The sequence below is a fragment of the Gemmobacter aquarius genome, assembly GCF_003060865.1.
In the GTDB taxonomy this organism is placed as follows: Bacteria; Pseudomonadota; Alphaproteobacteria; order Rhodobacterales; family Rhodobacteraceae; genus Paragemmobacter; species Paragemmobacter aquarius.
Genome location: NZ_CP028918.1, coordinates 1,021,653 through 1,076,544 on the forward strand (window position 1 = coordinate 1,021,653; position 54,892 = coordinate 1,076,544).

Sequence of the window (54,892 nt, forward strand, 5' to 3'; positions counted from 1 at the left end):
AGTTCGTGATGGACTGCGAAGTGTTGCAGATGATCCAGCGCTATTTCGAGGAGGCGACTTTCGCCACCACGGATGACGATCTGGCCTTTGACGCGATCAAGGAAGTGGGGGCGGGCGGGCATTACTTTGGCTGCCAGCACACGCAGGACCGCTATTCGACTGCGTTCTATGCGCCCTTTGTCAGCGATTGGCGCAATTTCGAGGCGTGGCAGATCGACGGGGCGGTCTGGACGCCCGAGCGGGCGCACCGGATCTACAAGCATATCCTCGAGGAATTCGTGGCACCCGAAATGAACGACACGCATCAGGAAGAGCTGCGCCGCTTTGTGGCCAAGCGAAAGCAAGAGGGTGGCGCGCCGACCGATTTCTGATCGGTCGACACAGGCGCGCTTCCCCCCGTTCATCCTTGCGGAAAATACTCTGGGGGTCCGGGGGTGAAACCCCCGGCGGTCGGCGGGTAAGCTTTCCTTCAGCCGTTCATGTAGGCCGAGAGATAGTCTGCTTCGGCGGCGGTGAGCGGGCGGGGGCCGATCAAGAGGGCGGCGAGGCGGTTTGCTTCGGCTGTCGCTCGGGAGAGTCCGGTTTCGGCGGCGGTGCGGCGGGTTTCGGCGCGGGCGAGGGCGCTGCGGTATGTGCTGGTCGGTCTGCCGCCGGGGTAGAGGGTGCGAAGCCGGTCTTCGGGCAGGGATTTCAGCGCCTCGTAGTCTGCGGCGTTCGGGGCGTAGCGGGCGAGGGCGGCTTGATAGGCGGCTTCGTCATGGCCGGTTGGGGCGGGGAAGAGTTGGGCCTTTTCCGCCTCGGTCAGCGATTTCAGGCGGGTGTGATCTTCGGCAAAGGGGGCGAGGCGGTCGAGGTCGGCCTGAAGGGCGGCGCGGTCGATGGTGGGACCGTCTGCCGGGAAGGCGCGGGCGCGGGCCTGCGGCCCCATCGCTTGCAGGCGGGCGAGGTCTGCGGCGGCCGCGTCGCGGGTGGCGCGGGCGCGGTCGAGCCGCAGGAGCGCTTCGGCATAGGGGGCAAGCCGGTTCAGGTCGCGGCCGATGACGCGGGTGGTTCGCGGGGGGGCGGGGATGTCTGCGCCGTCACCGGAGGTGGAGGTTACGGGTTCGGGTTGGGGGACAGGTTCGGGTCGGGGGGGCGGCGAGGTGGGGGTACTGCCGGTGCCGTTGCCGCCGTCGGTGCCGTTGCCGGTGTTCCCGCCAGAGCCAGTGCCGCCGGAACTGCTGCCGTTTCCGTTGCCGCTGGAACCAGAGCCGCCGTTGCCGTTGCTGCCAGGGCCAGAGCCAGAGCCAGAGCCAGAGCCAGAGCCAGAGCCAGAGCCAGAGCCAGAGCCGGAACCGCTGCCGCTGCCGCCTGAGCCGCCGTTTTCGTTTCCGGCATTGCCGCTGCCGGTGGTGCCGTCGACTGCCCCGCCGACTGCCCCGCCGACTGCCCCGCCGACTGCCCCGCCGACTGCTCCGCCGAGGTCGCCGCCTGATCCGGTGTCGGTTTCTCCGTCGGACCCGCTGTCGGATTGGTCATCGCTTGCGCTGTCTTTGTTGCCGCCATTGCCGTTGCCCTGGTCGCCCTTGTCGTTCTTTGCCTCGGCGGCGGTGGGGAAGGCTGCGAGGGTGGCGGGGACGAGGGTGGCCACGGGGAGCGCGAGGCTGCCGAGGAGGAGGGCAAGGCGGGACAGGCGGGGCATGGGTGGCATCCTTGTTCAGGGGGCGCGAGGGGGATCGGCCATCTGGCGAGGAACGCATGCGGGCGGGGGATGTTCCCGAAATGTCGGGGGTGTATGGGGCCGCTGCGTCTGGTTTCGCTAGCGATTTCAGGCATTTGCCAGACGTGGCGGGGGTGGCTGGCCGTTTGTGGCCGGATCAGGCGAGGTCGAGCGTGACGGGGAAGTGGTCGGAGGCGGCGAGCAGGGCTGCCGCGAGGGCGGGGTTCGCCACCACTGCGGGGTCGTTCAGCGGGTGCCAGATGCGCCAGTGCGGGGCGGGGGTGCAGAGGTCGGGCGAGAGCATGATGAAATCGAGGAGCGCCTCGAACCACTGGTTCTGGTCGGGCAGGAAGAAGCGGGCGGTGGTGGGGGCGAGGCCGACGCGCTGGGCAAGTTCCATCCTCGCGTGGGGGTCGCAGAGGCGGCGTTCGGGGGGAGGGTGGTGCCGATCACCACCTCGACGCCCGAGCGGCCAAAGAGTTTTTCGTATTCGTCGAGGCCCGGCCCGTCGTTGAGGTCGCCCATGACGATGACGCTGTCGCCCGTGGCGAGATGGGCATCGACGCGTTGGCGCAGCCAGATGCACTCGGCCAGTTGTTTGCGGCGGTTGTCGATCGAGATGCGAAGGAACTCGGCTGGCGTGCGGTGGCCGTGGGCGGCTTTCGATTTCAGATGGACGCCGATCAGGCGCAGGGTGCGGTCGGGGGTGGCGAGAGCGATTTCGAGCGGTGGTTTGGAGAAGCGGATCTGTTCCGAGGTGCCATCGGCGTCGAGGTCGTAGCGGAAGGTGCCATCGAAGCGCGGGGCGTCATGCGCGCCGAAGGGGGTGGTGGGTTTGCCCATCGGGTCGTGGCGGGCGGTCAGGCGGTCGGGATCGTAGAGGAAGGAGATTTCCTGTTCGGTTTCGGACGGAAAGCCTGTGAGCGCCTTGCGGGCACGAAGGCCCGCGCTGGCGGCGAAGGTTTCAAGGGCACGGGTGGATTTGCGGCGCGATCCGGTGTCGGGGGCCTCGATGACCATGATGCCATCGGCGTCGAGGGCTTTGAACACGGCGCGCAGGGCGGCAAGCTGGCTGGCGCGGGAGATGCCGTAGCGGCCTGACGGTTCGGCATCGTCTTGCGGGTGGCCTGCATCGTCAAAGAGGGAGTTGAACCATTCGACGTTATAGGTGGCCAGACGCAAGGGGGGCCGCAATGGCGACATCAGGCGGCGCGGCGGTTGGAGATTTCTTCCCATGCCGCGTTGATGTCGATCAGGCGGCGTTCGGCGAGTTTGACCGCCTCGGCCGGGACGCCGCGGGCGATCATGCGGTCGGGGTGACTTTCGCGCACGAGAGCTTTCCACGCGGTGCGGATTTCTGCGAGCGTGGCATCGGGCGGCACGCCGAGCACGTCGAAGGGGTCGCGGGGCGCACCCTCGATGAAGCGGGCGCGGATGGCGGAAAAGCAGCGGTCATCGAGGCCGAAGATGCGGGCGACCTCGTGCAGGAATTCTTCTTCGCGGGGGTGCCATGTGCCGTCGGCCAGCGCGATGTGGAAGAGGCCCTCCAAAAGGTCGCGCAGGGTGTCGCGGTTTTCGGTGCCGAACATCGCGGCGATCTTGCGGGCGTAGGCATCGAAACCGGCCACGTCCTGGCGGGCAAGATTGAAGACGCGGGCGGCGTTTTGTTCTTCGGCCTCGTCTATGGTGAAGATGCGCCGGAATGCGGCGACTTCGGCGCGGGTCACCTGGCCGTCGGCCTTGGCCATTTTCGCGCCAAGGGCGATGACGGCGATGGTGAAGCCGACGGAATGGTCGGGGGTGTCGGGGGTGGTGCCGCGCAGCCTGTCGAACACCGCCGAAAGCGGTTCGCCTGCGGTCAGGGCGGAAAGGGCGTCGGCGATACGGGTCCAGAGTGACATGGCGCCATGTTAGACCGCGCGGGCGGGCTTGTCAGGACAGGAATTTCTGCATGAGCACAAGGTCCATGTAACGGCCGAATTTATAGCCCACCTGTTGCAGACGGGCGACTTCGGCAAAGCCCATGCGCGTGTGAAAGGCGAGGCCTGCGGGGTTTTCGGCGCTGACGCCGGCGAAAAGGCTGTGGGCGCCGGCGGTGCGGGCGCGGGATTCGAGGCTTTGCATCAGGGCGCGGCCGGTGCCTTGGCCTATGGCTGCAGGGGCGAGGATGATGGTGTGTTCCATCGTGCGGGCGTAGCCTATGCCGCCGCGGAACTGGCTGAAGCTGGCGAATCCGAGGAGGGTTTCGCCATTGGTGGCTATGAGGAAGGCGTGGCCTTCGGTCTGGCGGGTGACGATGGTTTGCGCGATTTCGGCGGGGGATTTCTCGGCCGAGTTGAAGGTGGCGGCGGTGTCGCGGATCACCGGGTTCCAGATCGCGGCGATGGCTGCGGAATCGGCGGGGGTGGCGTCGCGGATCATGGAAACGATCGGGTGCCGTGGGGCGTGGTGAAGGTGGCTTGCATGGCTGTCACGGGGCCGGTGGTGAAGAGGATGCGCGGGTCGCTCAGGCGGGGGGACAACATGTCGGTCAGGGTTGCGGCGTCGGGGTGGGTGATTTCAAGGCGGATCAGGCGGGCATTGCTTTCGGGCAGGCGGTGGGTGGGGTGAAGGCCGCCTTGCCAGTGGATGAGGGCGGGAAAAGCCCCGTCATAGGGGAGTTTGCCGTTGGCAGGGATCGCCATGTCCCAGCGGAAATCGGCACGTTCGAGCGCCGTGGGCGTGCCGATGCCTGCGGGAGAGGCGGCGATTTCGGCGGCGAGGTCATCGCAGGCGGCGACCCAGTTGGTCAGGCGGGGCGGGCCGGTGAAGGCGTCGAGGTCGAACCAGCGGGGGTGGGAGGGGGCGGGCAGAGACGGATCGGGGGCGATGACTTCGAGGTAGATGTCGCCAAGGCCCAAGAGGCGGTTGTGGGTGGCCATAAGGGCATGTTGTCCGCCCCCTGCGAGCGGCAGGCCGAGGGCGGATTGGACCGACTCGACCCCTTCGCCGAGGGTGGTGGCGGAAATGGCGATGTGGTCGAAGGTCAGCATCACTTGGGTGCTACGATCTTGGTGATGGCTTTCAGTGCATTGGCGAGCGAGGAAAAGCGGGCTTGGGCAACTTCGCCGAAGAGGTCTGCGCCGCGCGGGGTGAGGGCGAGTTCGAGCGTCTTCTTTTTGGGTTGCCAGGACAGGGTGCCTGCTTCTGACGGGTCGGCGGCCGAGAACATCGCGCCAAAGCGCATGGCTTTGCCCAAGACTTCGGCATCGCGGATCTGGTCTTCGGTCAGCAGGCGGAACAAGGGTTCGAGCCGCGATCCGGCGCGGCTGTTCTTGTAGCGGTGCAAGAGTGACAGGCCAAGGAAGACGCGGCCGGTGTGGTCGAGGCCGCCAAGGTTGGCGCGGGTGGCGTTGTCGAAGCAGACCTCGGCCCGGTAATCGGGGTGGGCACGCCATGTGGTGTCGTGGAGCAGGCAGGCGGCCTTTATCAGGCGGTGGCGTTCTTCATCCGCGCCCTTGAACAGCGGCAGCAGGAATTCGTAAAGCTTCTTGCCGAAACCGGGGGTGCGGGCCGAGGTCAGTTCAGCCATGCGGGCAGCTTCGATCAGCGGGTCGCGGCGGCGCAGGCGGTCGGGCATCTGTTCGTAAAGCAGGCCTTCGCGGATGCCATAGGCGGAAATGTCGATTTCCGAGGGTTTCAGGATGCGGATGAGTTCGCGCAACACCTCGCAGGCGAGGGGGACAAGTTCCATCCGTTCGGTCGAAGTGCCGGTGCGGGCGCGCAGGATGGCAAGATCGGAGGTTGCGATCCAGTCGAGCGTGTCGAGCAGCGATTGCGGGGTCATGCGGTATTCGTGCAGGACGGTGAGCGGGTAGTTGCGGCGATCCATGTCGAGGCGGGCGATGACGCGCCACGAGCCGCCGACGAGGTAGATGCGCTCGCCGCTGGATTTGACGGTGGATTGCGCGGTGTTGAGCACGCGTTCGATCAGTTTCTGGCGCTTTTTCGCGTCGCCATCGACCTGTTGCAGGCGGAAGGGGCCAAGCGGCGTCGAGACGCGCTTGCCCACCTTGCCGTCGCCTATGCAAGCGAGTTCCATCGAGTTGCCGCCGATGTCGCAGACGATGCCTTGCGCTTCGGGCCAGCCGAGAAGGACCCCTTGGGCGGACAGCCGCGCTTCTTCGTCTCCGTCGATCACCCAGAGCTTCAGGCCGGTTTCGCGCAGGACTTCGGCCTGGAAATCGGGGCCGTCGGATGCTTCGCGGGTGGCGGCGGTGGCGACCACGGTAAGGGGCGTGCTGCCCATGCCTTCGGCCAGAAGGGCGAAGCGTTTGAGCGCGGCGAGGGCGCGGATGCGGCCTTCGGGGTTGAGCTTTCCGGTTTCATGCAGGCCCTTGCCCAAGCCGCACATGATCTTTTCGTTGTAGAAATAGGCCGGGCTGCGGGCGGCGCCGTCGAACACCACCATGCGGACCGAGTTCGACCCGACATCGACCACCCCCACGCGGCTGAGGGCACGGGCCGAGGGGTCGTCGAACAGCGGTCGGCCGAACGGGCCAAAATCGTCCTCACTGCCAAGGTCGGCGAGGGCGGTCGTTTCGGTCATTCGTAACTGTCCTTAAATTTTGTGCAGGTTGGCGCGTCTGGGGGGCAGGGTCAAGGATTCGGGGCCAAGGCCGGGATTGCTGCCGGGCGTGGGGCCAAATTCCCTGGCAGGGAATCTGAGAAATTTCTTTGTGAGAAATTTTGCCCCGTGCTAGCGGTCGGATCCGTCTTCTCGCAGTTGTGCCAGCTTGGGCACGTCTTTCGCGCCTGCCGTGCCGCGACCCGACAGCGACGGGTTTTCCATGAAGAAGCGGTGGCAGGTGAACAGCGTGCCATCCTTGGCCTTGAGTTCGCGTTTGTAGCTGCCATCGGGGTGGAGCACCCAGCTTTGCGCCTCATCTGCGAGGTTGGCGGCCATGATCTGGCCTTCGATCTGGGCTTTGACGGTGGGGTTGTGGATTTCGACCAGCGTTTCGACGCGGCGGGTGAGGTTGCGGCCCATCCAGTCGGCGGACGACAGGAACACGCGGGCGGATTTCGAGGGCAGGCCGTGGCCGTTGCCGAAACACATGATGCGGCTGTGTTCGAGAAAGCGCCCCACGATGGATTTGACGCGGATGTTTTCCGAAAGGCCGCGCACGCCGGGGCGCACACCGCAGATGCCGCGGATGACAAGGCTGATCTTCACGCCAGCCTTTGATGCGGCATAGAGGGCGTCGATCACCTCGGGGTCGATCAGGCTGTTCATCTTGGCCCAGATTTCGCCGGGGCGTCCCGCGCGGGCATGGGCGGCTTCGGCCGCGATGAGTTCCAGAAGGCGGGGTTTGAGCGTGATCGGCGAGATGGCGAGGTTTTCCAGCCCTTCCGGTTGCACGTAGCCCGAGAGGTAGTTGAACACCTTGGTCGCGTCGCGGCCAAGGGCGGCGTCGCAGGTGAAGAACGACAGATCGGTGTAGATGCGGGCGGTGATCGGGTGGTAATTGCCGGTGCCGTAATGGGTGTAGGTTACGAGATGGTCGCCCTCGCGCCGCACCACGGTGCTGATCTTGGCGTGGGTCTTGTACTGGATGAAGCCGTAAACCACATGCGCGCCCGAGCGTTCGAGGCGGCGGGACTGGCGGATGTTGGCGGCCTCGTCGAAGCGGGCCTTGAGCTCCACCAGCGCCGTGACGGATTTGCCTGCCTCGGCGGCTTCGCAGAGCGCCGAGACGATGGGGCTGTCCCACGAGGTGCGGTAGAGCGTCTGTTTGATCGCCAGCACGTTGGGGTCGCGCGCGGCCTGTTCGAGAAAGTTGATGACGAGATCGAAGGTCTCGTAGGGGTGGTGCAGCAGGATGTCTTTCTGGCGGATGGCGGCGAACAGGTCGCCATCGTGGTCTTGCACCCGTTCGGGGACGCGCGGGGTGAATTTCGGCCACAAGAGATCGGGGCGCGACGAGAGGACCAGTTCCTTGAGGTCGGCGATGCCGAGAAGGCCGCGCACCTCGACCACCATGTCCTCGGTCACGGCAAGTTCGTCCATGATCAGGGCGCGGAGTTCCGCCGGAGCACCTGCCGAGAGTTTGAGGCGGATCACCTCGCCCCTGCGGCGGCGTTTCAGGGCGGTCTCAAACTCGCGCACGAGGTCTTCGGCTTCATCTTCGACCTCGAGGTCGCTGTCGCGCAACACGCGGAAGATGCAGTGGCCGCGGTCGGTGTAGCCGGGAAAGAGCATGTCGAGGTGGAGCAGCAGGAGTTCTTCCAGCGGCAGGTAGCGGTTTTCGCCGGGTTTGGACGGCAGGGGGACGAAGCGGTCGATCTGCTGGGGGATGGGCAGCAGGGCCTTGAGCGTGCGGTGGTCGGTTTCGCGTTCAAGCTCCAAGGCCAGCGAGAAGCCGGTGTTGGGGATGAAGGGGAAGGGGTGCGCGGGGTCGATGGCGAGGGGCGAGAGGACCGGAAACACATTGTTGAGGAAGTGGTCGGCAAGGTGTTTGTGGTCGCGTGCGGTCAGTTTCGAGCGGGTCACGAGGGTGATGCCCTGCGCTTCCATCTCGCGCTTCAGGCGGTTGAAGACGGATTGCTGGGTGAGCATGAGTTTGCGTGCGTCGTCATGGATCAGCGCCAGCTGTTCATCGGGGCGGCGGCCGTCTTCGGACAGGGTCGCGTTGGCGCGGCGTTGCAAGGCGCGCAGGCCCGCGACGCGGACGGTGTAGAATTCGTCGAGGTTGGTGGCCGAGATCGACAGGAAGCGCAGGCGTTCGAGAAGCGGGACATCGGGGTTCGATGCCTCGTCCAGCACACGCCAGTTGAAGGCGAGCCACGAGAGTTCGCGGTTGAAGAAACGGCGCGGGCCGCTGCGTTCCGCCTCGGGCAGGGTGACGGGGGCGGGGAAGGGCGCTTTGAGGAAATCGGACTGGGTCATGGGGGCGGGATACCGGCGGGATGCGACGCTTTCGTGACATGTGACGCGAGGGGCGCGGCGGTGTCCAGTGGGGACGGGCTGCGGGGGGGCTGATGGGGGGCTTTTGCCATGGCTTGGTGGGGGCGTTTGGCGTGGTGCGCGGGAAGGGGGCTTTCTGCCCCCCTCGGGCCGTGTCGGCCCTCAGCCCCCGAGGATATTTGGCCGAGGATATTTGGCCGAGTGTGAATGGGCGGTTGGGGGCGGCGCGTGGGGGCTGTCATCCCCTTTCGGGCCAGGGTGGTTGGCGGGCGTAGGCCCCCCGTTCGGGTTGGAGGGGCGGGAGTCGTGGGTCAGGCTGAGGGTTTTCGGCGGGCGGTGACGCGGCGGATGAGGGCGCGGGCTTCTGGGGGCGGACTTCCGGGGGCGGACTTCGGGGGGGGGGCGGAGGTTGTTCGCGGCGGGTATAGGCGGTGCCGTCTGCGGTGCGCCCCAGAAGGCCGAGGCCCACCATGGCGCGCCGGAGGAGGGCTGCGTCGCGGAAGCTGTGGAGGGTGTTCAGGCGGGCGCTGAGCGCCCGTTCATGCAGCGCCGGGCCTGAGGGCAGCTGTGCCCGGAGGGTCCAGAGGCAGAGGATTTGCTGGCCCCGGCGGGCGGGCCAGTCGCGCATGACGCCGGTGTCGTCAAAATGGCGCAGGCGCGTTCGACGAGGGTCAGGTCGCAGGGCGGTTCGGGTCTGTCGAAGCGTTGCTGCGCCACGGTTGCGGCGCGCAGGTGCTGGAAGTTGCGAAACCCTGCGGCGCGGGCGAGCATGTTGATCAACTCGACATGGCCGGGGGTGGCATTGCGGGCAAGCTGGCCTGCGAGGTGGCGGACAAAGGCCGAAAGGTCGGCAGTGGCAAGCGGGATGGTCTGGCGCGACATGGCATCGATCCTGTTGGGCCGCATGTGTCAGGGTCGCTCTTCTTGACGCGGCACGAGAATGGGTCCGGTGCGATGCGCTTAGGGGCAGGTTTAGCCTTCCCATGCGGGATAGCGACGTCTCGGGAACTGCCGACCGGTTTTCACGGTAGCCGACAGCGCGGCATTGGCAAGCGGGGTCTTTCCGGGAGCGCACGGACCAACGAATTTTCTGCGAAAATTCAGGTCCGTGCTTCGGGGGCGTGGCGCAGAGGGCGCGGGCAGGGCGTGTCGGGCTTGCGTGATCATGGTCAGGGGGATTCGGATTCTTGGCGGATATGCGCGGGTGGGTCCGCGCGCAGGGAGGAGGCGTGCGGTGTCGATCCCTTGCAAGAGGTGGCGCGTCGTTTGGTCTGTGGTGGTCTGATGGCCGAAGACTGCGCGGGGGAGCGGGGCATGTCGTCGGGGGGGGCCGCTGATTTTTCGCAGAAAAATCGTTGCGGCGGGATTTTTCGCAGAAAAATCCGGTCTGCGGATCAGTCGTCGGTCCCCAGGATGCTGGCCGCAAGTTGTCGGGTGACGGGGCGGGCGTGGGCCAGGGATACGGCGTCGAGGGTGGCGACCAGCAGGCGGGCGGTGGCGAGCGAGCGTTCCATGCGTTGCACGAGATAGGGGATCAGGTTGGGCGGCACCACGATCTGGCGGTCGGAGAACAGTTTGACCAGCACGGCGGAGAGCAGCGCGTCGTCGGGCGCGTCGAGGCGGGTGAGCGGGGCCGCTTGCAGGCGGCTTGCGAGGTCGGGGAGGCGCAGGCCCCAGTCGCGGGGCGGGGTGGTCGCGGTCACGAGCAGCGCGCCGCTTCGGGTGACGATGTTGTGCAGATGGAAGAAGGCGGCTTCGGCCTCGGGGTCGCCTGCGGCGCCTTCGGCGTCTTCGACGCAGACCGATCCGTGCCCGGCCAGTTCGGGGATGTCGGCGGTGGCGAGCGCCGCGCCTCGTACAAGTGCCGCCCCTGTCGCCTGCATCCACAGGTGGGCGAGGTGCGTCTTGCCGCTGCCTTGCGGGCCGACGAGCAGCATCTTGGCGCCGGGCCAGCCCTGCCATGCGTCAAGCGCCGCGAGGGCGGTGGTGTTGGTGGGCGACACGAAGAAATCCTCGCGCCGGAAGGTTTCGGACACGGGGAGGTCAAAGGCGAGTTGGCGGGTCACTCTTGGATGTCGTCCTGCGGCAGGGGGGCGGCGGAGGCGGGGCTTGCGGCAGCGCCGGGGCCGTGGACGATTCCGGGGCGTCCTGCCTGACCGTGGTAAAGCAGGCTGGCCTGATACTGCGAAAGGCCGAAGCGGGTGAGCACGCCGATGGAGGCCGCGACCGGAACGGCGACCAGCATGCCGACGAAGCCGAAGAGCGCGCCGAAGGCCGAGAGCGCGAACAAAAGCCAGACGGGATGCAGGCCCACGGAATTGCCGACGAGTTTGGGGGTGAGGATATTGCCTTCGATGAACTGGCCGACGGCGAAGATCGCGGCGATGATGCCGATCGAGACCCAATCGCCCCAGAACTGGAACAGTGCGAGCCCGATGGCGAGCGTGCCGCCGACGAGGGAGCCGACGTAAGGTATGAAGGTGATCGCCCCCGCGATGGCGCCGACGATCAGGCCGAATTGCAGCCCCGCGACCATCAGCGCAATCGAATAGAAGCTGCCCAGAAGCAGGCAGACCGACAGTTGCCCGCGCACGAAGCCTGCCAGCACGGCGTTGATTTCGGCCCCCATGCGGCGGATCACGGGGGCGTGGTCGCGCGGCAGGAGCGCATCGACGCGGGCGACCATGTGGTCCCAGTCGAGCAGCATGTAGAAGGCCACGACCGGCACGACGACGATGAAGATCACCGCCGAGACGATGCTCATGGCCGAGGTGAGCAGGGTTTCGGCCAGTTGGCCGCCCTTGGCCTGGATGCTTTGGCCGATCTGGGCGAGGGTCTGGCGGATGGTCGAGGTGCTGTCGTTCAGCTCGGGGAAGCGTTCGGTCAGGAAGGCTTGCAGGCGGGTGGCGATTTCGGGGGCGGCGTTGATCAGGCCGGTGAGCTGTTCGACGAGGGTGGGGATGACGGCAAGGACCAGCAGCACGACGATCAGCAGGGCCACGAGCGAGATCGTGACCGTGGCGCCCACGCGGCTGAGGCCTGCGCGTTGCAGCCGGTCGGCCACGGGGTCGAGGAAATAGGCGATGGCGCCGCCGACGAGGAAGGGCAAAAGCACGTCGCCCAGAACATAGAGCAGGAGCAGGAACACCGCTGCGGCGATGCTCCATGTCACAAGCTGTTGCCGCACGGGCAGGGCCATTCTCGCGCCTTTCGGTGTAATACGGGCATCATATCACCATCGGACGCGCCGGGTGCAAGGGTGAAGCGGTGCGGTCCTTGCGCGGCCCGGGTTCCGCCCCTGTCCGCCCGCCGGGGCGCTGCCCCGGACCCCGGAGTATTTGGGCAAGGGTGAAGGGGCAAGGTGAAGCGGGCGGCGTGTCAGGCTTTGCGGGCGCGGATGACGGCTGTGGCGCAAAGGCGGTCGTGGCGCAGGGCGCCTTTCCAGCGCAGGGGGAAGAAATCATACCAGAACCAGACGAGGGCGAGGCCGGTCAGGGCGAGGGTGGCAATCATGCCGAGGGTAGCTGCGAGCGGGCGGTCCATCAGGGCGAACAGGGTTTCGGGTGCGAGGATCGTGGCCGGCAGGGCGAGCACGGCCGCGATGAGCAGGGGCGCAAGGCGGAGTGTTTCGCGCCGGAGGCCTGCGGGGCCAGCGACGCGCAGACCAGTGACGCGCAGGCCGAGGAGCCATTTGCCGGGGCTGGCGCGGCCCTTGCGGTGCAAGTGGCCCGAGATCAGGGCGAGGAGGACGAGGCAGAGGAAGGTTTGCGGCTGGAGCGTGGGCTGGAAGCGGCCGGTGGTGGGGTCGATGAAATAGCTGACGGATTTGCGCGAGGAGGTGTTTTCCGTTTGCACCGCATCGAAGATGAGGAATGCCGAGTGCAGGTCGGGCGCGCCGACGCTGAGTGCCGTGCAGAACCCGCTGGCCGCGATGCGCTGCGGTGCGAGGCCGGAGGCTGCGATGGTCGCCTTGGTGCACATGGTCTTTACCGGAGCGAAAGGCAGGCTGCCGGGATGGACCCAAGCGGGCAGGGGCAGGGCCACGAGAAGCGCGAAGGACAGGGCCGAGGCGAGGGTGAGATCGACGAGAAAGGCGAAGATCCTGCGCCAGAACAGACGGGGCGGAAGGGGGGGAGGAGAAGGCGGGGGCAGGGCGGTGGTCGGGCTCGACATGGGGTGTACGCGTCCGGTCGGAAACAACTTTGTGTTGTGATCGTGTTTGCGGGGGGGACGAGTCAAGGACTGGTCGTGCAGCGGAAGCTGGCGGCGGATGTGCGACCCGTCTGTCGCCCTGACCGTTGCGCGGGCGGTTGGTTGTCGCTAGGAACGCAGGTACCGAAATTCACGAGGCCCATCCCATGCGTCTGACCCGTTACTTCCTGCCCGTTCTGAAGGAAAACCCTGCCGAGGCGCAGATCGTGTCGCATCGCTACATGCTGCGGGCGGGGATGATCAAGCAGCAGGCGGCGGGGATCTATTCGTGGCTGCCGCTGGGCTTGCGCGTGCTGCGGCGGATCGAGACCATCGTGAACGAGGAGCAGGAGCGGGCGGGGCATATCCCGCTCTTGATGCCGACCTTGCAGCCGGCCGACCTGTGGCGGGAAAGCGGGCGCTATGACGATTACGGGCAGGAGATGCTGCGCATCACCGACCGGCAGAAGCGCGAGTTGCTTTACGGGCCGACCAACGAGGAGATGGTGACGGACATTTTCCGCAGTCATGTGAACAGCTACAAGGATTTGCCGCTGACGCTGTACCATATCCAGTGGAAGTTCCGCGACGAGATGCGGCCGCGCTTTGGCGTGATGCGGGGGCGCGAGTTCCTGATGAAGGATGGCTACAACTTCGACATCGACAAGGAGGCGGCGCTGCATGCCTATAACCGCCATATGGTCAGCTATCTGCGCACCTATGAGCGGATGGGGCTGACCGCCATTCCGATGCGGGCGGCGTCTGGCCCGATCGGCGGGGATAACACGCACGAATTCCTTGTGCTGGCGCAGACCGGCGAGTCGGAGGTGTTTTACGATGACCGCGTGACGGCGCTGAAGCTGGGGGCGCGCGAGATCGACTATGACGACCGCGCGGCGGTGGCCGATGTGTGCCGCGAGTTCACCACGCTTTATGCCCGCACCGACGAGACGCATGACGGGGCCGTGTTCGAGGCGGTGCCCGAGGCGCATCGCAAGGTGGGGCGCGGCATCGAGGTGGGGCAGATCTTTTACTTCGGGACCAAGTATTCCGAGGCGATGGGGGCGCTGGTCGTCAACGACAAGGGCGAGCGGGTGCCGGTCGAGATGGGGTCGCACGGGATCGGCGTGTCGCGTCTGCTGGGGGCCATCATCGAGGCGAGCCATGACGACAAGGGGATCATCTGGCCCGAGGGGGTCACGCCGTTCCCTGTGGGGATCGTGAACCTCAAGCAGGGCGACGCGGCGGCGGATGCGGCCTGCGAGGGGCTTTACAAGGCGTTGGCGGCCAAGGGGCTGGAGGCGCTTTACGATGACCGTGACGAGCGGGCGGGGGCGAAGTTCGCGACGATGGACCTGATCGGACTGCCGTGGCGCATCACGGTCGGGCCGCGCGGATTGGCGAACGGAGTGGTCGAGGTGACCAGCCGCCGGACGGGCGAAAGCGTCGAGATGACGCCGGATGCGGCGGTGGCGCGGATCGCCGAGATTTACGCGGGCGTCTGAGGGTTTTGCGGACCGGGAGGGTGCGGGAGGGCTTTTGCCCTCCCGTTTCTTTTTCAGGGGGTGGGATGGCGTTGCGGACGGAAGGTGAGTGTCTGTCGTCTCGCCCGCCGAGGATTAGAGGTGGCATCCCGTCGGATGGGCGAAAGCGAGAGGATGCCGTCGGGCGCGGCGGTCGAGCGGATTGCGGCGCGTCAAGCCTGTGTTCGGGCGGGCGAAGGCTTTTGCCGGAGTTTGGACCGGGGCAGTGTTTTGCCACGCATTTTTACTACCGCGATGTCGCGTGATGGTTTTTGGCGGGGTGCAGCGCGGTGCCGTACGGGCGGCGGAGGCACTGCCCATCGCGCGGGCTGATACAGATCAATGACGTAGGGCGTCCGGTCTGCGAAGGTTCCTTGGGCCTGCGAGCGGCCCTTCGCAGGAGAAACCGGATGGAATATCGCGTCACGGCCCGAAGGATCGACGGGCACGGGAGTGTCGTCATGGCCAAGGAGGCCGAAGTGGTGCTGGACACCGATCCGGCGGGACGGCGGGACGCGATGAATCCGGTTGAACTGCTGTTGTCTGCGCTTGCGGCCTGTATGTTGAAGGGTATCGAGCGGATGATCCCGATGTTGAAAATGCAGATCGACGGGGCCGAGGTCAGCCTGATGGCGGTTAGGCAGGATGCGCCGCCAAAGCTGGTCTCGATCAGCTACGAGATCGTGGTCGACAGCCCCGAGACCGAGCAGCGGCTTAACCTGTTGCACCGGAATGTGCTGAAATACGGTACGATTTCCAACACCCTGTCGCTTGCCGTGCCGATCGAGGGGGTCTTGCGGCGAAGCGGGGCTTCGCTTTCGTGACCGCGCGCGCGGCGTCCGTGCCTTGACGGGGTCGGGGGTTGCAAGCAGGGTGCGGGCGGAATTGGAACGGGTGGACCGATGGCTTCGACGCGGCCTTTTGCGGCTTTCGAGTGGATGATCGCCTGGCGCTATCTGCGGGCGCGGCGGGCCGAGGGCGGTGTTTCGGTGATGACGTGGATTTCGCTGGTCGGGATCACGCTGGCGGTGTTTGCGCTGATCGCCACGCTGGCGGTGCGGGCGGGGTTTCGGGCCGAGTTCGTCAGCACCATCCTTGGCGCCAACGCGCATGTGACGGTCTATTCGGCAGGGCGGGTCGATGCGGATGGCCGTCTGGTCAAGGGGTTTGACGATTACGATGCGCGGGCTGTGGCTGTGGCTGCGGTCGAGGGCGTGGTGCGGGCGGCGCCCTTGGTCAAAGGGCAGGTGATGGTCACCGCTGGCGAAGGGGCGACCGGGGCCGAGGTTTACGGGATACGGCCCGACGATCTGGCGGCGATCCCACGGGTGGGCATCGGGGCGGATGCAGAGGGGGATATTTCCTATTTCCCTGAAGGCATCGCCATCGGGTCGGGCATCGCGCGGGAATTGGGCGTGGGCTTGGGCGATCGGTTGCGGCTGGTGGCGCCGACGGGGGTAAAGACCGCGTTTGGCACCAGCCCGCGGGTCAATGCCTATGAGGTGGTCTATATCTTTACCGCCGGTCGCTATGACATCGACCGCACGCGGATTTACATGCCCTTCGACGAGGCGCAGAGCTATTTCAACCGCGAGGGGATGGCCGACGAGATCGACCTGACGGTGGCGCATCCGGAAACGGTGGAGGACATCGCCATGCCTATCATGGTCGCGGCGGGCGAGGGGGCGCTGGTCTGGACGTGGAGGGACAGTGCGGGGTCGTTCCTGCGGGCGCTGGATATCGAGGACAATGTGATGTTCGTGATCTTGTCGATCCTTGTGCTGATCGCCGCGATGAACATCATTTCGGGGCTGATCATGCTGGTGAAGAACAAGGGCCGCGACATCGGCATCTTGCGCACGATGGGGTTGACCGAGGGGGCGGTGCTGCGGGTGTTCTTCATCTGCGGGGCCTCGACCGGGCTGGTGGGGACGGCGATGGGGGTGGTGCTTGGCTGTCTGTTCGCGGTCTATATCGACCCGATATTCTCGGCGGTGAATTATCTGGCGGGGGGCGGGGTCTGGGATCCCTCGATCCGTGGCATCTATGCGCTGCCCGCGAAGTTGCAGGTGCATGATGTGCTTTCGGCGGTGTCGTTGTCGCTGTTCCTTTCCTTCGTCGTCACGCTGTTTCCGGCGCGGCGGGCGGCGCGGATGAACCCGGTAGAGGCGCTGCGCTATGAATGACGCGCTGGTTCTGGAGGGGATCGAAAAGGGCTATAACCGGGGCAAGCCATCGGAGGTGATGGTGCTGCGGGGGGCGTCGCTGAGCGTGGCGCGGGGCGAGGTTGTGGCATTGGTCGCCCCAAGTGGCGCGGGGAAGTCGACGCTTTTGCATATCGCGGGGCTGCTGGATGTGGCGGATGCGGGCCGCGTGGCCCATGCGGGGCGCGAGATGGCGGGGCTGTCTGACGGGGCGCGGACAGCGGCGCGGCGGGCGGATGTGGGGTTCATCTACCAGTTCCACCATCTGCTGCCCGAGTTTTCGGCGCTGGAGAATGTGGTTCTGCCGCAACTGGCCAACGGGGTTGCCAAGCGTGACGCGGTGGCGCGGGCGCAAGGGTTGCTGGGGCGCGTGGGCGTCGGTGCGCGGGCCGGCCACCGGCCTGCGGCGCTGTCGGGGGGCGAGCAGCAGCGCGTGGCGTTTTGCCGAGCGCTGGCGAATGGGCCGAAGCTGTTGCTGGCGGATGAGCCGACGGGGAATTTGGACCCTGCGACATCGGATCAGGTGTTCGGTGCCTTGATGGAATTGGTGCGCGAGACGGGGCTTTCGGCGCTGATTGCCACGCATAACATGGAGTTGGCGGGCAGGATGGACCGCATCGTGCGGCTGGAGGGGGGCCGCGTCGTGGTGTGACGCTTGCGCAGGGGGCGGGCTTCGTGGTTCTGTCGTGGTTAAGGACTGTGAACGGAGACTCCCCATGCAGCGCGCTTTCGTCTTCCCCTTCGGCATGGCGGTTCTGGCGGTGCTGGCCGCCTGCGTGATGCCCAAACGTGAGGCGCAGGTGCCGACGGGGGCTGCCGATTTCGCGGAACATTGCGTGGCCTGCCACGGGGTTTCGGGGCGGGGCGATGGCGAGGCTGCGGCGGGCTTGGCGAAAAAGCCCGCCGATCTGACGACGCTGACCGCACGCAACGGCGGGGTGTTCCCCGGCACGCGGGTGATGGCGCAGATCTGGGGCTATACGGGGCGGGATGAAGGCCGCGTGATGCCCGAGTTCAAGGAATTGCTGGATAGCGAGACGGTGCTGTTTGACGGCGGCGACGGGATCGCCACGCCCACGCCGCTGCGGTTGGTGCAACTGGCGGAATATGTGAAGGGGTTGCAGGCCCGCTAAAGCCCGAGCGCACGGCGCAGGGCGGCATTGGCGCGGGTTTGCCAGCCTTTTCCTTCGGCTTTCAGGGCGGCGAGGATATCACGGTCGAGGTGCAGGGTTACGCGCTGTTTGCGTTCCGCTTCCGGCAGGGGCGGGCGGCCGAGCTTGCCGTGATTTTGCAGGATTTCGACGAGTTCGGGGAAATCGGTCGTTGGCCTTTGACGGGCGAAATCCTCTGCGCTGAGTTCGCGCACTTCGCCATGCTCATCGGTCAGGGGCACGGAGGCTGCGCCAAGCTTTCTGTTCGCGTTCATTCGCCTTCCTCAAGCTGATGACTCGCACCCTGCCGTGGCGGGGTGTCCAAGCCAGAATGTGAAGCCTTGCGCCGATATAGCCCGTGGTGACAATCCGCGCTTCGCCGTAGTCGGTTCGCATGTCGGCCCCATGCGTTGCCGACGACCAGTCGAACCCGTCAAGCGCGGCGAAGTCGAGGCCGTGCTTAGCGAGGTTGGCATGGCGCTTTGGTTCGTCCCAGTCCCACATTTATATGCATACTTTAAGTGTGCAGGCAAGGGGGAGTGTGGGGTGGGGAGGGTTAAGCCGGGGTTAAGAGAGTCCCCGCCCCGGCCTTGACCCGGGGCCTCGTGGCGGACCGGGTGAGGGTGGGCTGGGGAGGTCCCGGGTTAGGCCCGGGGCGGGGTTGGGTAGGGTGCAGTGTGCGCTTGGCAGCAGTGTTGGGGTGGGGTTGTTGGGGCGTCGGACAGTTGGCACGTGTGAAGCGCGCACCCCACACGCACAGCCCTGATCGATGGAATCTCGTCTGCGGTACTGTTGATAACTGCACCAATTCTTTGAGATGCTGCGCCGTCTTGGTGACACAGAGTCTATCCAGACTTTTTGTCTCTTTTTAGAATTGCTATCAAAAACACAATGGGTATTACTATCACTGAAAGTCTCAAGCAGAAGTTAAGGGTGCTACTAAACGTTAAATACGATCCTGTTAGTGCATCTCTCAAAGAATGATCATCCGAAAAGAGATCACTGGCAATCAGTCCCAAAGCAAGTAGAGATCCCGGCGTCAAGGCGCTGATAAGGAGCAAGGATCTCAATTGTGCGCTCTCGAGGATTCTTAGCCGAACCGCAGCAGACATGACGATGTAAAGAGCAAGTGAAGCAAAAACAAACAAAAGCAGTCCATGCGCCAGTTCAAGCCTGCCGGTAGAGCTATTTGCGCCGATATCATTTAGAATTCTTTGTGCGAAATCAGCTTTGACGATGGCATCATCGCTCCTGTGGCCAGATTGCGAAAGTGACGGATTAACTAGATTTGAGAAAATGAAGGAAACAAGGAAAGCTGAAAAACCCACTATTCCAAAGATTAGAACTCTCAGCATTCTTTCTATCATTCTTGGTTATCTCTTCGTTTTTTAAGTCGTTGCAGATTGATTGGATTTCTACATGACGGGATAATCGAAGGTAAAATATTTTCTTGCTATCTTGAGTATCGTGGCGTTGGGTAAATCATTTTTTGGTCGAGCCCAACACTCTTGGGGACGAGTTGACTTTGCGGATGTCCATGGTCTTAAGGTTAAGTTCAATCTTGAGAATGGGATGCATAACCATTCATAATAGTTAGTCTCTGCTCTGGAGTGATCGAAGTTGAAGCGGTCTATACTGCCATCAGAGCCAAGCTGATGCCCCCTCACACATCCAACTCTTCCACAAACTTCGCATTCTCCTGAATATACTGGAACCGCAACTCCGGCTTCTTGCCCATCAACCGCTCCACCAGATCGCCGGTCATGCCCGGTTCGTCCTCGTCGATGGAAACGCGGATGAGTTTGCGGGTGAGGGGGTTCATGGTGGTGTCTTTGAGGTCTTTGGCGTCCATCTCGCCAAGGCCCTTGAAGCGTTGCACGTCGATCTTGCCTTTGCCGCCCAAGCCTTTGGCCAGCCACAGTTCTTTTTCGGCGTCGTCTGCCACATACAGGCGTTTTGCGCCTTGGGTCAGGCGGTAGAGGGGGGGCAGGCGAGGTAGAGGTGGCCTTTGTCGATCAGCGGGCGCATCTGGGTGAAGAAGAAGGTCATCAGGAGGGACGCGATATGGGCGCCGTCGACATCGGCGTCGGTCATGATGATGATCTTGTCGTAGCGCAGATCGTCGACCTTGAACTTGGTGCCCATGCCCACGCCGAGGGCTTCGCAGATGTCGCGGATTTCGCTGTTGTCGTGGAGTTTGTTTGACGCGGCCCCGAGCACGTTGAGGATTTTGCCCTTGAGCGGGAGCAGGGCCTGGGTTTCGCGTTCGCGGGCACCTTTGGCGCTGCCGCCCGCCGAGTCGCCTTCGACGATGAAAAGCTCGGTCCCTTCGCGGGTTTTCGAGGTGCAGTCGGTCAGTTTGCCCGGCAGGCGGAGTTTTTTCGTCGCCGTCTTGCGGGCGGTTTCTTTCTCTTGGCGGCGGCGCAGGCGTTCTTCGGCGCGCAGGATCAGGAAGTCGAGGATCGCGCCTGCGGATTTGGTGTCGTTCGCCAGCCAGTTGTCGAAGTGGTCGCGCACCGCACCCTCGACCCATTTGGCGGCTTCCTCGGTGGCGAGGCGGTCTTTGGTCTGGCCCACGAATTGCGGTTCGCGGATGAAGCACGACACCAGCGCGCAGCCGCCCGCCATGAGGTCTTCGCGGGTGATCAGTTCGGATTTGCGGTTTTTCACCAGATCGCCATAGGCGCGGATGCCGCGCAGGATGGCGGCCCAGAAGCCTGCCTCGTGCGTGCCGCCTTCGGGGGTGGGGACGGTGTTGCAGTAGGACTGGATGAAACCGTCGCGGGCGGGTGTCCAGTTGATCGCCCATTCGACGGAGCCGGGGACGTTGTATTTTTCGGTGAAGCTGACTTTGCCCGCAAAGGGGCGGTCGGCGTAGGTGGTGGTTTTTTGCAAAGAGTCGGCGAGGTAATCGCCTAGGCCGTTCGGGAAGTGGAAGGTGGCCTCAAGCGGGGTTTCGCCATCGTTGACGGCGGTCTTCCAGCGGATTTCGACGCCGGAGAAGAGGTAAGCCTTGGAGCGGACCATCTTGAACAGGCGGGCGGGTTTGAAGGTCTGGCTGCCGAAGATTTCATGGTCGGGGTGGAACAGCACCGTGGTGCCGCGCCGGTTCTGGACGGGGCCGACCTTGGCCACGGGGCCTTGGGGGATGCCGCGCGAGAAGGACTGGACGTAGAGTTCCTTGTTCAGCGCGACCTCGACCCGCATCAGGTCGGACAGGGCGTTGACGACCGAGGCGCCGACGCCGTGGAGGCCGCCTGACGTGGCATAGGCGTTGCCGCCGAATTTGCCGCCTGCGTGGAGGGTGCAGAGGATGACTTCCAACGCGGATTTGCCGGGGAATTTGGGGTGGGGGTCGACGGGGATGCCGCGGCCGTTGTCGCGGACGGTGACGGAATTGTCGGCGTGGAGTTCGACCTCGATCCGGTTGGCGTGGCCTGCGACCGCTTCGTCCATCGAGTTGTCGAGGATTTCGGCCACGAGGTGGTGCAGCGCGCGTTCATCGGTGCCGCCGATATACATGCCGGGGCGTTTGCGGACGGGCTCGAGCCCTTCGAGCACCTCGATCGACGAGGCGTCATAGGTCTGCGTGCCTGCGGAAAGGAGGTCGTCGGCCATGGGATGCTCGATTCTTCTTATGGAGGTCGTGAGCCGCCATTAGACCATCCATGGGGGGGAGGGCGCAAGATGTTGGGGCTAGTCGGCGATTTCATAAGGCAGAAGGCCGCGGCGGTCGGGGTCGACGCGCAGGCGGCGTTCCAAGGGCGGGACCGAACGCTGGTGGCAATCGCTGCGTTCGCAGATGCGGCACGAGATGCCGAAGGGTTCGAACCGGCCCTTGAGGTCGAGACCGTCGGAATAGACGAGGGCGGGGGCGTGCTGCACCTCGCAGCCCAGACCGATGGCGAAGCGTTTGACGGGGGCGTGGAAGGCTCCGCCGGGTTTGGAGACATCGCGGGCGAGGCAGAGGTAGCGCACGCCGTCGGGGGTTTCGGCGAGTTGGCGCAGGAACTGGCCGGGGGTTTCAAAGGCGCGGTGCACGTTCCACAGCGGGCAGGCCCCGCCGAAGCGGGCGAATTGCAGGCGTGTGGCAGAGTGGCGTTTGGTGATGGTGCCCGCTTGGTCGACGCGGACGAAGAAGAAGGGGATGCCCTTGGCACCCGGTCGTTGCAGGGTGGAGAGGCGGTGCGCAACCTGTTCGATGGAGGCGCCGAACAGGTCGGCAAGACGTTCGAGGTCGTGGCGGGTCTCCAAGGCGGCTTGCTGGAAGGCGCGGTAGGGCAGCAGGGCTGCGCCCGCGAAGTAGTTCGCAAGGCCGATCTTGGCGATGTCGCGGGCTTCGGGGGTGGTGAAGCGGGCGAGGTCGAGGGTGGCTTCGATCAGCTCGTTTTGCGTGAGGAGGGCGACTTGGAGGAGCAGTTGGAAGCGCTGGGTCGGGCCTGCGCTGCGGTCTGACAGGGTGAGCGTGCGGGTGGCGGGGTCGTAGTGGCGCAGGTCGGGGTTGCCGGAAAAGGCGAGGGCGATGCCGCGCTTTGCAAGCGCCTCGGTTGCGGTTTTCAGGATGTCTTGGCGGGGGGTTGCGGGGGCAGCGAAATGTTCGGCGGCGCGGTCGATGGCGTCGATGTAATTGTCGCAATAGTGGAAGAAATCGCGCACCTCCTCCCACGGGGAGGCGCGTAAGGAGGCATCGTCGCGGCCCAAGGCTTCGTCGAGGCTGGCGAGGCGTTCGTGGGTCTGGCGGTAGGCGCGGTGCAGGTCGAGGAAGGCGCGGGCAAGGGCGGGTGCGTTCGAGGCTGCAAGCCGCAGGTCGGCGAGGGGCGGGGCGGTTTTGGCGAAGACGGGGTCGGCGAGGGCTTCGCGCATGTCGGACACGAGGCGTTCGCTTTCGCCCACGGTGAGTTCGGTGACGTCGAGGCCGAATTCCTGTGCGAGGGCAAGGACGACAGAGGCCGAGACGGGGCGGTGGTTGTTCTCCATCTGGTTGAGGTAGGGGAGAGACACGCCGAGTTTGTCGGCGAAGATCTTTTGCGTCAGGGCAAGGCGGGCGCGCATCTCGCGCAGTTTGGCGCCGGCGTAGAGTTTCTGGATGGCCATGGCGGTGCCTTTGCAAAGCGGGCTGCGTTGGGTTGCAAAGTTTCGTGGAATGGGCGGGGCGTCAAGGGTGCCGATGGATTGTTGTTTTGGGGCGTAGAACGCGGCGCGAGGGGCGCGCCCGCACTGCGGGGTGGGTGCACGTATACGTGCGCCCGCCCCGTGGGGGCGGTGCGGGCGCGCCCCGTGGCTTTGGGCCACGGGGCAATCCCAGATGTTGCCTTATGCCGAAAGCCCGATCGCCCTTGCCCGCCGCATGACCCAATAGATCGCGAAAAGCGAGGCGGTGGCGCAGGCGAGCATCAGCAGGACGAGGGGCATCTCGTCCGAGCCGGGGCCGAGGAGGGCGCCTGCGAGAGCGGCGATGGCGGCACCACCGCCGATCTGGATCGCGCCGCCGAGGCCCGAGGCGGTGCCTGCAAGTTCGGGGCGGACCGACAGCATTCCTGCGTTGGCGTTCGGCAGCGTCATGCCGTTGCCCGCGCCGACAAAGAGGGTGCAGCCGAAGAAGACGAGGGCCGAGTGGATGCCTGCGAAGGTGAGCACGAGGAGCAGGCCGAGGCCCGCCATGGTAAGGAGCGAGCCGAGCAGGATCATCCGGTTCAGGCCGAGGCGCACGGAATAGCGGCCCGCGACGAAGTTTCCGGCGGCATAGCCGATTGCGGTGATCGCGAAGAGAAGGCCGATGTGCGACGAGGTCAGCCCGAACACCACATTGCCGACATAGGGTGCGCCGCCAAGGTAGGCGTAGAAGGTGCCTGCCGTGAACGACGCGCAGAGCACATAGCCCCAGAAACGCTGCGATTTCAGCAGCGTCGGGTAGCTTCGCATCTGGTCGGCCAGACTGACGCGGCGGATCGTGGCGGTCTCGCCCAGGTCGGCCCATGTGAGGGCGAGGGTGGCCGCACCGAGGATGAGGAGGAGGCCGAAGTTGGCGTGCCAGCCGAAAGCCTCGTCCAGGACACCGCCGACGACGGGGCCGATCATGGGAACGATGGACATGCCCATGGTGACGTAGCCGATCATGCTGGCGGCCTGCGCGTCGGGGACCATGTCGCGCACGACGGCGCGCGACAGGACCATTCCGGCTGCGATGACGGCTTGCGCCATGCGGAAGATCAGGAAGGTGGTCGCGGTCTGGGCCAGAAGGGTGCCTGCGGTGGCGATCAGGAACAGCACCAGCGAGACGAGCAGCACGCGGCGGCGGCCGAAGCGGTCGGAGACGGGGCCGATGATGACTTGCAGCACCGCCGAGAGCGCGAGGTAGAGCGCGACCGAAAGCTGCATGAGCGAGTAGGGCGCGCCGAAATAGGCCGCCATGCCCGGAAGCGACGGCAGGAAGATGTTCATCGCCAGCGCGGAAAGCCCTGCAAGCAGGATCAGCGTGGCGATATGGGGCGGGGTGGTGCGGTCGAGGAAGCGGGACGTTTTCATTTTGCGGATTTAGGGCGCGGAGCGGGGCGTGTCACGTCCATTTGTGGAAAATGAAGAAAGCGCCGAGCGCGATGAAGGCAAAGCCGAGCGCGTGGTTCCAGCCGAGCGGTTCTTTCAGGTAGAGCGTCGAGAAGACGGCGAATACGATCAGGGTGATGACCTCTTGTATCGTTTTCAGTTGCGCCGCGTTGAATACGCCGTAGCCGATGCGGTTGGCGGGGACCATTAGCACATATTCGAAGAAGGCGATGCCCCACGAGACAAGGATCACCCACCAGAGGGCGGCGGATTTGTCCTTGAGATGGCCATACCACGCGAAGGTCATGAAGACGTTCGAGGCAAGCAGAAGGCCGATGGTGGCAAGGGGGGCGGGGATGGCTGGCATGGTGACCTGTCGGGTTTGAAATGCGGTTCTTGTCGTGTTGGCCGGTGGTCTTGCGGAAAGGCCGGGAGGGCTGTCTGCCCTCCCGGACCCACCCGAGGATATTTTCAGACAGAAAATGACGGGGTCGTCGGGGGGCTGTTCTAGTCGCGGGTGGTGGAAAAGGCGAGGAGTTTGCAGATTTGCGTTTCGCGTTGTCGGCTCTGACAAATATTTGCAAATTTGCGAGGTTCCGTTTTGCGGCGCAGCATTGCTTCGCTATGGTCCGCTGAAATCGGGGGGAATCTGGCCATGAAAGATATCTTGCAAGAGCTGGAAGACCGCCGCGCCGTGGCGCGGGCGGGGGGCGGCGAGAAGCGGGTGGCAGCCCAGCACGCCAAGGGCAAGCTGACCGCGCGGGAACGGATCGAATTGCTGCTGGACGAGGGCAGTTTCGAGGAATTCGACATGTTCGTGCAGCATCGTTGCACGGATTTCGGGATGGAGCAGACGAAGACTCCGGGCGATGGCGTGGTGACGGGCTGGGGCACGGTCAACGGGCGCATGGTCTATGTCTTTGCGCAGGATTTCACCGTGCTGGGCGGGTCGGTTTCGGAGACGCATGGCGCGAAGATCTGCAAGATCATGGATATGGCGATCCAGAACGGCGCGCCGGTGATCGGGATCAACGATTCAGGCGGTGCGCGGATTCAGGAAGGGGTCAGCTCGCTTGCGGCTTATGGCGAGGTGTTCCAGCGCAACGTGCTGGCATCTGGCGTGGTGCCGCAGATTTCGCTGATCATGGGGCCTTGTGCCGGCGGGGCGGTTTACAGCCCTGCGATGACGGACTTTATCTTCATGGTGAAGGATTCGTCTTACATGTTCGTCACCGGGCCGGATGTGGTGAAGACCGTCACCAACGAGCAGGTCACGGCGGAAGAACTGGGCGGGGCTGCGACCCATACCAAAAAGTCGTCTGTGGCGGACGGGGCGTTCGAGAATGATGTCGAGGCGCTGGCCGAGACGCGGCGGTTGATCGACTTTCTGCCGCTCAACAACCGCGAGAAGGCGCCGGTGCGGCCGTTCTTTGACGATCCGGCGCGGGTGGAGATGTCGCTTGATACGCTGGTGCCGGACAATCCGAACCAGCCTTACGACATGAAGGAACTGATCCTGAAGATCGCCGACGAGGGCGATTTCTTCGAGATCCAGAAGGATTATGCGGCCAATATCATCACGGGCTTCATAAGGCTCGAGGGGCAGTCGGTCGGTGTTGTCGCCAATCAGCCGATGGTTCTGGCGGGGTGTCTGGATATCGACTCGTCGCGCAAGGCCGCGCGCTTCGTGCGGTTTTGCGATGCGTTCGAGATTCCGATCCTGACGCTGGTCGACGTGCCGGGCTTCCTGCCCGGTGTGACGCAGGAATATGGCGGGGTGATCAAGCACGGGGCGAAGCTTTTGTTTGCCTATGCCGAGGCGACGGTGCCCAAGGTGACGGTGCTGACGCGCAAGACCTATGGCGGGGCTTACGTGGTGATGTCGTCCAAGCATCTGCGCGGCGATTTCAACTATGCGTGGCCGACTGCCGAGGTTGCCGTGATGGGGGCCAAGGGGGCGGTCGAGATCCTGTATCGCAGCGAATTGGGCGACAAGGAGAAGATCGCGGCACGGGTCAAGGATTACGAGGACCGTTTCGCCAACCCCTTTGTCGCGGCGGAAAAAGGCTTTATCGACGAGGTGATCATGCCCCATTCCACCCGCCGCCGAGTGGCGCGGGCTTTCGCCAGCCTGCGGACCAAGAAGCAGGCGAACCCGTGGAAGAAGCACGACAACATTCCGCTGTGATATGATGCAACGCGCGTTCCCTTCCTCGCTGCTGCCTGCCGCGCTTTGCGCGGGGATGGCCTATGGGCAGGAGGGGCCGCAGGTGGTGGACGGCATGGGGGCTGCGGTTCCGGTGCCGAGCGGGCAGGCGGTGACCTTGCAGGATGTGATCTGGAACGTGCCGGGGCCGGACGGGATGACGACGCGGTTCCGCTTTGTGGCGCCCGCGATTGCCGCCGGGGTGGATTTCGACACGGCGGAAGCGGACATGATCCACCTGTGCGAGGCCTTTGCCGTGCCGCGGCTGACCGAGTTCGGGCCGCAGTCCGAGCAGGTGGTGATCTCGCTTTCCGACCGCGCCTTGCCATTCGGAGACTCGGCCCCCGATGCGGTGCAGTTCTTCGAATCCTACCGGATCGAGGACGGAAAATGCCTGTGGGAGATGTTCTGATGCCGTCCCGCTTCGCTTTGTTTTCCGTTGCCGGTCATGGCCTTGCTGATGTAGCTGTGCCACAGGCCATGAACTTGGGCGATCTGGCGTGTCATTTGCGGATCAATTCCGCTAAGGTGCCCTCAGGTCGTACCCAAGCGGCCTATACCTCGCAATGGGGGCGGGCAGCGGGATTTTCCGGTGTCACGACCCTCCAAGAAAATAGGAGTAGAGGATGTCGAAGAGCAAAGTGGTTTTCGCACTGGTCATGGTTGCATTTGTTGCAGGCTGCGCCGCGAAGAAAGAAGAAGTCGTGTATGTTGACGAGGCTGCGGTTTCGACCGAGCCGACCTATACCGGCAAATACAAGTAATCGACTGGGGCGGGCCAAAGGGGGCGCGTGCCCCCGGCCCGCCCTTATTCTGTCTGGCGTCCTGTCCGTAGGCGTTTCGTTTGACGCTGGCGCGCGCTTCATGCATCACGCCACCCTTGGCAGAGCAAGGGGCATGACATGTTGAAGCATCGCGGATTTCCGGGCCGTCTTCCCGGAAGTGATTTCCAATTCGTTATCCGTCGCGCCAACAAGAAGGACGGACCGACCAAGATCGTCCGGCGCGAGCGGTACAAGGACCGCAAGCACGCGGACCGGATGGCCGATCAGGGCTTTCTGGCGGCACTCTGGGCGCATTTCGGCGAAGAGCCGTTCGAGCGCGGCAATCTGGACGCGGGCCGTCTGGGCTGGCTGTTCGGGCGCGAGGTGGTGCCTGCGGAAGACCCGTTCGACCCCGAAAGCTATGAGGCGCTGCTGCGGATCGACGTGAAGCGGGCCGAGGCCGCGTTTCCCGAGGTGTTCTCGCCCGACGCGCCGCCTGTGCAGTTCGACGAAGATTGGGACAACGACGAATGAGCGCGCGCCCCGTCAGCGGTTTTGCGCCCTGCGGCGCGGTTCCCTTTGCGGCGGGGCTTATGGCGTCCGGTGGGCGTTCTTTTGCCGAAATACATGCCAAAGTCTGGCGGGTTTCGTCTTTTCCCTTTCAAGCGCACAGCGATGCGGTAGACTGCGCCTCAATAAAAACCCCAGAGCGGAGCAGTAACCCATGCGTATCCTTCCTTTTGCCCTTCTTTCCGTCACGGCCCTTGGCCTTGCCGCCTGCGCGCCCGGCCAGACCGGCATCCGTTGCGGCACGGGTGATGGTGGTCGTGCGGCCATCGGTGCCGTTACCGGCGCGCTTGCGGCAGATATCCTTGACAAGAACGCCCTTACGGGGGCGGCAATCGGCGCTGGCGCCGGTGCGCTGGCCGACGACGCGGGCGTTTGCTACTGATCTGACCCCTGCCTTCGGGCGGGGTATTCGTAACGTTCAAGGGCCATTCGGGGTGATCCCCCGGATGGCCTTTTCTATTGCCGCCACGGGCTGGCCCGCCGGTAGCCGTTCGTTCAATTCAGCCACGCGGCGGGTGCCGCGCGGGAGTCCGTTCAATATTGCCACGCGGCACGTGCCGCGTGGCGGGGGGGAAAAGCCATGTTCGACAAGATATTGATCGCCAACCGGGGCGAGATCGCCTGCCGTGTCATCAAGACCGCCCGAAAGATGGGGATCAAGACGGTGGCGGTGTATTCGGACGCCGACCGCAACGCCCTGCATGTGAAGATGGCGGACGAGGCGGTGCATATCGGGGCGGCTCCGGCGGCGCAGAGCTATATCGTGATCGACAAGATCATGGCAGCGGTCAAGGCGACGGGCGCGCAAGCGGTGCATCCGGGGTATGGCTTTTTGTCGGAGAACCGCGCCTTTGCGGCGGCTTTGGAGGCGGCGGGGGTCGTGTTCATCGGGCCTCCGTCACCGGCCATCGAGGCGATGGGGGACAAGATCACCTCGAAGAAGATCGCCCAAGAGGCAGGGGTTTCGACGGTGCCCGGTTACATGGGGCTGATCGCGGATGCCGACGAGGCGGTGAAGATTTCGGGGCAGGTCGGATACCCCGTGATGATCAAGGCCAGCGCGGGCGGTGGCGGCAAGGGGATGCGGATCGCGTGGAACGATGCCGAGGCGCGCGAGGGGTTCCAGAGTTCGAAGAACGAGGCGGCTGCGAGTTTCGGGGATGACCGGATCTTCATCGAGAAGTTCGTCACGCAACCGCGCCATATCGAGATTCAGGTGCTGGCCGATAGCCATGGCAACTGCGTCTATCTGCACGAGCGGGAATGCAGCATCCAGCGGCGGAACCAGAAGGTGATCGAAGAGGCGCCGTCGCCTTTCTTGGACGAGGCGACGCGCCGCGCGATGGGCGAGCAGGCTTGTGCCTTGGCCAAGGCCGTGGGCTATACCAGCGCGGGGACGGTCGAGTTCATCGTGGACGGAAACCGCAACTTTTACTTCCTCGAGATGAATACGCGGTTGCAGGTGGAACATCCGGTGACCGAGTTGATCACGGGGGTCGATCTGGTCGAGCAGATGATCCGCGTGGCAGACGGGCAGGCTTTACCCTTTGCGCAGAGTGACTTGAAGATCAACGGTTGGGCGATGGAAAGCCGGCTTTATGCCGAAGACCCGTACCGGAATTTCCTGCCGTCGATTGGCCGGTTGACGCGCTATCGCCCGCCGGTCGAGGGCGTGACCGAGCGGGGCGGGATCGTGCGGAACGATACCGGCGTCTTCGAGGGCGGCGAGATCAGCATGTATTACGACCCGATGATCGCGAAGCTGTGCACATGGGGGGCCACGCGGGGCGAGGCCATCGAGGAGATGCGGCTGGCGCTCGATACGTTCGAGGTCGAGGGGATCGGGCATAACCTGCCCTTCGTAGGTGCGGTGATGGACCATCCGCGCTTTGTGTCGGGCAATATCACGACCGCCTTCATCGCCGAGGAATATCCCGAAGGGTTCCAAGGCGCGACGCTGGACGATGCCACTTTGCGGCGCGTGGCGGCGGCTGTGGCTGCGATGAACCGCGTGGCGGAAATCCGGCGGACCAAGATTTCCGGCACGATGGACAACCACCAGCGGCGGGTGGGCGACGATTGGGTCGTTGCCGTGCAGGGGCAGGCTTTGGCGGTGACGGTCGATGCCGACCGCGACGGGTCGAATGTGCGATTTGCCGACGGGGCGGTGTTGCGGGTGGCGTCGGACTGGACGCCGGGGCAGGCGCTGGCGCGGCTGGTTGTCGATGGTGCGCCGCTTGTCATGAAGGTCGCAAAGATACCGGGCGGGTTCCGCGTGCGGCTGCGCGGGGCGGATCTGAAATGTCATGTGCGAACCCCGCGCCAGCATGAACTGGCCTTGCTGATGCCCGAGAAGTTGCCGCCCGATACGTCACGCTTCCTTTTGTGCCCGATGCCGGGGTTGATCGTGGCGATCAACGTGGCGGAAGGCGACGAGGTTCAGGAAGGGCAGGCCTTGGCCACGGTCGAGGCGATGAAGATGGAGAACATCCTGAAGGCCGAGAAGCGCGGCGTGGTGAAGAAGATCACCGCGTCAGCGGGGGCAAGCCTGCGGGTGGACGATGTGATCATGGAGTTCGAGTGAGGTGGCAGGGCTGCGTGATCCCCTCACCCTGACCCTCTCCCCCAAGGGGAGAGGGAAGCGCGCCTTGCTTGCAGCCTGTCTGCGGGATGAAGGGGGGGCGTTGCTCCCTCTCCCCCTTGGGGAGAGGGTCGGGGTGAGGGGGCGTCAGCCACCTGCGGCGGGGCGTTCGTTCACTTCCTGCCGGCGGAGCGGGAATTTGTCGATGGCGTGCGAAATCTCGCGTACGTCCCAGGGCAGGGGTTTGCGGATTTCGGGCTGCCAGTCCTTGTCCATGAGCACGAGGCTGAAGCCGCGCGGGCGGAGTTTCTGGCGGAGTTCGGTTTTCGCGGCGGGGTCGGTGTCGGTGATGACCACCACGCCACGGTCGGCCAGCGATTTCGGGTCGCGGGCGATCAGCTCCATCTGGCGGGTAAAGTTGGGGTCGTTGGGCGTGTCGGCAAAGATGACCACGGGGCGTTTGACGAACATCAGCTCGGAGATCACGACCTGTGCGGCGGGGACGGGGACGAAGGCGTCCCCGGCCAGCGCGGCGGTGGCGGCGAAGGCTGAAAGAACAAAGGCGTAAAGCGGTTTCATGCGGTGGGTCATGGGGGTGCATATAGTCCCCTTGCCCGCGAAACCCAAGAGAGGCGGGGCGACCCTGCCCAAGATGTGAAGGACGGACAAAGCATGTCGGACAAGATGGCGAAATGGCAGGCGCTGGCGGCCAAGGAGTTGAAGGGGCAAAGCCCCGATGCGCTGGTCTGGGACACGCTGGAAGGCATCGCGGTCAAACCGCTTTACACAGCCGCCGACGTGGCGGGCCTGCCGCAGTTGGACGAGGTTCCCGGCGTGGCGCCGTTCACGCGGGGGGTGCGGGCCACGATGTATGCGGGGCGTCCGTGGACGATCCGGCAATATGCGGGCTTTTCCACCGCCGAGGAGAGCAACGCCTTTTACCGCAAGGCGCTGGCGGCGGGGCAGCAGGGGGTTTCGGTCGCCTTCGATCTGGCGACGCACCGCGGCTATGACAGCGACCATCCGCGCGTGGTGGGCGATGTGGGCAAGGCGGGGGTGGCCATCGACAGCGTTGAGGATATGAAGGTGCTGTTCGACGGCATCCCCTTGGAGAAGATCAGCGTTTCCATGACGATGAACGGGGCGGTCATTCCGATTCTGGCCAATTTCATCGTGACGGGGGAAGAGCAGGGCGTTTCCCGCGCGGCGCTTTCGGGGACGATCCAGAACGATATCCTCAAAGAGTTCATGGTGCGGAACACCTATATCTATCCGCCCGAACCGAGCATGCGGATCATCGCGGATATAATCGAATTTACGGCCAAAGAGATGCCGAAGTTCAATTCGATCTCGATTTCCGGCTATCATATGCAGGAGGCGGGCGCGAACCTTGTGCAGGAACTGGCCTTTACGCTGGCGGACGGGCGCGAATATGTGCGCGCGGCCATCGAGCGCGGCATGGATGTGGATGATTTCGCAGGGCGCTTGTCGTTCTTTTTCGCCATCGGGATGAACTTCTTCATGGAGGCAGCCAAGCTGCGAGCCGCGCGGATGCTGTGGTACCGGATCATGGAAGGCTTCGGTGCCAAGAAGGTCGGCAGTCTGATGCTGCGGACCCATTGCCAGACCAGCGGGGTAAGCTTGCAGGAACAGGACCCCTATAACAACGTGGTCCGCACGGCCTATGAGGCGCTGGCGGCCGTGCTGGGCGGCACTCAATCGCTGCATACCAACGCTTTGGACGAAGCCATTGCTTTGCCTACGGAATTTGCCGCACGCATTGCGCGCAACACGCAGTTGATCTTGCAGGAAGAGACGGGGATCACCAAGGTGATCGATCCCTTGGCGGGGTCTTACTATGTCGAAAGCCTGACCAACGAACTGGCCGAAAAGGCCTGGGCCTTGATGGAAGAGGTCGAGGCGATGGGGGGCATGACCAAGGCGGTGGCGTCCGGCATGCCCAAGCTGCGGATCGAAGAGTCGGCGGCCAAGCGGCAGGCGGCGATTGATCGCGGTGACGAGGTGATCGTGGGGGTCAACAAGTACAAGCTGGATAAGCAGGACCCGATCGACATTCTGGACATCGACAACGTGGCCGTGCGCGAGGCGCAAATCGCGCGGCTGACCGCCACGCGGGCAGCGCGCGATGATGCGCGCGTTGCGGCGGCATTGGCCGAGGTGGAGTTGCGGGCAGGGCACGGGGGGAACCTGCTGGAGGCGGCAGTCGAGGCGGCCCGTGCGCGGGCCACGGTCGGGGAGATTTCTGACGCGATGGAAAAGGTGTTCGGGCGGCATCGGGCCGAGGTCAAGACTTTGGCAGGCGTCTATGGCGCGGCATACGAGGGCGATCAAGGCTTTGCCCAGATCCAGAAGGATGTCGAGAATTTCGCCGAGGAAGAGGGCCGGCGTCCGCGGATGCTGGTCGTCAAGATGGGGCAGGACGGGCATGACCGCGGGGCCAAGGTGATCGCCACGGCCTTCGCCGATATCGGGTTCGACGTGGATGTGGGGCCGCTGTTCCAGACACCCGAGGAAGCCGCGCAGGATGCCATCGACAACGATGTGCATGTGATCGGGATTTCATCGCAGGCCGCAGGGCACAAGACGCTGGCACCCAAGCTGGTGGCCGCACTGCGGGCTGCGGGGGCGGAGGATATCCTCGTGATTTGCGGCGGGGTCATTCCGCAGCAGGATTACCAGTTCCTGTTCGACAACGGGGTGAAGGCGATCTTCGGACCCGGCACGAACATTCCGGAAGCCGCCAAGCACATCATGACGCTGATCCGCGAGACCCGTTCGTAACGCGTCGGGCGTAACGCGACGTTAAGACGAATCGTCCATCCTCGGCCTGTCGGACGGGTCGGGGGTGGGATTTGCACGGGCTATGCAATCGGGCGCTGCACTGTTTCTTGCGGCTTCGGCTGGGAGAGGCCGGCTGGAACGCGGTGGCGCGGCAGGCGGGCGCGCCTGCGGGCGGGTTCGAGGCGTTCGGGCAATATGACGATGCGTTGACCGCGCGGATGCTGGTGGCGGCAGGGGCGCATAGCGGGCTGGACCGCGAGACGCTGCTGGAAGACCTTGGCACATGGCTGGTGTCCGACCCGTGTTGCGAGGCGATCCGGCGGCTGTTGCGCTTTGGCGGGGCGGATTTTGCGGGATTCGTCTTTGCGCTGGAGGATTTGCCCGACAGGGCGCGGCTGGCCGTGCCTGATCTTGTGCTGCCCGACCTGTCGGTCGTGCCGGTCGAAGGCGGCGTGCGGCTGGTGGTGGGCGCGGGGCTGGACGGGTTCGCCGCTGTCGTGGCGGGGCTGGTGCGGGCGATGGCCGATGATTACGGCACGCTGGTGGTGCTGACCGCGCTGCCGGATGCGGTAGAGTTGCGGCTGGTCGAGGCCGATTTCGCGGAAGGACGGCGCTTTGCGCTGGCGGGCTGAGGTGGAGGCGGTCGAGATCGGCGCGCTGCTGGCCCTGATGCCGATGCTGTTGTGGCTTGATGCTGCGGGGCGGATCAGGGCGGCTGGGCCGACGCTGGCGCGGGTGATCGGGCGGGCCGAGAGGCTGTTTGATGCTTTCGCCGTGCAGGTTCCGGTCGGTGCCACGGGGGTCGCGGACCTGCTGGCCGCGCCCCGTCTGCGGCTGCGCGCGGCGGATGGCACGGTGCTGCGCGGGCTGGCGGTGCCCGATGGTGCGGGGGGCGCGCTGGTCAACCTGTCCTTCGGGATCGGCGTGGTCGAGGCGGTGCGCCGCTACCGCCTGACCGAGGCCGATTTCGCGCCGACCGAATTGACGGTCGAGTTGCTCTATCTGGTCGAGGCCAAGGCTGCGGTGACCGACGAGCTGCGCCAGCTCGCGGCACGGATCGAAGGCGCGCGGGTGCGGGCCGAGGCCGAGGCGCAGTCGGACGCGCTGACCGGCATCGGCAACCTGCGGGCGCTGCGCGCGGCGCTGGAGGGGCTGGTTGCGGGCGGGCGGCGTTTCGGGCTGATCCATGTCGATCTCGACCACTTCAAGGCGGTGAACGACACGCTGGGCCATGCGGCGGGCGACCATGTGCTGGCCGAGGCGGCGCGGGTTCTGGCCAGCGAGACGCGGGCGGGCGATACGGTGGCGCGGGTCGGGGGTGACGAATTCGTATTGCTGCTGCCTTCGGTTCCCGATGCGGCGCGGTTGCAGGCGGTGGCCGAGCGGTTGACGGCGCGGATGGCCGAGCCGATCGACTATGGCGGGGCGCAATGCCGTGTTGCCGCATCGCTTGGGCTGGTGCTGTCAGACCGGCATCGCGGGGCGCGGGCCGATGACCTGCTGGCTGCGGCGGATGCGGCGCTTTACGCGGCCAAGCGGGCGGGGCGGGGGCGAGCGGTGCTTGCCGAAGCGCAGGAAGAGGAGGGATGATACGTCCGGAGCGCGGGCTTTCCCGTCTTTGGGATGGCAGGACCTGCCCTGTCGTACGCGCCTATCCGACAGGGGCCAGACCTAGGTCTGGACCGGATTGCCGGATGGGAGCGCGACGAAGGCGACCGGCGGTTGTATCGAAGCGCAGCCAAATCAGGCGCCTTGCCGCAAAGGATTGCCCTTGGGCCCGGTAGGGCCGCCCTGCCTCGGGCCAGACTGACCGGTTCGATCACCTGAAACACCGTCGTCCGTGGCTTTCGCTGCGGGACGCGCAAGACATGCCGTCTTGCGCCCGAAAGGAGCATGTCATGCGTCTGGTCAAGGCGATTGCTGCAACGGCCCTTGCCTTCGTCTGCGCGGCGAGTTCGGCACTGGCGCTGGATGCGACCCGGTCGGGTGGCGGGGCGGCCGGGCTGTTGCCGCTGCGGGCGGTTGTTTCGGCGCCGGGTGGAGCGGCGGACCTGTGCGCCAAGTATTCCTGGGCCTGCGCTGCGGGCACGTCGGCTGCGTCTTTCGGGGCGGATCAGATGGAAATGGCGGTCAGGATCAACCGTGCAGCCAATGCCCGGATCAGGCCGGTGGCGGACCTCGTGCAGTATCATGCGGCCGAAAACTGGGCGATGCCCACGGCACGCGGCGGCGATTGCGAGGATTACGCGCTGTACAAGAAGGCCAAGCTGATCGAGGCCGGAGTGTCGCCCGACCGTCTGCTTTTGGCGACGGTGCTCGACAGAAAAGGCGATTCCCACGCGGTTCTGGTTTTGCGGACCGATACGGCCGATCTGGTGCTTGATAATCTGCGCGGTGCGGTGAAGCCGTGGGACGAGACGGGGTATACGTTCCTGCGGATGCAGGATCCGCGCAATCCGGCACGCTGGGTTGCCACGATGGCGGGCGGCATGCTGCCCGGCGTGTCGAGCTGAGCTGCTTGCCCTAGCGGGCGAGTGCCAGAAGGCCTGTCACGTCGATATGGCGTTCGAGATGGGCGGCGAGGGCGTCGAGTGTCGCCTCGACTGTTTCATCGTGCGAATGGGTCGAGGGGGCGGCACCGAGCGCGGCGAGGAAGGCCGCGCGGAAGCTGTCAGAGGCGAACATGCCGTGCAGGTAGCTGCCCATGACGCGGCCATTGGCCGAGATTGCGCCGTCCGGCGTGCCTGCGATGCTGGCGAAGGGGCGGGCACAATCGGCGCCGGTGGTGCGGCCGATGTGGATTTCGTAACCGTCGATCGTCAGGCCCGAGGGCAGGTGCAGGGCGGTGGTACGGGTCAGGCGCTTGTCGCCGGTCATGGTGGTCTGGACCGACAGGTGCCCGAGGCCGGGGGTCAGGCCTGCGGGGCCTTCAATGCCGTGCGGGTCGTCGACCGACTGGCCGAGCATCTGGTAGCCGCCGCAGATGCCCAGCACGTGGCCGCCGCGCCGCAGGTGCGCCGCGATGTCGATGTCCCAGCCCTGGGCGCGCAGATAGGCCAGATCGGCGCGGGTCGATTTCGAGCCGGGCAGGATGATCAGGTCGGACTGGGGGATGGGTTCGCCTGCGCGGACCATGGCGAGGGTGACGCCCGGTTCCTGTGCGAGGGGGTCGAGGTCGTCGAAATTGGCGATGCGCGAGAAGACGGGGACCGCGATGCGGAAGGCGCCGGTGCCGCTGGTGGCGGGGATGTCGAGCGCATCTTCGGCGGGCAGGCGGTAGGCTTGCGGAAAGAAGGGGACGGTGCCGAAGCCCCGCCATGCGGTGAGGGTTTCGATGAGCCGGTAACCATCGTCGAAAAGCGTTACGTCGCCGCGGAATTTGTTGATGAGGAAACCCGCGATCATGGCGGCATCTTCGGGGTCGAGCACGGCCTTGGTGCCGACGATCTGGGCGATGACGCCGCCGCGGTCGATGTCGCCCACAAGGATGACCGGAGTGTCCGCGGCGCGGGCGAAGCCCATGTTGGCGATGTCTCCGGCGCGCAGGTTCACCTCGGCCGGACTGCCTGCGCCTTCGACGATGATCAGGTCATGGGCGGCTTTCAGGCGGTGGAAGCTGTCGAGGACGGGGGCCATGAGTTGCGGTTTGAGCGCGGCGTAGTCGCGGGCCTTTACCGTGGCGATGCGGCGGCCTTGGACGACCACCTGGCTGCCCGTCTCGGATTCGGGTTTCAGCAGCACGGGGTTCATGTCGGTATGCGGCTCGAGGCCACAGGCGCGGGCTTGCAGGGCTTGCGCGCGCCCGATTTCGCCGCCGTCGACCGTCACGGCGGCATTGTTGGACATGTTCTGCGGCTTGAAGGGCGCGACCGAGAGGCCGCGCAGTTTCGCGGCACGGCAGAGGCCCGCGACGAGGAGCGATTTGCCGACGTTAGAGCCTGCGCCCTGTATCATTATTGCGGGCATGGGGGCACCTTTGGCCATGCACGATTTTTCTGCGAAAAATCTGGTGCGGGTTCTGATGGGGGGGCGCGGCGGAAGCTGCGGGAGCCTTCGGCGAGGATATTTGCCGCGAGCATGAAAGCGGATCGGCACCGCGCCTCGGGCCGCTTGCGCGGGGGAAGCGCGGTGCTTTCACACTCGGCGGTCATCGGGATCCCTCCCTGTACCGCTTGTTCAATCTGGCAGGCGAATCTCAACAAAGGCTTAATTCCGGCTGTCTTGCTGCTTTCATACTCGCACAAATATCCCGGGGGTGCGGGGGGCTGGCCCCCGCTGTTTCGGCTTGGTGCGGGGGGCTGGCCCCCGCTGGCTTGGGGGGGTGCGGGGGGCTGGTCCCCCGCTCGCTTCGGTCAGAACTCCACGCCTGCTTGCGCTTTGATGCCCGACCGGAAGGGGTGTTTGATCAGGGTCATCTCGGTCACGAGGTCTGCGGCTTCGATGAGTTCCTCTTTCGCGTTGCGGCCGGTCAGGACGACATGGGTGAGGGGTGGCTTTTCGTCGCGCAGGAAGCCCACCACTTCGCCCGCGTCGAGGTAGTCGTAGCGCAGGGCGATGTTGATCTCGTCCAGCAGGACGAGGCGGATTTCGGGGTTCAGGATCAGTTCCTTGGCTTTATCCCAGCCTTTGCGGGCCATTTCGATGTCGCGGGCGCGGTCTTGGGTTTCCCAGGTGAAGCCTTCGCCCATGGCGTGGAACTGGCACAGGTGCTGGAAGTGGCCTTCGATCAGGCGGCGTTCGCCGGTGTCCCATGCGCCTTTGATGAATTGCACGACCGCCGATGGCATTTCATGGGCGATGCAGCGCAGGATCATGCCGAAGCCCGAGGAGGATTTGCCTTTGCCTGCACCCGTGTGGACGATGATCAGGCCCTTTTCGCCGGACTTCGTGGCCATGATCTTGTCGCGGGCGGCTTTCTTCTTGGCCATCTTGACGGCGTGGCGGGCGTCGGGGTCGACCGGAGCGGGGGCTGCTGCAGGGTCGATGTCGTTGGCATCGCTCATGGTGACGGTCCTTGTCCTTGACTCTGGCAGGGCATCTGCCAAGAGGGGGCGAGATGCGCTGGTGCCTGTCCTACGGCAGGCGAAAAGGGAATGCGACAGGTTTTGCGACCCGTGAGGGGACAAGACCGAAGCGCAGCCGCCCCCGCGACCGTGACCGGAGAGGTCCGCCCGTGGCCACTGTTCCCGAAAGGGGGCGGGAAGGTGGGTGGAGCGTTGGGGAAACCCTGTATCCGCAAGCCGGGAGACCTGCCAGCGCGATGGATGGAACCGGGCGGACGGGGTGTGCCGCAGCCGACGATTCGTGTCGCGCGTAGTCGCGTGCCGGTTCGTCAGGTCGCCCCGATGCGCCCAAAGCGATGGACGGGTCATGGCTGCGACGTTGCATGTCTGTATCACCTGCAAGGCGGGCGAGCCTGTGCCCGAGGGCGCGGTGGCGCCGGGGGCATTGTTGCATGCCGCGCTGGTGGCGGGGGACGCGCCCGAGGGCGTGCGGATCGTGCCGGTGGAATGTCTGAGCGCCTGTTCGCAGGGCTGTTCGGTGGCTTTGTCGGGGGCTGGCAAGTGGTCTTATGTCTATGGCCGCCTGACGCAAGACGACGCTGCCGATGTGCTGGCGGGTGCTGCCGCCTATGCCGCGACTTCGGACGGGATCGTGCCTTGGCGCGAGCGTCCTGTGATCTTTCGCAAGCAGAGCCTTGCGCGTATTCCGCCTTTGGAGGGCTGAGCCATGACCGATTTGTCGAAAATCCCCGTGACCGTGATCACCGGCTTTCTGGGGGCGGGCAAGACCACGCTGATCCGGCATCTGATGATGAACCCGCAAGGCAAGCGTCTGGCCATTCTGGTCAACGAGTTCGGCACGGTGGGGGTGGATGGCGATATCCTGAAATCCTGCGCCGATGACAATTGCCCGGTCGAGAATATCGTCGAGCTGGCGAATGGCTGCATCTGCTGCACGGTGGCGGATGATTTCATTCCGACGATCGAGGCGCTGATGGCTTTGCCGGTGCGGCCGGACCATATTCTGATCGAGACCTCGGGGCTGGCTTTGCCGAAGCCGCTGTTGAAGGCGTTCGACTGGCCTGCGATCCGGTCGAAGATCACCGTGGACGGGGTGATTACGCTGGCGGATGCCGAGGCGGTGGCGGCGGGGCGGTTCGCACCCGATGAAGCGGCGGTTCAGGCGCAGCGCGAGGCGGATGACAGCATCGACCACGAGACGCCGCTTTCGGAGGTGTTCGAGGACCAGATTTTCTGTGCCGATATCGTGCTGTTGTCCAAGGCCGATCTGGCGGGCGAGGCGGGGGTTGCGGCGGCCCGCGCCGTGATCGAGGCGGAAGCGCCGCGGCGGATGCCGATCATCGCCATGACGGACGGGGTTATCGATCCGCGGGTGATCCTCGGGCTGAATGCGAAGGCAGAGGATGATCTGGCGGCACGGCCCAGCCATCATGACGGGGCGGATGACCACGAGCATGAGGATTTTGACTCGGTCGTGATCGACCTGCCGGAAGTGGATGATCCGGAGGTGCTGGTGGCGGCGATCACGCGTTTGGCGCGCGAGCAGGGCATCTTGCGGGTGAAGGGCTATGTGGCGGTGACCGGCAAGCCGATGCGGATGCTGGTGCAGGCGGTGGGCGAGCGGGTGCGGCACCAGTATGACCGGCCTTGGGGGGCGTCCCCTCGCAAGGGGCAGCTTGTTGTCATTGCCGAGCATGACGACATCGACGAGGCCGCCATTCGCGCCGTGCTGGGGGCCTGATACGCCATGCATGTCGTCTTCCGCGAAAGCCATGGGCTGGAGGAAACGGACACGCCGTTCGACGTGGGGCAAGACCCTGCCGATCTGGTGGTGATGTCGTTTTCCGACAGTGACCTTGGCGCTTTCGCGGCGGGTTGGCATCGGGGGCGTGCGGGGTTGCCGAGTTGCCGTTTGGTCAATCTGGTGGCGCTGCGGCATCCGTTGTCGGTCGATACCTATGTCGAGAAGACGCTGTCGGGGGCGAAGGGGGTTCTGATCAGGTTGATCGGCGGGGAATCCTATTGGGCTTACGGGATCGCTTCGGTTCAGGATCTGTGCAGGCGCAAGGGGATTGCGCTGGCGGTGCTGCCTGCGGACGGGCGGGACGATCCCGCGCTGGATGCGGTCTCGACGCTGCCGGTTTCGACTTTGCGGCGGTTGCAGGCTTTGTGCGATGCGGGCGGGGCAGTGGCCGCGCAGGCGGCGCTGGCGCAACTGGCGCTGGCGGCGGGGTGTTATGCGGGGCCGGTGATCGGGGAAAAGACCGTGCCGGACTGTGGCTGGTATCAACCGGGCGCGGGCGTGGTGAAGGGGCCGGTTCAGGGTGGGCCTGCGGTGGCGGTGGTGTTTTACCGCAGCTATCTGACGGCGGCGGATACGGGGCCGGTCGATGCGCTGTGTGCGGCGCTGGCTGCGCGTGGGTTTGCGGTGTCGGCGCTGTTCGTGCCGTCGTTGAAAGCGGCGGGTGCGGGTGCGTTTCTGGCCGAGGCTTTGGGCGCGTTGCGCCCCGTGGCGGTGGTCAATGCGACCGCGTTTTCGGGCAAGGGGGCGGATGGGGCTTCGCCTTTGGATGGGGCGGGGGTGCCGGTGTTTCAGGTGGCCTTGTCGACGGCGCGGCGGCGCGATTGGGCGGGGTCGGCGCGGGGGCTTTCGCCTGCGGACCTCGCCATGCATGTGGTTTTGCCCGAGGTGGACGGGCGGCTTTTCGCGGGGGTTGTGTCGTTCAAATCACCCGGCAAGCGTGACCCCGATTTGCAGTTTTCGCGTTTTGCGCATCGGGCGGATGCGGGGCGGGTTGCGCTGGTGGCTGACCGCGTGGCGGCTTGGCATCGGTTGGCGGTGACGCAGGCGGCAGAGCGGCGGGTGGGGTTCGTTCTGTCGACCTATCCGGGGCGGCCGGACCAGATTGCCCATGCGGTGGGGCTGGATGCCTTGGCCTCGGTCAGGGGGATGCTTTCGGCGCTGGCGGGTGAGGGCTACGCGGTCGCGCCCGTGGATGATCTGGGCAAGCGGTTGGTGGCCGAGGCGCTGGAGTGGCCTTTGGCCGAGTATCTGGCGGCGCTTGAGGCGGTGCCCCAAGGATTGCGCGATGATCTGGCAGCGGCTTGGGGCGAGGCGGCGGATGATCCGGCCTGTGTGGGCGGAGCGTTCCGCTTTGCTGCCGTGCGGGCGGGGTCGGCGGTTGTGGCCTTGCAGCCAGAGCGGGGCGAGGTCGCGGGGCGCGACGGGGAGTATCACGACCTGAGCCGCACGCCGCGGCATGGCTATGTGGCGTTTTACCTGTGGCTGCGGGCGCAGGGGTTGCACGCGCTGGTGCATGTGGGGGCGCATGGCACGCTGGAGTGGTTGCCGGGGAAATCGGTCGCCTTGTCGGCGGACTGCTGGCCCGAGGTGCTGGTGGGCGCGATGCCGGTGATTTACCCGTTCATCGTGAACGATCCGGGCGAGGCGGCGCAGGCCAAGCGGCGGATCGGGGCGGTGACTTTGGGACATTTGCCACCGCCTTTGGCTTTGGCGAAGGTGCCCGAGGGGTTGTTGCGGCTGGAGCGGCTGCTGGATGAATATTCCACCGCCGATGGCTTGGACCCGTCGCGGCGTGACCGCCTGATCGGGGCGATCAGGGATGAGGCGCGGGCGTCGGGGGTGGAGGATGACCTTGGCCTGCCTGCGGGGGCGAGTGCGGCCGAGGCGATCACGCGGATCGACCGTTTCGTGTGCGACATCAAGGAAAGCCAGTATGGCGATGGCTTGCACATCTATGGCGCGGCGGAGGGTGAATTTGCGGGGCTGAGTGCCGCGCTGGCGGGGCGCTTCGTTCCGGCGGGGCCTGCGGGGTCGCCTTGGCGGGGGCGTGTCGATGTGCTGCCTACGGGGCGGAACCTGTATTCCGTCGATCCGCGCGCGGTGCCTTCGCGCGCCGCGCATGCCCAAGGGGTCAAGCTGGCCGAGGAGTTGTTGCGGCGGCATTTGCAGGACAAGGGGGATTGGCCAAAGGGGTTGATCCTCGATCTGTGGGGGTCGGCGACGATGCGGACGGCGGGCGAGGAAGTCGCCATGGCGCTGCATCTGGCGGGGTTGGCTCCGCGTTGGGACGAGGGGTCGGAGCGGGTTTCGGGCTTCGAGGTGGTGCCCTTGGCGCTGCTGGGGCGGCCACGGATCGACGTGACCTTGCGCGTGTCGGGGCTGTTCCGCGACGTGTTTCCGGGGCTGTCGCAACTGTTCGAGGCGGGGGCTGCGGCCTTGGCCGAGCGGGAGGAGGCGCCGGAGGATAACCCCTATGTGACCCGTTCGGCGCGGGTGTTCGGACCGAAGCCGGGGCTTTACGGGATGGGCATGGCGGCGGCTTTGGAGGATTACTCCGACGCGGGCCGCGTGGCGGCGGGCGAGGCTTGGTTGTCGGCGTCATCTTGGGCGGTGGATGCCAAGGGCGAGGCGCGCGAGGCGCGGGGCGAGCTGGAGGCGCGGGTGCTTGCGGCGGATGCGTTCGCGCATGTGCAGGATATGGTCGAGACGGATATTCTGGTGGCCCCCGATTATGCGGCGCATGAGGGCGGGGTTGCGGCGGCCAAGGCGGCTTTGGGCGGCGAGGCTTTGGCGCTTTATCACATGGACGCCACGCGGGATGCGCCGAGGGCGCGAACGGTTTCGGAGGAGGTGGGGCGCGTGGTGCGGGCGCGGGCGGCGAACCCCGATTGGGCGACGGGCATGATGCGGCACGGGTTTCGCGGGGCTGCGGAAGTGACGGCGACGTTGGATAACCTCGCGGCTTACGCGCATCTGACGCGGGCGGTTCCGGCGCATCTGTTCGATTTGTATCATGAGGCGACCTTGGGTCGGGATGATCTGGTGGCCTTTATGGAACGCGAGAATCCGGATGCCTTGGCGGCATTGCGGGCGCGGTTTGCGGCGTTGCGGGATGCGGGGTTGTGGGTGACGCGGCGCAATTCGATTGCGGCGGCGATGGGGGCCGAGGGATGACTGGGCCGGTTGTCCAAGGGTGGTGTCCGGGGGCGCTGCGGCCGATGCTGTCGGGCGACGGGCTGGTCGTTCGGGTGCGGCTGCATGGCGGGCGGTTGCCGGTGGCGGTGGCCGAGCGGTTGGCGTTTTTGTCGGAAAGGTTCGGGAACGGGCTGATCGACCTGTCGGCGCGGGGGAATCTGCAATTGCGGGGCGTGACCGAGGCGGGGCATGGGGCGCTGGTGGCGGAATTGGCGGCGCTGGGGCTGATCGACGAAAGCCCGCAGGCCGAGGCGATGCGCAATGTGCTGGTGACTCCGTTCTGGAGGGCGGGGGACGGGGCGCAGGAGATCGCTGCGGAGTTGGTGGCGCGGCTGGGCGAGTTTCCGGCGCTGCCGGGAAAGTTCGGTTATGCGGTGGATACGGGGATGGTTCCGGTCTTGCGGGACGCGGCGGCGGATATCAGGATCGAAGGGGCGCAGGACGGCGTCATGGTGCGGGCTGACGGCATGGCAACGGGGGCCGTGGTCGGGCAAGGCGAGGTCGTCGATGCGGTGCTGGAACTGGCACGCTGGTTTGTCGATGCGGGCGGTGTGAGCGGCGGGCGTGGGCGTATGGCGGCGCTGGTTGCGCGGGGGGCTGTGCCGCCCGGGCGGTTCGGGGCGGTGCCGATGCGGGTCGTTCCGCGCTTTGTTCCCAAGATTGCGCGCTATTCGGCGGGGGCTTTGGTGGCCGTTCCCTTTGGCCAGATGGAGGCCGGGATGCTGGACGGGCTTGCAGGGTTCGGCGACCTGCGCCTGACGCCGTGGCGGATGGTGCTGGTCGAGTCGGGCTGGCCGGATGTGCCGGGTGTCATCCTGTATGACGACGATCCGTTGTTGCGCGTGGTGGCCTGCACGGGGGCGCCGCGCTGTTTGCAGGGGCTTGCCGATGTGCGCGGGTTGGCGCGGGGGCTGGCGGCGGCGGTGCCTGCGGGCAAGCGGCTGCATGTGTCGGGCTGCGCCAAGGGCTGCGCGCATCCGGGGGTTGCCGATGTCACGCTGACAGCGACTGCGGCGGGGTTCGATCTGATACGGGGCGGGACGGCGGCGGATGCTGCGGTGGCTGCCTTTACTGCCGATGAATTGCTGGCGCGGCCAGAGATATTGACCGAGAGTTTCGATGCCCCATAGCTACATCACCGATGGCGCGGAAATTTACCTGCGCTCTTTCGCCACGATCCGTGCCGAGGCCGATCTTGCCCGCTTTACCCCCGAGGAGGAGGTGGTGGTGGTGCGGATGATCCATGCGGCGGGGATGGTGGGTCTTGAGGCCCATGTCGATTTCACCGAAGGCATGGCGATTGCGGCACGGGCGGCGCTGGAGGCGGGTGCGCCGATCTTGTGCGATGTGCGGATGGTGAGCGAGGGCGTGACGCGGACGCGGCTTCCGGCGAAGAACGAGGTGATCTGCACGCTGCAAGACCCTCGGGTCGCGGGGATGGCGGCGGAAATGCAGAACACGCGGTCGGCGGCGGCGCTGGAGTTGTGGCGGCCTATGCTGGGCGGGGCGGTGGTGGCGATCGGCAATGCGCCGACCGCGTTGTTTCATCTGCTCAACATGCTGGAAGACCCTGCTTGCCCGCGTCCGGCGGCGATCATCGGGTGCCCCGTGGGGTTCATCGGGGCGGCTGAGTCGAAGGAGGCTTTGATGCAGGGCCGTCCGGTGCCGTCGATGGTGGTGCGCGGGCGGCTTGGCGGGTCGGCGATCACGGTGGCGGCGGTGAACGCTTTGGCCAGTCGTAAAGAATAAGGCCGAAAGGAACAGGGCGATGGGCAAGATCATCTGCACGGGGCTGGGGCCGGGCAATCCGGACCTGATGTCGGTCCGGTCGGACCGCGTGATCCGCGGGGCGGGGCATGTCGCCTATTTCCGCAAGAAGGGGCGGCAGGGGCAGGCGCGGCGGATCGTCGAGGGGATGCTTGCGCCGCAGGTCGTCGAATATGCGATGGAATATCCGGTGACGACCGAGCTGCCGTTTGACGGGGCGGAGTATAACGACGCGCTGGCGATGTTCTATGACGATTGGGCGGACCGGCTGGTTGCGGTGGCCGCGGGCGCGGATGTGGTGGTGCTGTGCGAGGGCGATCCGTTCTTTTACGGGTCTTTCATGCATTTATACACCCGGTTTCAGGGGCGGGTCGAGGTCGAGGTGATTCCGGGCATAACCGGCATGACGGGGTGCTGGACCGCGACGGGCACGCCGATCACCTGGGGTGACGATGTGCTGACCGTGCTGATGGGCACGCTGCCCGAGGCGGATATGGTCGACCATATGCGGGCGGCGGATGCGCTGGTGGTGATGAAGACGGGGCGCAACCTGCCCAAGGTGCGGGCCGCGTTGCAGGCGGCGGGACGGTTGCAGGACGCGTGGCTGGTCGAGCGCGGCACGATGCCGGACCAACGGCTTGCGCGGCTGGTCGATGTGGACGTGAGCGACGTGCCCTATTTCGCCATCGTGCTGGTGCACGGGCAGGGGCGGCGGCCGGAAATCGGGGGCGTGGAATGAACGCCGGATGGGTGGCTGTCGCGGGGCTGGGGCCGGGCGACGAGGGGATGGTCACGGCAGAAGTGCGCGAGGCCCTGGCGCAGGCGACGGATGTGGTGGGATATATTCCCTATGTGGCGCGGGTCGCGCCGCGTGCGGGGCTGACGTTGCATCCTTCGGACAACCGCGTGGAAATGGACCGCGCGGCGCATGCTTTGGCGATGGCGGCGGAAGGCAAGCGGGTGGTCGTGGTATCCTCGGGCGATCCGGGGGTGTTTGCCATGGCAAGCGCGCTGTTCGAGGCGGTCGAGGGGTTTGCGGGCGAGGTGCCGGATATCCGGATTTTGCCGGGGATTACCGCGATGCTGGCGGCGGCGGCGCGGGCGGGTGCGCCCTTGGGCCATGATTTCTGCGCGATCAACCTGTCGGACAATATGAAGCCGTGGGAGTTGGTGGAAAAGCGGCTGATGTTGGCGGCAGAGGCGGATTTCGCCATGGCGTTCTACAACCCGCGTTCGGCCAGCAGGCCGCACCAGTTTGCGCGGGCGCTGGAGGTGTTGCTTGCGGCATGCGGCGCGGCGCGGCTGATTACATTCGCGCGGGCGGTGACCACGCCGGAGGAGCGGATCTTGACGGTGACGCTGGGCGAGGCTGTGCCCGAGATGGCCGATATGCGGACCGTGGTGATCGTCGGCAATTCGGCGACGCGGCGGGTGGGGAAATGGGTCTATACCCCAAGGCGGGCGGGATGATCTGCGAGCCACGCCATGACTTCGGCCACGGTTGCCGCGCTGCGGCGGGGCGGGATGGCGGGGCGGTCGATCAGGATGACCGGAATGTGCAGGCTGCGGGCGGCTTTCAGTTTCGCATCGGCCCCCGTGCCGCCTGCGTTCTTGGCGACGATATGGGTTATGCGGTGGTCACGCAGCAGGGCGGTGTCGGCGGCTTCGTCGAAGGGGCCTTTGGCGAGGATGACGGTCGTATGCGGCAGGGGAAGCGGGGCTTCGGGGTCGTCGACAAGGCGCAGAAGGTAATCGTGCTGCGGTTGGCTGGCGAAGGCGTGCAGGGTCTGCTTGCCGATGGCGAGGAAGACGCGGGCGGGTTCGTCGGGAAGCGCGTGGGCGGCGGCTTCGGTGTCGGGAACGTGGGTCCAGCGGTCGGCGGGCGTGGCGGTCCAAGGGGCGCGTTCGAAGGCGATGAGCGGGGTTTGCGTTTGCGCGCAGGCGGTGACGGCGTTGGTGCTCATGGTGGCGGCGAAGGGGTGGGTGGCGTCGATCACATGGGTGATGGCCTCGGCGCGCAGGTAGTGGGCGAGGCCTTGGGCGCCGCCGAAACCTCCGGTTCTGGTGGGCAGCGGTTGGGTTATGGGGGCGTTGGTGCGTCCGGCGTAGGAGAATATCGCGTCGGTGCCTTTGGCGGCGAGTTCGCGGGCAAGAAGGCTTGCTTCGGTGGTGCCGCCGAGGAGGAGGATGCGCGTCATGGCTGATCGGTGGCTTTCTATCGTCGGTCTGGGGGAAGATGGACTGGCAGGGCTGGGGGATGCAAGCCGTGCCGCGCTTGCGGGGGCCGAGGTGATCTTTGGCGGGCCGCGGCATCTGGCTTTGGTGGGTGCGGGGGATCGGGGGCGGGAATGGCCTGTGCCGTTCGATGTGGCGCCTGTCTTGGCGCTGCGGGGGCGGCGGGTGGTGGTGCTGGCATCGGGCGATCCGTTCTGGTTCGGGGCGGGGGGCAGTCTGGCGGCGCATCTGGTGGCGGGGGAGTGGGTCGCGCATCCGGTGGCGTCTACATTCGCGCTGGTGGCGGCGCGGTTGGGGTGGCGGCTGGAGGCGGTGGAGTGTGTCGGCTTGCATGCAGCACCCTTTGCGCGGTTGCGCGGGGTGCTGGCGCAGGGCGTGCGGGTGATTGCCACGGTGCGCGACGGGGCGGCGGTTGCGGAACTGGCGCAATGGCTGGTGGAAGCGGGGTTCGGGGCGTCGCGGCTGACGGTGTGCGAGCGGGTGGGCGGGCCGCGCGAGCGGGTGCGCGAATGTGTGGCTGACGGGTTTGCGTTGGCGGATGTGGCGGCTCCGGTTGCGGTGGCTGTGGAAGCGGTGGGGCAGGGGTTGCCACGCGCGGGCGGGTTGCCGGACGGATTGTTTGCCAGTGACGGGCAGATCACCAAGCGGCCGATCCGCGCCTTGACGCTTTCGGCGCTGGCCCCGCGCAGGGGCGAGGTTTTGTGGGACTTGGGCGCGGGGTCGGGGTCGATCTCGGTCGAGTGGTGTCTGGCGGGGGGCTTTGCCCATGCGGTCGAGGCGCGGGGCGAGCGGGTGGCGAATATCCGGACCAATGCGGATTGGTTCGGGGTCGATCATCGGCTGGCCGTGCATGAAGGGGTATGGGGCGAGGTGATCGCGGACCTGCCGAAGCCTGATGCCGTGTTCGTGGGCGGCGGGGCCGATGCGGGGCTTATGGCGCGGTTGATCGGGCTGTTGCCGCGTGGCGTGCGGCTGGTGACCAATGCGGTGACGCTGGAGAGCGAGGCTTTGGCCTATGCGTTGCAGGCGGCGCATGGCGGGGCGCTTTACCGCTTCGATGTGGCGCGGGATGCGCCGCTTGGCCGGATGCGGGGCTGGACGGCATCGCGTCCGGTGGTGCAATGGAGTGCGGTGATTTGAGGGTGGCAGGGATCGGGTTTCGCGGGGCGGCCACGGTGGATGATCTGGCGGCGGCTTTGGCGCTGGCGGGGGATGCGGATGCCTTGGCGACCGATACGAGCAAGGCGGGGGCTGCGGTGATGCTGGCGCTGGCGGCGCGGACGGGGTTGGCGGTGCGGGCGGTGGATGTGTCGGGAACGGCAACGCCGACGGCATCAGTGCGTGTGACAGAGGCGTTCGGGACGGGGTCGGTTGCGGAAGCGGCGGCGCTGGTTGCGGCGGGGCGGAATGCGCGGTTGGTGGTGGGGCGCGTGGTCGCCCCGAACGGTATGGCGACAGCCGCGATAGCGGAAGGAGACGGGGCATGACGGTTCACTTCATCGGGGCGGGGCCGGGGGCTGCGGATCTGATAACCTTGCGCGGGCGCGATCTGATCGCGGCGTCTCCGGTTTGTTTATACGCAGGGTCGCTGGTGCCCGAGGCGTTGCTGTCGCATTGTCCGGCGGGGGCGCGGGTGGTGAACACCGCGCCGTTGTCGTTGGATGAGATCATGGCCGAGATCAAGGCGGCGGATGATGCGGGGCTGGACGTGGCGCGGCTTCATTCGGGGGATCTGTCGATCTGGTCGGCGATGGGCGAGCAGTTGCGCCGGTTGCGCGAGATGGGGATCGCCTATGATGTGACGCCGGGCGTGCCCTCGTTTGCTGCCGCTGCGGCGGCGCTGGGGGCCGAGCTGACGCTGCCCGGCGTGGCGCAGTCGGTGGTGCTGACGCGCACGAGCGGGCGGGCGACGGCGATGCCCGAGACCGAGAACCTCGGGGCGTTTGCGGCCACGGGGGCGACGCTGTGCATCCATCTGTCGATCCATATCCTCGATAAGGTCGTGGCGGACCTCGCGCCGCATTATGGTGGCGACTGTCCGGTGGCGGTGGTCTGGCGGGCAAGTTGGCCGGATCAGCGGATCGTGCATGCCACGCTGGAAACGCTCGAGACGGCGATTGCGGGCGAGATGGAACGGACCGCGCTGATCATGGTGGGGCGTGCCATCGGGGCCGAGGAATTCGGGGAAAGCCGTTTGTATGCGGGCGATTATGACCGGCGGTATCGGCCTGTCGGCACGGCGCCGCGGTTTCCGGACGCTGTGTGATGCTGCCTGCGGGACTATTGGTATCCGCTCCGGCGTCAGGCACGGGCAAGACCACGGTGACGCTGGGCTTGCTGGCCGCATTGCGGGCGCGGGGGCTGAACGTGCAGCCGTTCAAGAGCGGGCCGGATTACATCGACCCGGCGTTCCACACGGCGGCGGCGGGGCGGGTTTCGGTGAACCTCGACGCATGGGCGATGACGGGCGGGATGCTCGACGGGTTGGTGGGCGCGGCGGGCGGGGCCGATCTGGTGATCGCCGAAGGGTCGATGGGGCTGTTCGACGGCGTGGCCCGGGCGGGTGAGGCCGGAACGGGCGCTTCGGCTGATATCGCGGCACGGATGGGCTGGCCTGTGGTTCTGGTGCTGGATGTGGGCGGGCAGGCGCAATCGGCCGCCGCCGTGGCGCTGGGCTTTGCGGCGATGCGGGCGGATGTGAAGATTGCGGGCGTGGTGCTGAACAAGGTGGCATCCCCACGGCACGAGGCGCTGGTGCGTGACGGGATGGAGCGGGCGGGGGTTCGGGTGTTCGGGGCCTTGCCGCGCCGTGCGTCGATCGCGCTGCCCGAGCGCCATCTGGGGCTGGTGCAGGCCGAAGAGATGGCGGGGCTTGCGGCGTTCATGGCCGAGGCGGGGGCGTTCATTGCCGAACATGTCGATCTTGATGCGGTGATCGCGGCGGCTTCCCCTACGCTTGCGGCGGGCGTTGCGGTTGCGGTGAAGGCTCCGGCAGGGCGGATCGCGCTGGCGCGGGATGCAGCGTTTTCCTTTGTTTACCCGCATCTTATCGATGCGTGGCGCAAGGACGGGGCGACGGTGTTGCCGTTTTCACCCTTGGCGGATGAAGCGCCTGATGACAGCGCGGATGTGTGCTGGGTGCCGGGGGGATACCCGGAATTGCACGCGGGGCGGCTGGCTGCGGCGTCGAATTTCCGTGCGGGGTTGCGGGCTTTCGCGCGGACGCGGGCGGTGCATGGCGAATGCGGCGGCTACATGGCGCTGGGCGCGGGGCTGGTGGCGGCGGACGGGACGCGGCACGAGATGGCCGGATTGCTGGGGCTGGAGACGAGTTTCGCCAAGCGGCGGATGCATCTTGGCTACCGCTTGGCCGAGACCCTGACCGAAACGCCGGGGCATGGCGCGGGCGCGCGGTTGCGCGGGCATGAATTCCATTACGCGACGATATTGGCGCAGCCCGATGCGGCGCTGGCGCGGGTGGTCGATGCGACGGGGGCCGAGGTGGCCGAAACCGGGTCATGGGCTGCGTTCGGGGGCGGCGGGCGCGTGACGGGGACGTTCTTTCACTTGATTGCGGAGGCCACATGACGGGCTTCGTCTCTTTCGTATCCTCGGGTCCTGGCGATCCGGAACTGCTGACGCTCAAGGCCGTGGCGCGGTTAAGGGAGGCGGATGCGGTGCTGTTCGACGACCTGTCCTCGGGGCCGATCTTGGGCCACGCGCGCGACGGGGCCGATCTGGTCGGTGTGGGCAAGCGGGCGGGGCGTGCATCGCCCAAGCAGGACCATGTCAGCCGTTTGCTGGTGGAATATGCCGCCACGGGCGCGCGGGTGGTGCGGCTGAAGTCGGGCGATTGCGGGTTGTTCGGGCGGCTCGAGGAGGAGACCGACGCTTTGCAGGCAGCGGGGATTCCTTATGAGATCATTCCGGGGGTGACGAGTGCGAGTGCGGCGGCGGCGGCGGCGGGGATACCGTTGACGCGGCGGCTGACGGCGCGGCGGGTGCAGTTTCTGACCGGCGCGGATGTGACGGGGGGGCTGCCCGCGGATTTGAACTGGGCCGCGCTGGCGGACCCGCTGGCGACGACGGTGGTGTTCATGGGCAAGCGCACGTTCGGGGCGATGTGTGCGGGGCTTATGGCGCACGGGTTGCCGGGGGATACTCCGGCGATGCTGGCCGAGTCGGTTGGGCATCCGGAGCAACGGCTGACGCGGACGACGATCGCGGGGCTGGCGGCGCTGCTGGCCGAGGGGCCGGGGCTGTTGCCGGGATTGATTCTATACGGTCCGCTTGCGGGGGATGGTGCGTGAAGATCACTGTCTGCGGCAGTTGCGCGCTGGGGCGGGCGGGGTTTGCCGAGACCCTGCGCGAGGCGCTGGGCGGGCTGGCCGAGGTGGCGCTGGTCGACTGCATGTCCGGTTGTGCGCGGGCATCGACGGTGGCGTTCAGGGATGCGGGCAAGACGGCCTATCTGTTCGGCGATGTGGTGGCGGATGACCTGCCCGAGCTGGTGGTTTTCGCGGGGCTTTACGGAGCGTCGGCTGATGGCAATCTGGCCGATGCGCGGGCAATCGGCGGGTTGCGGATGAAGGCCGTGGCGCGAATCCCCGGATAGGTCGCGCTTGGGCTGCGATCTGCCGCAAAGCACCTTGACCGCAGGGGCGGTTGATGTGCAGATGGAAGGGCAAGGTGCCCCGTTAACGTGCAAAGCACAGGGGCTGAAACGGGAATGGGGAAGGGGCGGACCGAATACGGCGCCCATGGCCCCAGCCGCCCCCGCGACTGTAAGCGGCGAGCGGCCTTCGACGACCACTGTTCCCGCAAGGGGATGGGAAGGTGAAGGCCGTTACGACCCGCGAGCCAGGAGACCGACCTTGCAGGGATGAAACATACGCCGTCGGGTGTGACGGTCGGGAGAACGACATTATGACGACCCTTGCTTCGGTCAAGAAATCCTCGGGCACGCTGGCACAGGCCGCGGGTTCGATCATCGCTGTCATGGCCATCGGCGTTGCGCTGATGTTCGTGGCGGGCCATGCCCAGTCGGCGACGCTGCACGATGCGGCGCATGACATGCGCCACGCGACCGGCTTCCCCTGCCACTGAACTGATGTTCCAGAGATTGGTGACCGGCGCGGTGTTCGCCGGTTGTGCAGCAGGGCTGATTGCCGCCCTGTTGCATTTTTCGTTTGTCCAAGCGCTTATCCTGACCGGCGAGCAGTATGAATCCGGCGCGCTGACGCATTTCGCGGGCGGCGGGGATCATGCGGTGCATGCGGATGCGGGCGAAGCGTCAGGCGAGGACGCGGGGCATGACCACGCGACGCATAAGCATGGCGAGAGTGGCGGATTGGCGCGGGACGGGCTTACGGTTCTGTTCACCGTGCTGATCTACGTGGCTTACGGCTTCATCCTGATCGCGGGTTTCGGTGCGGCTTCGACCTTCGGCGCGCGGATCGGGGCGGTGCAGGGGCTTTTGTGGGGGATCGGCGGGTTTGCCGTGTTCCAGCTTGCACCTGCGATGGGGCTTGCGCCCGAACTGCCCGGAACGGTTGCCGCCGATCTTGGTGCGCGGCAGGTCTGGTGGTGGGGGACGGCGCTGTTGACGGCGGCGGGCCTGCTGGGGCTGGGCTACGGGCGCAAGGCATGGGTGTTCGTGTTGGCGGGTGTGGCTTTGGCCTTGCCGCATGTCATCGGTGCGCCGACGCTGGGCGAATATTACGGCTCGGCACCGCCCGAGCTTGGCGCGGCCTTTGCGGCGCGCGTGCTGGGTGTCGGGCTGGTGGCATGGGCCGTGCTTGGCTGGGTTGCTGGCTCTGTCTGGGCGCGGGGCGAACGGGTATAGCGGGCGGGGGGCGGATGTTCCGCCCCCTGACCAAAGGGAGGGTGGTATGGAAAAGCTGGTCCTGATCGGCATCGGCACGGGCAACCCCGACCATCTGACGCTGCAGGCGATCAAGGCGATGCGGGGGGCGGACCTGATCCTGATCCCGCAGAAGGGGCCGGACAAATCCGACCTTGCCGGATTGCGCCATGCGATGCTGGCCGAACATGCGGCCGATGTGCCGGTGGCCGTGTTCGACATGCCCAAGCGCGATGTATCGGGCGGGTATCTGGCAGGGGTGGATGCCTGGCATGATGCGATTGCGGCGGCTTGGGTTGCAGCGATTGCAACGGTTCAGGACGGACGGGGATTTTCGCGAGATATTCGCACGGTTGCGTTGCTGGTCTGGGGCGATCCTTCGCTTTATGACAGCACGTTGCGGATCGCGTCGCGGCTTAAGCCTGCGCCTGTGGTGACGGTCGTTCCGGGGGTCACCTCGATGCAGGTACTTACGGCGGGGCATGCCATTCCGGTCAACGAGGTGGGTGCGCCCTTTACCGTCACCACGGGGCGGCAGTTGCGCGATCATGGCTGGCCTGCGGGGGTGGATACGCTGGTCGTCATGCTGGACGGGGAGTGTTCGTTCGGCTCGGTGCAGCCTGCGGGCGTGCATATCTGGTGGGGCGCCTATGTCGGCATGGCCGAGCAGGTCTTGGCCGAGGGGCCGCTTGCCGAAATGGCCACGACGATCCCGCCCTTGCGCGAGCGGCTGCGGGCCGAGCATGGTTGGATCATGGATATCTACGTTTTGCGCCGGAAGGGATGAGCGATGTTCGACCGCGAGCTTGAGGAACGGCTGGTGCGCTATGCGCGGGTCGACACGCAGAGCGACGAGACATCGGCCACGGGGCCGAGCACGGATATCCAGTGGGTTCTGGCGCGGATGCTGGCCGAGGAGTTGACGGGGATCGGGGCTGCCGATGTGCGGATTACGGAATATGGCGCGGTGCTGGCGACGGTTCCGGCCACGGCAAAGGGGCCGGTGATCGGGCTTCTGGCGCATATGGATACCGCGCCGCAGTTCAATGCGACGGGCGTGAAGCCTGTGGTGCATCGCGGCTACAACGGCGGGGATATCACGTTCCCCGATGCGCCGGAGTTGCGGCTTTCGCCCGAGAATTCGCGCCATCTGGCAGACAAGCTGGGGCATGACATCATCACCGCCAGCGGGACAACGCTGCTCGGGGCCGATGACAAGGCGGGGATCGCCATCATCATGACGCTGGCGCGGCATTTGTTGGCGAACCGGGATATTCCGCATACGGGGCTGCGGATCGCCTTTACACCGGATGAGGAGATCGGGCGCGGGGTGGACAAGCGTTTGCCTGCCGATCTGGGGGCCGATTTTGCCTATACGCTGGATGGCGGGATGGTGGGCGAGATCGAGTATGAAAGCTTTTCCGCCGATGGCGCGGTGGTGCGGGTCACGGGCGTGTCGGCGCATCCGGGCTATGGCAAGGGCAAGCTGGTCAATGCGCTGCATCTGGCGGCCAAGATCATCGCTGCGCTGCCGCAGGGCACGCTGGTGCCGGAAGTGACCGAAGGGCGCGAGGGGTTCGTGCATTGCTACCAGATGGGCGGCACGGCGGCCGAGGCCGAGTTGCGCTTCATCTTGCGCGATTTCGAACTGGACGGGTTGGCGGCGAAGGGGGCGCTGTTGCGCGCCGTGTGTGATGCGGTGCAGGCGGGCGAGCCAAGGGCGGTGATCTCGGTCGAGATCACCAAGCAGTATCGCAACATGCGCTATTGGCTGGAAAAGGACATGACGCCAGTCGAGTTGGCGCGGGCGGCCTGCGAGGCCGA

Annotated in this window: 54 protein-coding genes, 2 pseudogenes and 2 riboswitches (2 of these 58 only partly in view); of the genes and pseudogenes, 33 read left to right on the forward strand and 23 right to left on the reverse strand. The window is 65.9% G+C overall.

Annotation, left to right across the window (positions count from 1 at the left end; translation table 11 throughout):
• Positions 1–371 carry the final stretch of a trimethylamine methyltransferase family protein gene (locus tag HYN69_RS04945; RefSeq protein ID WP_108434773.1) on the forward strand. The gene continues 1,186 nt to the left of window position 1, outside the view, so only the last 371 of its 1,557 coding nucleotides appear in the window; its start codon lies off the left edge, out of view; it ends in the stop codon at positions 369–371.
• Between the two features lie 98 nt (positions 372–469).
• Here the strand turns inward: HYN69_RS04945 and HYN69_RS20480 are convergent, their stop codons facing one another.
• The 12 genes and pseudogenes from HYN69_RS20480 to HYN69_RS05005 all read right to left on the reverse strand — a co-directional run bounded on the left by HYN69_RS20480 (position 470) and on the right by HYN69_RS05005 (position 12,818).
• Entirely contained in the window at positions 470–1,681 is a 1,212-nt protein-coding gene (locus tag HYN69_RS20480) for a hypothetical protein (RefSeq protein ID WP_159082364.1), read from the reverse strand.
• A 175-nt stretch (positions 1,682–1,856) separates the two neighbouring features.
• A pseudogene (locus tag HYN69_RS04960) lies at positions 1,857–2,893 on the reverse strand (endonuclease/exonuclease/phosphatase family protein).
• A gap of 8 nt (positions 2,894–2,901) precedes the next feature.
• Complete coding sequence (locus tag HYN69_RS04965; protein WP_108434775.1) at positions 2,902–3,600, reverse strand: molecular chaperone DjiA; 699 nt, start codon at positions 3,598–3,600, stop codon at positions 2,902–2,904.
• A gap of 31 nt (positions 3,601–3,631) precedes the next feature.
• Complete coding sequence (locus HYN69_RS04970) at positions 3,632–4,120, reverse strand: GNAT family N-acetyltransferase (RefSeq protein WP_108434776.1); 489 nt, start codon at positions 4,118–4,120, stop codon at positions 3,632–3,634.
• On the reverse strand, positions 4,117–4,731 hold the full coding sequence (locus tag HYN69_RS04975) for a VOC family protein (RefSeq protein ID WP_108434777.1): 615 nt from the start codon (positions 4,729–4,731) through the stop codon (positions 4,117–4,119). The genes HYN69_RS04970 and HYN69_RS04975 overlap by 4 nt, the downstream gene beginning before the upstream one ends.
• Positions 4,731–6,287, reverse strand: a complete 1,557-nt coding sequence (locus tag HYN69_RS04980) for a Ppx/GppA family phosphatase (RefSeq protein WP_108434778.1) — start codon at positions 6,285–6,287, stop codon at positions 4,731–4,733. The genes HYN69_RS04975 and HYN69_RS04980 overlap by 1 nt, the downstream gene beginning before the upstream one ends.
• Positions 6,288–6,437: 150 nt before the next feature.
• Positions 6,438–8,627: an RNA degradosome polyphosphate kinase gene (locus HYN69_RS04985; RefSeq protein WP_108434779.1), complete on the reverse strand. Its 2,190-nt coding sequence runs from the start codon at positions 8,625–8,627 to the stop codon at positions 6,438–6,440.
• A gap of 256 nt (positions 8,628–8,883) precedes the next feature.
• Entirely contained in the window at positions 8,884–9,273 is a 390-nt protein-coding gene (locus HYN69_RS21675) for a DUF2087 domain-containing protein (RefSeq protein WP_268902876.1), read from the reverse strand.
• Complete coding sequence (locus HYN69_RS21680; RefSeq protein WP_268902877.1) at positions 9,162–9,527, reverse strand: hypothetical protein; 366 nt, start codon at positions 9,525–9,527, stop codon at positions 9,162–9,164. The genes HYN69_RS21675 and HYN69_RS21680 overlap by 112 nt, the downstream gene beginning before the upstream one ends.
• 512 nt (positions 9,528–10,039) lie before the next feature.
• On the reverse strand, positions 10,040–10,711 hold the full coding sequence (locus tag HYN69_RS04995; protein ID WP_108434780.1) for a P-loop NTPase family protein: 672 nt from the start codon (positions 10,709–10,711) through the stop codon (positions 10,040–10,042).
• Entirely contained in the window at positions 10,708–11,844 is a 1,137-nt protein-coding gene (locus HYN69_RS05000) for an AI-2E family transporter (protein ID WP_108434781.1), read from the reverse strand. The genes HYN69_RS04995 and HYN69_RS05000 overlap by 4 nt, the downstream gene beginning before the upstream one ends.
• Before the next feature lie 179 nt (positions 11,845–12,023).
• Complete coding sequence (locus tag HYN69_RS05005) at positions 12,024–12,818, reverse strand: hypothetical protein (RefSeq protein WP_108434782.1); 795 nt, start codon at positions 12,816–12,818, stop codon at positions 12,024–12,026.
• A gap of 185 nt (positions 12,819–13,003) precedes the next feature.
• Here HYN69_RS05005 and proS point away from each other — a divergent pair, with 185 nt between their 5' ends.
• The 5 genes from proS to HYN69_RS05030 all read left to right on the forward strand — a co-directional run bounded on the left by proS (position 13,004) and on the right by HYN69_RS05030 (position 17,696).
• Positions 13,004–14,341 carry a proline--tRNA ligase gene (gene proS, locus HYN69_RS05010; RefSeq protein WP_108434783.1) on the forward strand — a complete coding sequence of 446 codons (1,338 nt, stop codon included), beginning with the start codon at positions 13,004–13,006 and terminating at the stop codon, positions 14,339–14,341.
• Between the two features lie 428 nt (positions 14,342–14,769).
• Positions 14,770–15,183 carry an OsmC family protein gene (locus HYN69_RS05015; protein WP_108434784.1) on the forward strand — a complete coding sequence of 138 codons (414 nt, stop codon included), beginning with the start codon at positions 14,770–14,772 and terminating at the stop codon, positions 15,181–15,183.
• Positions 15,184–15,261: 78 nt separating this feature from the next.
• Positions 15,262–16,545 (forward strand): lipoprotein-releasing ABC transporter permease subunit, encoded by a 1,284-nt coding sequence (locus tag HYN69_RS05020; protein WP_108434785.1) that lies wholly within the window; start codon positions 15,262–15,264, stop codon positions 16,543–16,545.
• Positions 16,538–17,215 carry an ABC transporter ATP-binding protein gene (locus HYN69_RS05025; RefSeq protein WP_108434786.1) on the forward strand — a complete coding sequence of 226 codons (678 nt, stop codon included), beginning with the start codon at positions 16,538–16,540 and terminating at the stop codon, positions 17,213–17,215. Before HYN69_RS05020 ends, HYN69_RS05025 begins: the two co-directional genes overlap by 8 nt.
• Before the next feature lie 64 nt (positions 17,216–17,279).
• On the forward strand, positions 17,280–17,696 hold the full coding sequence (locus tag HYN69_RS05030; RefSeq protein WP_108434787.1) for a c-type cytochrome: 417 nt from the start codon (positions 17,280–17,282) through the stop codon (positions 17,694–17,696).
• Here HYN69_RS05030 and HYN69_RS05035 read toward each other — a convergent pair.
• From HYN69_RS05035 to HYN69_RS05060, 7 genes and pseudogenes are all read right to left on the reverse strand, one after another.
• Entirely contained in the window at positions 17,693–17,989 is a 297-nt protein-coding gene (locus HYN69_RS05035) for a BrnA antitoxin family protein (RefSeq protein ID WP_108434788.1), read from the reverse strand. The two genes, HYN69_RS05030 and HYN69_RS05035, sit on opposite strands and share 4 nt — an antisense overlap.
• Positions 17,940–18,218 (reverse strand): BrnT family toxin, encoded by a 279-nt coding sequence (locus HYN69_RS05040; protein WP_108434789.1) that lies wholly within the window; start codon positions 18,216–18,218, stop codon positions 17,940–17,942. Before HYN69_RS05040 ends, HYN69_RS05035 begins: the two co-directional genes overlap by 50 nt.
• 341 nt (positions 18,219–18,559) lie before the next feature.
• A complete protein-coding gene (locus HYN69_RS20485) occupies positions 18,560–19,081 on the reverse strand; it encodes a hypothetical protein (protein ID WP_159082365.1) in 522 nt (173 codons plus the stop codon).
• Positions 19,082–19,377: 296 nt separating this feature from the next.
• Positions 19,378–21,332 (reverse strand): annotated as a pseudogene (parE, locus tag HYN69_RS05045) (DNA topoisomerase IV subunit B).
• 78 nt (positions 21,333–21,410) lie between these two features.
• Positions 21,411–22,808 (reverse strand): helix-turn-helix domain-containing protein, encoded by a 1,398-nt coding sequence (locus tag HYN69_RS05050; protein ID WP_108434790.1) that lies wholly within the window; start codon positions 22,806–22,808, stop codon positions 21,411–21,413.
• Positions 22,809–23,027: 219 nt separating this feature from the next.
• Positions 23,028–24,239, reverse strand: a complete 1,212-nt coding sequence (locus HYN69_RS05055) for a multidrug effflux MFS transporter (RefSeq protein ID WP_108434791.1) — start codon at positions 24,237–24,239, stop codon at positions 23,028–23,030.
• Between the two features lie 31 nt (positions 24,240–24,270).
• On the reverse strand, positions 24,271–24,624 hold the full coding sequence (locus tag HYN69_RS05060) for a DMT family protein (RefSeq protein WP_108434792.1): 354 nt from the start codon (positions 24,622–24,624) through the stop codon (positions 24,271–24,273).
• Between the two features lie 288 nt (positions 24,625–24,912).
• On the opposite strand from HYN69_RS05060, the gene HYN69_RS05065 reads away from it, so the two are divergent.
• From HYN69_RS05065 to HYN69_RS05090, 6 genes are all read left to right on the forward strand, one after another.
• Entirely contained in the window at positions 24,913–26,445 is a 1,533-nt protein-coding gene (locus HYN69_RS05065) for an acyl-CoA carboxylase subunit beta (protein WP_108434793.1), read from the forward strand.
• 1 nt (position 26,446) lies between these two features.
• Positions 26,447–26,875, forward strand: coding sequence for a DUF6497 family protein (locus HYN69_RS05070; protein WP_230426487.1), 429 nt, complete (start codon positions 26,447–26,449; stop codon positions 26,873–26,875).
• Positions 26,876–27,089: 214 nt separating this feature from the next.
• Positions 27,090–27,227: a hypothetical protein gene (locus tag HYN69_RS05075; protein ID WP_108434794.1), complete on the forward strand. Its 138-nt coding sequence runs from the start codon at positions 27,090–27,092 to the stop codon at positions 27,225–27,227.
• 138 nt (positions 27,228–27,365) lie between these two features.
• Complete coding sequence (locus HYN69_RS05080; RefSeq protein ID WP_108434795.1) at positions 27,366–27,761, forward strand: hypothetical protein; 396 nt, start codon at positions 27,366–27,368, stop codon at positions 27,759–27,761.
• Between the two features lie 190 nt (positions 27,762–27,951).
• The gene (locus HYN69_RS05085; RefSeq protein ID WP_108434796.1) at positions 27,952–28,179 is read left to right on the forward strand and encodes a hypothetical protein; all 228 of its coding nucleotides are present in this window, start codon (positions 27,952–27,954) and stop codon (positions 28,177–28,179) included.
• 198 nt (positions 28,180–28,377) lie between these two features.
• Positions 28,378–30,381: an acetyl-CoA carboxylase biotin carboxylase subunit gene (locus HYN69_RS05090; RefSeq protein WP_108434797.1), complete on the forward strand. Its 2,004-nt coding sequence runs from the start codon at positions 28,378–28,380 to the stop codon at positions 30,379–30,381.
• 144 nt (positions 30,382–30,525) lie between these two features.
• On the opposite strand, the gene HYN69_RS05095 is transcribed toward HYN69_RS05090, so the two are convergent.
• The gene (locus tag HYN69_RS05095) at positions 30,526–30,969 is read right to left on the reverse strand and encodes a DUF4174 domain-containing protein (RefSeq protein WP_230426488.1); all 444 of its coding nucleotides are present in this window, start codon (positions 30,967–30,969) and stop codon (positions 30,526–30,528) included.
• A gap of 81 nt (positions 30,970–31,050) precedes the next feature.
• Here HYN69_RS05095 and scpA point away from each other — a divergent pair, with 81 nt between their 5' ends.
• The 4 genes from scpA to HYN69_RS05115 all read left to right on the forward strand — a co-directional run bounded on the left by scpA (position 31,051) and on the right by HYN69_RS05115 (position 35,693).
• Positions 31,051–33,180: a methylmalonyl-CoA mutase gene (gene scpA / locus HYN69_RS05100; protein WP_108434798.1), complete on the forward strand. Its 2,130-nt coding sequence runs from the start codon at positions 31,051–31,053 to the stop codon at positions 33,178–33,180.
• A 107-nt stretch (positions 33,181–33,287) separates the two neighbouring features.
• Complete coding sequence (locus HYN69_RS05105) at positions 33,288–33,812, forward strand: heme NO-binding domain-containing protein (RefSeq protein WP_230426489.1); 525 nt, start codon at positions 33,288–33,290, stop codon at positions 33,810–33,812.
• On the forward strand, positions 33,796–34,770 hold the full coding sequence (locus HYN69_RS05110; protein ID WP_329608630.1) for a GGDEF domain-containing protein: 975 nt from the start codon (positions 33,796–33,798) through the stop codon (positions 34,768–34,770). The genes HYN69_RS05105 and HYN69_RS05110 overlap by 17 nt, the downstream gene beginning before the upstream one ends.
• Positions 34,771–35,078: 308 nt before the next feature.
• Positions 35,079–35,693, forward strand: a complete 615-nt coding sequence (locus HYN69_RS05115; protein ID WP_159082366.1) for a transglutaminase-like cysteine peptidase — start codon at positions 35,079–35,081, stop codon at positions 35,691–35,693.
• Positions 35,694–35,703: 10 nt separating this feature from the next.
• Here HYN69_RS05115 and HYN69_RS05120 read toward each other — a convergent pair whose 3' ends face one another.
• Positions 35,704–37,146 carry a cobyric acid synthase gene (locus tag HYN69_RS05120; protein WP_108437043.1) on the reverse strand — a complete coding sequence of 481 codons (1,443 nt, stop codon included), beginning with the start codon at positions 37,144–37,146 and terminating at the stop codon, positions 35,704–35,706.
• A 386-nt stretch (positions 37,147–37,532) separates the two neighbouring features.
• Entirely contained in the window at positions 37,533–38,183 is a 651-nt protein-coding gene (cobO, locus tag HYN69_RS05130; RefSeq protein WP_108434801.1) for a cob(I)yrinic acid a,c-diamide adenosyltransferase, read from the reverse strand.
• A 47-nt stretch (positions 38,184–38,230) separates the two neighbouring features.
• Positions 38,231–38,451: riboswitch (cobalamin riboswitch) on the forward strand.
• 99 nt (positions 38,452–38,550) lie between these two features.
• Between cobO and HYN69_RS05135 the strand changes: the two genes are divergently transcribed.
• Genes HYN69_RS05135 through cobJ form a run of 7 tightly spaced genes read left to right on the forward strand, consistent with a single transcriptional unit; the run spans position 38,551 to position 46,440 of the window.
• Positions 38,551–38,907, forward strand: a complete 357-nt coding sequence (locus HYN69_RS05135; RefSeq protein ID WP_108434802.1) for a DUF1636 family protein — start codon at positions 38,551–38,553, stop codon at positions 38,905–38,907.
• Positions 38,908–38,910: 3 nt separating this feature from the next.
• A complete protein-coding gene (gene cobW, locus HYN69_RS05140; RefSeq protein WP_108434803.1) occupies positions 38,911–39,945 on the forward strand; it encodes a cobalamin biosynthesis protein CobW in 1,035 nt (344 codons plus the stop codon).
• Positions 39,946–39,951: 6 nt separating this feature from the next.
• Positions 39,952–43,182 carry a cobaltochelatase subunit CobN gene (gene cobN, locus HYN69_RS05145; RefSeq protein WP_108434804.1) on the forward strand — a complete coding sequence of 1,077 codons (3,231 nt, stop codon included), beginning with the start codon at positions 39,952–39,954 and terminating at the stop codon, positions 43,180–43,182.
• The gene (locus HYN69_RS05150) at positions 43,179–44,333 is read left to right on the forward strand and encodes a precorrin-3B synthase (RefSeq protein ID WP_108434805.1); all 1,155 of its coding nucleotides are present in this window, start codon (positions 43,179–43,181) and stop codon (positions 44,331–44,333) included. The genes cobN and HYN69_RS05150 overlap by 4 nt, the downstream gene beginning before the upstream one ends.
• Positions 44,323–44,952 (forward strand): precorrin-8X methylmutase, encoded by a 630-nt coding sequence (locus HYN69_RS05155; RefSeq protein ID WP_108434806.1) that lies wholly within the window; start codon positions 44,323–44,325, stop codon positions 44,950–44,952. The genes HYN69_RS05150 and HYN69_RS05155 overlap by 11 nt, the downstream gene beginning before the upstream one ends.
• Before the next feature lie 19 nt (positions 44,953–44,971).
• The gene (locus HYN69_RS05160; RefSeq protein WP_108434807.1) at positions 44,972–45,709 is read left to right on the forward strand and encodes a precorrin-2 C(20)-methyltransferase; all 738 of its coding nucleotides are present in this window, start codon (positions 44,972–44,974) and stop codon (positions 45,707–45,709) included.
• Positions 45,706–46,440 (forward strand): precorrin-3B C(17)-methyltransferase, encoded by a 735-nt coding sequence (gene cobJ, locus HYN69_RS05165; protein ID WP_108434808.1) that lies wholly within the window; start codon positions 45,706–45,708, stop codon positions 46,438–46,440. The genes HYN69_RS05160 and cobJ overlap by 4 nt, the downstream gene beginning before the upstream one ends.
• Here the strand turns inward: cobJ and HYN69_RS05170 are convergent.
• Positions 46,416–47,168 (reverse strand): cobalt-precorrin-6A reductase, encoded by a 753-nt coding sequence (locus tag HYN69_RS05170; RefSeq protein WP_108434809.1) that lies wholly within the window; start codon positions 47,166–47,168, stop codon positions 46,416–46,418. The two genes, cobJ and HYN69_RS05170, sit on opposite strands and share 25 nt — an antisense overlap.
• Between HYN69_RS05170 and cbiE the strand changes: the two genes are divergently transcribed.
• The 10 genes from cbiE to pepT all read left to right on the forward strand — a co-directional run.
• The gene (gene cbiE / locus HYN69_RS05175) at positions 47,167–48,345 is read left to right on the forward strand and encodes a precorrin-6y C5,15-methyltransferase (decarboxylating) subunit CbiE (RefSeq protein WP_108434810.1); all 1,179 of its coding nucleotides are present in this window, start codon (positions 47,167–47,169) and stop codon (positions 48,343–48,345) included. The two genes, HYN69_RS05170 and cbiE, sit on opposite strands and share 2 nt — an antisense overlap.
• The gene (locus HYN69_RS05180) at positions 48,342–48,692 is read left to right on the forward strand and encodes a cobalamin biosynthesis protein (protein ID WP_108434811.1); all 351 of its coding nucleotides are present in this window, start codon (positions 48,342–48,344) and stop codon (positions 48,690–48,692) included. The genes cbiE and HYN69_RS05180 overlap by 4 nt, the downstream gene beginning before the upstream one ends.
• Positions 48,689–49,471 (forward strand): precorrin-4 C(11)-methyltransferase, encoded by a 783-nt coding sequence (gene cobM, locus HYN69_RS05185; RefSeq protein WP_108434812.1) that lies wholly within the window; start codon positions 48,689–48,691, stop codon positions 49,469–49,471. Before HYN69_RS05180 ends, cobM begins: the two co-directional genes overlap by 4 nt.
• Positions 49,471–50,793 (forward strand): cobyrinate a,c-diamide synthase, encoded by a 1,323-nt coding sequence (locus HYN69_RS05190; RefSeq protein ID WP_108434813.1) that lies wholly within the window; start codon positions 49,471–49,473, stop codon positions 50,791–50,793. The genes cobM and HYN69_RS05190 overlap by 1 nt, the downstream gene beginning before the upstream one ends.
• The gene (gene cobA, locus HYN69_RS05195; RefSeq protein WP_108434814.1) at positions 50,790–51,515 is read left to right on the forward strand and encodes a uroporphyrinogen-III C-methyltransferase; all 726 of its coding nucleotides are present in this window, start codon (positions 50,790–50,792) and stop codon (positions 51,513–51,515) included. The genes HYN69_RS05190 and cobA overlap by 4 nt, the downstream gene beginning before the upstream one ends.
• Complete coding sequence (locus tag HYN69_RS05200) at positions 51,512–51,820, forward strand: DUF1636 family protein (protein ID WP_230426490.1); 309 nt, start codon at positions 51,512–51,514, stop codon at positions 51,818–51,820. The genes cobA and HYN69_RS05200 overlap by 4 nt, the downstream gene beginning before the upstream one ends.
• 55 nt (positions 51,821–51,875) lie before the next feature.
• A riboswitch (cobalamin riboswitch) is annotated at positions 51,876–52,096 on the forward strand.
• Between the two features lie 35 nt (positions 52,097–52,131).
• Positions 52,132–52,311, forward strand: a complete 180-nt coding sequence (locus HYN69_RS05205; protein WP_108434815.1) for a CbtB domain-containing protein — start codon at positions 52,132–52,134, stop codon at positions 52,309–52,311.
• A 4-nt stretch (positions 52,312–52,315) separates the two neighbouring features.
• Positions 52,316–53,050 carry a CbtA family protein gene (locus tag HYN69_RS05210; RefSeq protein ID WP_108434816.1) on the forward strand — a complete coding sequence of 245 codons (735 nt, stop codon included), beginning with the start codon at positions 52,316–52,318 and terminating at the stop codon, positions 53,048–53,050.
• Between the two features lie 46 nt (positions 53,051–53,096).
• Positions 53,097–53,855 carry a precorrin-6A synthase (deacetylating) gene (cobF, locus tag HYN69_RS05215; RefSeq protein ID WP_108434817.1) on the forward strand — a complete coding sequence of 253 codons (759 nt, stop codon included), beginning with the start codon at positions 53,097–53,099 and terminating at the stop codon, positions 53,853–53,855.
• Between the two features lie 3 nt (positions 53,856–53,858).
• A protein-coding gene (pepT, locus tag HYN69_RS05220) for a peptidase T (protein ID WP_108434818.1) crosses the window boundary here: on the forward strand, positions 53,859–54,892 show its 5' portion. The gene runs 187 nt beyond the window's last position; only the first 1,034 of its 1,221 coding nucleotides appear in the window; its start codon is at positions 53,859–53,861; its stop codon lies off the right edge, out of view.

Bases quoted from the DNA above. Each gene is read 5' to 3' on its own strand.
- HYN69_RS20480 (WP_159082364.1), bottom strand. From the start codon at position 1,681: ATGCCCCGCCTGTCCCGCCTTGCCCTCCTCCTCGGCAGCCTCGCGCTC.
- HYN69_RS04965 (WP_108434775.1), bottom strand. From the start codon at position 3,600: ATGTCACTCTGGACCCGTATCGCCGACGCCCTTTCCGCCCTGACCGCA.
- HYN69_RS04970 (WP_108434776.1), bottom strand. From the start codon at position 4,120: ATGATCCGCGACGCCACCCCCGCCGATTCCGCAGCCATCGCCGCGATC.
- HYN69_RS04975 (WP_108434777.1), bottom strand. From the start codon at position 4,731: ATGCTGACCTTCGACCACATCGCCATTTCCGCCACCACCCTCGGCGAA.
- HYN69_RS04980 (WP_108434778.1), bottom strand. From the start codon at position 6,287: ATGACCGAAACGACCGCCCTCGCCGACCTTGGCAGTGAGGACGATTTT.
- HYN69_RS04985 (WP_108434779.1), bottom strand. From the start codon at position 8,627: ATGACCCAGTCCGATTTCCTCAAAGCGCCCTTCCCCGCCCCCGTCACC.
- HYN69_RS21675 (WP_268902876.1), bottom strand. From the start codon at position 9,273: ATGCGCGACTGGCCCGCCCGCCGGGGCCAGCAAATCCTCTGCCTCTGG.
- HYN69_RS21680 (WP_268902877.1), bottom strand. From the start codon at position 9,527: ATGTCGCGCCAGACCATCCCGCTTGCCACTGCCGACCTTTCGGCCTTT.
- HYN69_RS05000 (WP_108434781.1), bottom strand. From the start codon at position 11,844: ATGGCCCTGCCCGTGCGGCAACAGCTTGTGACATGGAGCATCGCCGCA.
- HYN69_RS05005 (WP_108434782.1), bottom strand. From the start codon at position 12,818: ATGTCGAGCCCGACCACCGCCCTGCCCCCGCCTTCTCCTCCCCCCCTT.
- proS (WP_108434783.1), top strand. From the start codon at position 13,004: ATGCGTCTGACCCGTTACTTCCTGCCCGTTCTGAAGGAAAACCCTGCC.
- HYN69_RS05015 (WP_108434784.1), top strand. From the start codon at position 14,770: ATGGAATATCGCGTCACGGCCCGAAGGATCGACGGGCACGGGAGTGTC.
- HYN69_RS05020 (WP_108434785.1), top strand. From the start codon at position 15,262: ATGGCTTCGACGCGGCCTTTTGCGGCTTTCGAGTGGATGATCGCCTGG.
- HYN69_RS05025 (WP_108434786.1), top strand. From the start codon at position 16,538: ATGAATGACGCGCTGGTTCTGGAGGGGATCGAAAAGGGCTATAACCGG.
- HYN69_RS05030 (WP_108434787.1), top strand. From the start codon at position 17,280: ATGCAGCGCGCTTTCGTCTTCCCCTTCGGCATGGCGGTTCTGGCGGTG.
- HYN69_RS05035 (WP_108434788.1), bottom strand. From the start codon at position 17,989: ATGAACGCGAACAGAAAGCTTGGCGCAGCCTCCGTGCCCCTGACCGAT.
- HYN69_RS05040 (WP_108434789.1), bottom strand. From the start codon at position 18,218: ATGTGGGACTGGGACGAACCAAAGCGCCATGCCAACCTCGCTAAGCAC.
- HYN69_RS20485 (WP_159082365.1), bottom strand. From the start codon at position 19,081: ATGATAGAAAGAATGCTGAGAGTTCTAATCTTTGGAATAGTGGGTTTT.
- HYN69_RS05050 (WP_108434790.1), bottom strand. From the start codon at position 22,808: ATGGCCATCCAGAAACTCTACGCCGGCGCCAAACTGCGCGAGATGCGC.
- HYN69_RS05055 (WP_108434791.1), bottom strand. From the start codon at position 24,239: ATGAAAACGTCCCGCTTCCTCGACCGCACCACCCCGCCCCATATCGCC.
- HYN69_RS05060 (WP_108434792.1), bottom strand. From the start codon at position 24,624: ATGCCAGCCATCCCCGCCCCCCTTGCCACCATCGGCCTTCTGCTTGCC.
- HYN69_RS05065 (WP_108434793.1), top strand. From the start codon at position 24,913: ATGAAAGATATCTTGCAAGAGCTGGAAGACCGCCGCGCCGTGGCGCGG.
- HYN69_RS05070 (WP_230426487.1), top strand. From the start codon at position 26,447: ATGATGCAACGCGCGTTCCCTTCCTCGCTGCTGCCTGCCGCGCTTTGC.
- HYN69_RS05075 (WP_108434794.1), top strand. From the start codon at position 27,090: ATGTCGAAGAGCAAAGTGGTTTTCGCACTGGTCATGGTTGCATTTGTT.
- HYN69_RS05080 (WP_108434795.1), top strand. From the start codon at position 27,366: ATGTTGAAGCATCGCGGATTTCCGGGCCGTCTTCCCGGAAGTGATTTC.
- HYN69_RS05085 (WP_108434796.1), top strand. From the start codon at position 27,952: ATGCGTATCCTTCCTTTTGCCCTTCTTTCCGTCACGGCCCTTGGCCTT.
- HYN69_RS05090 (WP_108434797.1), top strand. From the start codon at position 28,378: ATGTTCGACAAGATATTGATCGCCAACCGGGGCGAGATCGCCTGCCGT.
- HYN69_RS05095 (WP_230426488.1), bottom strand. From the start codon at position 30,969: ATGACCCACCGCATGAAACCGCTTTACGCCTTTGTTCTTTCAGCCTTC.
- scpA (WP_108434798.1), top strand. From the start codon at position 31,051: ATGTCGGACAAGATGGCGAAATGGCAGGCGCTGGCGGCCAAGGAGTTG.
- HYN69_RS05115 (WP_159082366.1), top strand. From the start codon at position 35,079: ATGCGTCTGGTCAAGGCGATTGCTGCAACGGCCCTTGCCTTCGTCTGC.
- HYN69_RS05120 (WP_108437043.1), bottom strand. From the start codon at position 37,146: ATGCCCGCAATAATGATACAGGGCGCAGGCTCTAACGTCGGCAAATCG.
- cobO (WP_108434801.1), bottom strand. From the start codon at position 38,183: ATGAGCGATGCCAACGACATCGACCCTGCAGCAGCCCCCGCTCCGGTC.
- HYN69_RS05135 (WP_108434802.1), top strand. From the start codon at position 38,551: ATGGCTGCGACGTTGCATGTCTGTATCACCTGCAAGGCGGGCGAGCCT.
- cobW (WP_108434803.1), top strand. From the start codon at position 38,911: ATGACCGATTTGTCGAAAATCCCCGTGACCGTGATCACCGGCTTTCTG.
- cobN (WP_108434804.1), top strand. From the start codon at position 39,952: ATGCATGTCGTCTTCCGCGAAAGCCATGGGCTGGAGGAAACGGACACG.
- HYN69_RS05150 (WP_108434805.1), top strand. From the start codon at position 43,179: ATGACTGGGCCGGTTGTCCAAGGGTGGTGTCCGGGGGCGCTGCGGCCG.
- HYN69_RS05155 (WP_108434806.1), top strand. From the start codon at position 44,323: ATGCCCCATAGCTACATCACCGATGGCGCGGAAATTTACCTGCGCTCT.
- HYN69_RS05160 (WP_108434807.1), top strand. From the start codon at position 44,972: ATGGGCAAGATCATCTGCACGGGGCTGGGGCCGGGCAATCCGGACCTG.
- cobJ (WP_108434808.1), top strand. From the start codon at position 45,706: ATGAACGCCGGATGGGTGGCTGTCGCGGGGCTGGGGCCGGGCGACGAG.
- cbiE (WP_108434810.1), top strand. From the start codon at position 47,167: ATGGCTGATCGGTGGCTTTCTATCGTCGGTCTGGGGGAAGATGGACTG.
- HYN69_RS05170 (WP_108434809.1), bottom strand. From the start codon at position 47,168: ATGACGCGCATCCTCCTCCTCGGCGGCACCACCGAAGCAAGCCTTCTT.
- cobM (WP_108434812.1), top strand. From the start codon at position 48,689: ATGACGGTTCACTTCATCGGGGCGGGGCCGGGGGCTGCGGATCTGATA.
- HYN69_RS05190 (WP_108434813.1), top strand. From the start codon at position 49,471: ATGCTGCCTGCGGGACTATTGGTATCCGCTCCGGCGTCAGGCACGGGC.
- cobA (WP_108434814.1), top strand. From the start codon at position 50,790: ATGACGGGCTTCGTCTCTTTCGTATCCTCGGGTCCTGGCGATCCGGAA.
- HYN69_RS05205 (WP_108434815.1), top strand. From the start codon at position 52,132: ATGACGACCCTTGCTTCGGTCAAGAAATCCTCGGGCACGCTGGCACAG.
- HYN69_RS05210 (WP_108434816.1), top strand. From the start codon at position 52,316: ATGTTCCAGAGATTGGTGACCGGCGCGGTGTTCGCCGGTTGTGCAGCA.
- cobF (WP_108434817.1), top strand. From the start codon at position 53,097: ATGGAAAAGCTGGTCCTGATCGGCATCGGCACGGGCAACCCCGACCAT.